Below are 57,409 nucleotides of genomic sequence, written 5' to 3'. Positions count from 1 at the left end.
AAGTTATTGGTGGAGTGAAGATTGCGGATCGCCTCGTCCCAATTGTCGTTGTAGACGAGATCGTTCCAGTCCGGAATCTGATTGTGGACCGGACAGCCCGTCGGTCCATGGCAGAATGGAATGCCGCAATCCATGCAGCGCGCCGCCTGCTTCTTCACTTCGCTATCCGACATCGGGATCGTAAACTCCCGGAAATGCCGTATGCGATCCGACGCCGGCTGATACTTGCCAACCTGCCGGTCGATTTCGAGAAAACCTGTAACCTTACCCATAAAACTTCTCTCCCTCGCCTCTCGGGGGACTACCCTCGCCTTTTCAGGGGTTAGGGCAGCATTCGCCCCATGCCGAGCGTCTTTGATAAGACGCTCGAAGCATGGTGCTTGTTGACTTTATTCGGCTGCGACGCCCATGCGCATGCGCTCCATATCTTCGAGCGCGCGACGGTATTCGACCGGCATGACTTTCACGAATTTCGGCCGGAAGCTTTCCCAATTGTCGAGAATTTCCTTCGCCCGCGCCGAACCGGTGTAGTGCATGTGGTTCGAAATCAGCTGTACAAGCCGTTCTTCGTCGTGCCTCGTCATATTGGCCGAGACATCGACGCGACCCTTGTGCATGAGATCGCCGCCGTGATGATGCAACTTTTCGAGAATGTCGTCCTCTTCCGGAACCGGTTCGAGTTCGACCATCGCCATGTTGCAGCGCTGCGCAAAATCGCCGGCTTCGTCGAGTACATAGGCGACACCGCCCGACATACCTGCCGCGAAGTTGCGCCCGGTCTGGCCAATGACGACGACAACGCCGCCGGTCATGTACTCGCAGCCATGGTCACCCGTGCCTTCGACGACGGCAATCGCCCCCGAGTTGCGCACGGCAAAACGTTCGCCGGCTACACCGCGGAAATATGCCTCGCCCTCGATGGCCCCGTAAAGCACGGTATTGCCGACGATGATCGAGTTTTCCGGGACGATCCTGGTATTTTCCGGCGGGCGGATGACTATGCGTCCGCCGCAAAGGCCCTTGCCGACATAGTCGTTGCCATCGCCGATAAGATCGAACGAAATGCCCCGCGCGAGGAAGGCGCCGAAGGATTGCCCGGCCGTCCCATGGAATTTGACCGAAATGGTCTCGTCCTTGAGCCCCTTGTGCCGGTAGCGCTTGGCCACTTCGCCCGAGAGCATGGCACCGGCCGAGCGGTCGACGTTCTTGATGTCCATCTCGATCCTGACAGGGATCTTGCTTTCGAGCGCGGTCCTTGCCTGCTCGATCAGCTTGCGATCGAGAATATCGACGATCGGATGGTTCTGCCGCTCGGTCCACCGCGTCTTTTCTTCGGGCGCCTCGGGCTTGTGGAAGATGCGGGTGAAGTCGAGACCCTTGGCCTTCCAATGTTCGATCGCCTCGCGCTTCTCGAGGAGTTCCGTCTTGCCGACGATCTCTTCGAGCCGGGTGTAGCCCATTTCGGCGAGGAACTGCCGTACCTCTTCCGCCATGTAGAAGAAGAAGTTGATGACGTGCTCGGGCGTACCCTTGAAGCGCTTGCGCAATACCGGGTCCTGCGTCGCGACGCCGACCGGGCAGGTGTTGAGGTGGCACTTGCGCATCATGATGCAGCCCGCCGCGATGAGCGGCGCTGTCGAGAAGCCGAACTCGTCGGCGCCAAGCAGGGCACCGATGATCACGTCGCGTCCCGTGCGCAGACCGCCATCGACTTGCAGTGCGATGCGCGAGCGCAAGCCGTTGAGGACGAGCGTCTGCTGCGTCTCGGCAAGGCCCATTTCCCAGGGGCTGCCCGCGTGCTTGAGCGAAGTCAGGGGCGACGCACCGGTTCCGCCGTCATAACCGGAAATGGTGATGTGATCGGCGCGCGCCTTGGCGACACCGGCCGCGACCGTACCGACGCCAACCTCGGAGACCAGCTTCACCGAAACATCCGCCTCGGGGTTGACGTTCTTGAGGTCGTAGATCAGCTGCGCCAAGTCTTCGATCGAATAGATGTCATGGTGCGGCGGCGGCGAGATAAGGCCAACGCCGGGCGTGGAATGCCGGGTCTTCGCCACCGTCGCATCGACCTTGTGACCGGGCAACTGTCCGCCCTCGCCGGGCTTGGCACCCTGCGCCACCTTGATCTGCATCATGTCCGAGTTGACGAGGTACTCCGTCGTCACGCCGAAACGGCCAGATGCCACCTGCTTGATGGCCGAACGTTCCGGGTTCGGCTTGCCGTCCGGCAGCGGGTAGAAGCGGTCTGGTTCCTCGCCGCCCTCGCCGGTGTTGGACCTGCCGCCAATCCGGTTCATGGCGATGGCGAGCGTCGTATGCGCCTCGCGGCTGATCGAGCCGAATGACATCGCGCCCGTCGAGAACCGCTTGACGATCTCTTTAGCCGGCTCAACATCGTCGATCGATATCGGCTTGCGGCCCGCATCTGTTGCCAATCTGATCTTGAAAAGGCCGCGAATTGTCTGCGCACGTGCCGACTGGCTGTTTACGAGGTCCGAGTATTCCTTGAACGTTGCGGCCGATTCCGTGCGCACCGCATGCTGCAGCTTGGCGACCGCATCGGGCGACCACAGATGTGCCTCGCCGCGAATGCGGTAGGCATATTCGCCGCCGACCTCAAGCGTGCTCGACAGGACAGGATCGTTGCCGAACGCATCGCGGTGACGGCGCACCGTTTCCTCGGCAACTTCCTCAAGACCAACGCCCTCGATGGTCGTTGCCGTGCCAAAGAAGAAGCGGTCGACAAAATCAGTCTTCAGGCCGACGGCGTCGAAAATCTGCGCACCGCAATAGGACTGATAGGTGGAGATGCCCATCTTGGACATGACCTTGAGGATGCCCTTGCCGATCGACTTCATGTAGCGCGAAACGACTTCCTTGGCATCGACTTCCGGCGGGAACTCGCCGCGCTTGTGCATGTCGAGCAGGGTGTCGAACGCGAGGTAAGGGTTGATCGCCTCCGCGCCATAGCCGGCGAGGCAGCAGAAATGGTGCACTTCGCGCGGCTCGCCCGATTCCACGACGAGACCCACCGAGGTGCGCAGACCCTTGCGGATCAGGTGATGGTGGACTGCGGCCGTCGCCAAAAGGGCGGGGATCGGTATGCGGTCCGGACCAACCTGGCGGTCGGAAAGGATGATGATGTTGTAGCCGCCATGGACGGCAGCTTCAGCTCGGTCGCACAGGCGTTCGACCGCACCGGCGAGACCGGCAGCACCTTCATCGACGCTATAGGCTATGTCGAGCGTCTTCGTATCGAACCGATCTTCGGTGTGGCCGATGGAACGGATCTTCTCGAGGTCGCCGTTGGTCAGGATCGGCTGGCGCACCTCCAGCCGCTTGCGGCGCGAGGAGCCGACGAGATCGAAGATGTTCGGACGCGGGCCGATGAACGAGACCAGGCTCATGACCAGTTCCTCGCGGATCGGGTCGATCGGCGGGTTGGTGACCTGGGCGAAGTTCTGCTTGAAATAGGTATAGAGCAGCTTCGACTTGTCCGACATGGCCGAAATCGGCGTGTCAGTGCCCATCGAACCGATTGCTTCCTGGCCCGTCGTCGCCATGGGCGACATCAGGAGACGCGTGTCTTCCTGCGTATAGCCAAACGCCTGCTGGCGATCGAGAAGGCTCACATCCTTGCGCAGCGCGCGCGGCTCGACCGGGCTCAGTTCTTCAAGAATGAGCTGCGTGTTCTTCAGCCACTGCTTGTAGGGGTGGCGCGTCGCGATCTCTGACTTGATCTCCTCGTCAGAAACGATGCGCCCCTTCTCGATGTCGATCAGCAGCATGCGGCCGGGCTGCAGGCGCCACTTCTTGACGATCTTTTCTTCCGGCACCGGCAAGACGCCGGCTTCCGACGCCATGATGACGTAATCATCATCGGTCACGATGTAGCGCGCGGGACGCAAGCCGTTGCGATCGAGCGTCGCGCCGATCTGGCGGCCGTCGGTAAAGGCGATCGCCGCCGGGCCATCCCATGGCTCCATCAGCGCTGCATGATATTCGTAGAACGCCTTGCGCTCTTCCGACATCAGCTTGTTGCCGGACCATGCTTCGGGAATGAGCATCATCATCGAATGCGCGAGCGAATAGCCGCCCTGGAACAGGAACTCCAGCGCGTTGTCGAAGCAGGCGGTATCGGACTGCCCCTCATAGGAAATGGGCCAGAGCTTGGAGATGTCGTTGCCGAAATACTCGCTGTCGACCGAGGCCTGGCGTGCCGCCATCCAGTTGACATTGCCGCGCAGCGTGTTGATCTCGCCATTGTGCGCGACCATGCGATAGGGATGCGCCAGCTTCCATGACGGGAAGGTGTTCGTAGAAAACCGCTGGTGGACAAGTGCAAGCGCGCTTTCAAAGCGCGGATCCTTCAGATCCCTGTAGTAGGCGCCAACCTGATAGGCGAGGAACATCCCCTTGTAGACGATGGTCCGCGCCGACATCGAGACGACGTAGAAATCGCTCTCCTTGCCGCCGTTCTCCTGGTAGATGCGGTTCGAGATGACCTTTCGCAGGACAAAGAGCCGGCCCTCGAAATCCTCGTTGGTTTCGATGTTGGGGTTGCGGCCGATGAAGACCTGCCGGTGGAACGGTTCGGTCGCTGCAATATGCGGTGCCTTCGACAGCGAGGAATTGTCGACGGGAACGTCGCGAAAGCCAATCAGCGACTGGCCTTCCGAAGCGATTACCTCGGAAATGACGGTTTCGATATGCGCCCGCTCTTCCGCATCCTGCGGCATGAACAGGTAACCGACCGCATAATGGTTGACCGGGGGCAGCTCGACACCTTTTTCGGCCCATTCGGCCCGGAAAAACGCATCGGGAATCTGGACGAGCATGCCCGCGCCATCGCCCATGAGCGGGTCGGCGCCAACCGCACCGCGGTGGGTGAGGTTTTCGAGCATGAACAGGCCGTCTTCGATGATCTTGTGCGACTTCACGCCCTTCATATGCGCAACGAAGCCGACGCCGCAGGCGTCATGCTCATTGCGCGGATCGTAAAGGCCCTGTTTTGACGGAATACCCGACGATTTATTGGTTTTGACCGCACGAGTCTGTACGGCCTGAGCAAGTTCAGTCGTTACAGATGGCGTCAAATCCGTCATCGTCAATTCCTCCAATTCGGCCCGTTGCGGGCGGTCAATCTCTCATGGGACGGAATAACATAATTCCAGCCCCGCCTCGGTGCGGCATATCTTCCGGTTGCAGGCTGCGGTCACCATTCTAGGGACGGAAGCAAGATTGCCCACCATCCCGTTTCGGTTCACGCAAATAGGACAGCAATGCTGTCTTATTGTGGTATGCCAGAATAAACGCCATCACACAAGATGGAAAAGTAAAAAATATGCGCACTGCGCGAAACATCATTGCGCAAAAGACCGCCAAAGTATCGCGATAGTTTCGGTTAGGGTGATTTCCGCCAAAAAGGCCAAGGAAAACAGCTGCTTCCCCCGCAGCCTCATGCGAGCATGGCTTTCCACGCGTCTGCTAAAGGGATATGCCAGCCGCATCAGATCGTACTGCAGGACAATCTCATGCATTTTGCTTCCGACAATTGGGCCGGCGCCCACCCCAAGATCGCTGAAAGCCTGGTCAAGAATGCAGGCGGTTTTGTGCCGGCCTATGGGTCGAGCGCGCTTGACAAGGCAGTGGAACAAACCTTTTGCGAGATATTCGAACGTGAGGTCGCGGTTTTCTTCGTTGGGACCGGCACGGCGGCCAATTCTCTGGCGCTCGCAAGCTTTGCCAGGCCCGGCGGGATGACATTCACGCACCGGGAAGCACATCTTATTGGCGATGAGGCCGGGGCTCCCGAATTCATCAGCGTAGGCGCCCGCCTGCGTCCCGTCGATGGACCGACCGGACGCATGGATTTGAATAACCTCAGATCCGCTCTTGAACCCGTTACGCCCGGTAACGTCTTTATCGGCCAGGCGATGGGCGTGTCTATTACCCAGGCCACCGAGATCGGAACGCTCTACGAACTCGCCGACATTGCCGCCATCTCCGCGCTCTGCCGCGAGCACGATCTGCCGCTGCATATGGATGGCGCCCGCTTTGCCAATGCGCTGGTATCGCTTGGATGCTCGCCGGCAGACATGACGTGGCGGCAGGGGGTAGACATCGTGTCCTTCGGCGGCACCAAGAACGGCTGCTGGTGCGCCGAAGCGCTGGTGTTCATGGACCCGGCAAGAGCGGAGGGCTTCCCCTTCCTGCGCAAGCGCGTCGCCCAACATTTTTCAAAATCGCGTTTCATCGCCGCCCAGTTCGAGGCTTACTTCGGCGGGGGCTTATGGCTGGAACTTGCGGCTCACGCCAATGCCATGAGTGCACGCCTCGCGGGCCATATTCGCGCATCAAAGCAACTGCGCCTCGCCTGGGAGCCACGCGCAAACGAGGTGTTTCCCGTGATGCCAAGAGAAACAGCCGCAAAACTGCGGGGAGCCGGCGCTGTTTTTCACGATTGGCGAGCGCCGCATTTTGAAGGAAGAGTTGCTGCTGAAGGCGAATCGCTTGCTCGGATGGTGACGAGCTTTGCAACAACGCCGGATGAAGTAGACCGCTTCGGCGCCCTCATCGCATGAAAAAAGCGGCGTTTTCACGCCGCTTTCTCCCGTTGCACCTTGCCAATCGCTTAGCGGGCGGCTTTAGCTTCTATCTGCTTGGCTTCCGTGTCCGACAGGGAAGTCACGGCAATCTTGCGCGGCTTCATCTCTTCCGGGATTTCGCGCTTGAGATCGATATGCAGCAGGCCGTTTTTCAGGCTGGCACCACTGACCTCGACGAAATCGGCAAGATGGAAGCGACGTTCGAAAGCCCGCGAAGCAATGCCGCGATAAAGCGTTTCGGCATTTTCATCGGTTTTCTCGGCATTCTTTTCGCCGGTGACCTTCAGCTGGTTGCGATGTGCCTCGATCTGGATCTCGTCCTCCGAGAACCCTGCAACGGCCATGGTGATGCGATAGGCGTTGTCGCCGGTCCGCTCGATATTATAGGGCGGATAGGTCTGGGCGCCTTCCGGCTGAGCCAGCGAATCAAGAATGGTGAACAGCCGGTCAAAGCCGACGGTAGAACGGTAAAGGGGTGAGAAATCAACGTGACGCATGTTTAAGCCCTCCTTTAGAGCGACAATGTTTGCGTATTTTGGTTCGATTGAGAGCTCCCGCAGTGGCAAGCCTTCGTAAACCAGAGACCCCGTTATGGCGGTCACAACGTCTATTTGGTTAGGCATTTCTCGATTTCAAGGGCGCGGCAGGCATCAAAAAGTCCAGCGCCAGCGTGACGATCCCGGCCGCCAGATGAACGCAAAATGAACATGTTCTTCGGAATACGTTCAGCTCGATGCCGCTAAACCTACACTCAATCTGGCATTCGATCCGACACGACAAAGGACTTTGAAATGAAAAAGACCGTTCTTGCGCTCACGTCAGTGGCGCTTCTGATCACCGGCTTCTCGGCTTCGGCTTTCGCCGATGGCCGCTACTACCGGAACAGCGCGCCGGCGATCTACGTGGACGACGAAGATTACAATGATGGCTATCTGGTACAGGACCGCCGCTACTACGAAGGCTACCGCGATGACCGTCGCTACCGGTTCGGACCGCGCGATGTTACCCGCATGCTCGAACGGCGCGGCTACAGGGTGCGCGATGTGAACTTCGATCGCGGTCGCTACTTTGCCCGCACCTCGCGCCGCGGCGAGCCCGTCCTTGTCGTTGTATCTCGTGACGGCGACATTCTTGAAACCCGGCGCATGGGCCGCGATCGTTACTACGACCGTCCTAAAAGCGGCTTCAGCATCGAAATAAATCCGGCTTACTGATCAAACAAGCCGAGATCGTTGCGGATGTAACGTCCCTTCCAGCCGCAACGTATTGACCGGAAACTCCCAGGCAGGGTTTCCGGTCATTCTTTTTCTGGACGCCGCCGTTTGACCTTTAAGGCGGCGCATCTTATCAAAAGCGCATTCAACCATCACATCGAGCCGGCACCGACGTGGACCAGCAAAAGCAAACGATCCGCCCCCTTGTCGAAACCGCCGCCAACCCGATACCGGCCGGCACGCGTGTCGAGGGGCTCGATCTCGGCAAAGGCAAGGTGCTCCGCTATGCGATCACCCCCGCCTCCAGCCACCCGCTGCATGGCACGATCATCATTCTGCATGGCCGCAACGAGTGCATCGAAAAATACTTCGAGACGATTACTGATCTCGCCTCGCGGGGTTTTGCGGTGGCGACCTTCGACTGGCGAGGGCAAGGCGCGTCAAGCCGATATTTACGCAATGCCGCCAAGGGCTTCGTGAAGCGTTTCGATGATTATGCGGGCGATTTCGAGTTGCTGTTCAAGTCCGTTATCCTCCCCGACTGCCGTGGCCCATATTACGTTCTCGCCCATTCGGCCGGAGCACTGGCTGCCCTCGTTGCCGCACCGGCCTTTGCCAACCGTATACGGCGGATGGTGCTGATTGCACCACTTCTCGACATCAATTCCGGCCGCGCCCGCAAGCTGACCGCACGGGTCATCGCCAATACGCTGCGTTCAACCGCGCTCGGCGGCACATATATGCTCGGCGGTCCGCATGTCTTGCGCCCGTTTGCGGCCAATGAGGTGACATCTGATGCGAGCCGCTACGATCGCAATTGCGGCGTCCTTGAAAGCGCGCCCGAGCTTGCGATCGGGGGCCCGACCGCAAGCTGGATCGTCGCCGCCGCGAAGGCGATCAAGCGCGTAACCAGGCCCGACTACGTCGACACGATCCGCATCCCGACACTCATCGTTGCGGCCGGGGCCGACACCGTCGTCTCGACGCCGGCAATAGAACGGTTCGCCGTGCAGATGCGCAATACGACGCTGCTTACCATCGATGGCGCGCGCCACGAGATCCTGCAGGAAAAGGATTTGTACCGAGAGCAGTTCTTCGCTGCCTTCGATGCCTTCATCCCTGGCACCGGCGGTGACGATGGGTCCGTTCTGGCGGAGGCTGGCGAAGAAAACGAGCCTGCGCTGGACGGCAGCGCCTGAAAACCGACGAGGCGCGCAGGCGCCGCCGCATGTCGTGCTCTACCCGTTCAAAACGTCAAGAGCCTGCGCATGGAGTTCGGCGTTGGCGGCGGCAATGATACTTCCGGCCTTTTCGGCTGGACCGCCATCCCAGGTTGTCACAACGCCGCCCGCCTTTTCGATGATGGGTATCAGCGCAACAATGTCATAGGGATGAAGGCCCGTCTCAATGACGAGATCGACAAAACCCGCAGCAACCATCGCATAGGCGTAGCAATCGGTGCCGTAGCGGGCGAGCTTGACGCGTTGTTCGACGCGATCATAGGCAGTCCGCTTCTCGGCCTTGAATATAGCGGGCGTCGTCGTGAACAATGTGGCATCGGCGAGATCGCGCGTCTTGCGTGTCTCAAGCCGCCGCGTTCCGCCCGGACCCTCATACCACGACGCTTCGCCATCACACAGGAACAGCTCATTGGTAAATGGCTGCGCCATGACGCCGGCAACCGCGTCACCATCCACAGTAAGCCCGGCCAGGGTACCCCAGACCGGGATACCGGAGATAAATGCGCGCGTGCCGTCGATCGGATCGATTACCCAGATATGCGAATGGTCGAGATTCTCGCCGCCATATTCTTCACCCAGAATACCGTGGTCTGGATGCTCCGCATTGATCAGCGCGCGAATCGCTTTCTCGGCCTCCCGATCAGCCTCGGTAACCGGATCAAACCCCGACTCGAATTTATTGTCGATGAGCGAAATATTGCGGAATCGCGGCAAGGTCTGCTCTGCGGCGACACTCGCAATCCGCTTTAAAAAGGAAAGTTCTACGACCAAAATGGCTCCTCGCGATTAAAACATTCTCATACAGGTGCATTATGGATGAGATTGGTGCATATTATTTGAGCAGTCGCCATCGGTGCACAAAAACATACACAAATTTCTTGACATTTGTGCGACGCAGCATAGAGTTGTGGGTGAACGGGGCGACCTGTTCTGCCCTCCTTGGGCGTTTCCTCCCTAGACTTGGACCGCGCTTCATGCGCGGTCTTTTTTATTGGCCGCGCGAATATGTGCCTATTCCGCCGCGAGCGGCTGGTCGAGAAAATAAAAATCTGGCAGCGAGACGAGGTCGGCAAGAAACTGGGCGATATCCCGCTGTAATTGATCGAACCCGGACTTCTTCTCGTAACTCTGTTCGTTGAGATAGAGGCCGCGATTGACCTCGATCTGCAGCGCGTGAAGGCCCTTCAGCGGGCTGCCGTAGTGTTCGGTGATATAGCCCCCGGCATAGGGCTTGTTGTGCGCAACGAGGTAGCCCATTTCCCGCAGGAGATGGATAGCGGAGTTGGCGAGTTCCGGTGCGCAGCTCGTTCCGAACCGGTCGCCGATGATGAAATCCGGGCGCATCCCGCTCTCCGGGAAGCGGATGCCTGTCGGCATCGAATGGCAATCCACCAGGACGCCGTAGCCGAAGCGCTGTCGCGTTGCCGAGAGAAGGCCGCTGAGCCTGGCATGGTAGGGCTTGTAGATCGTGCTGATGCGATCCAGCGCCTCGCCCAGCGGCAATTTCTTTGCATAGATTTCCTGGCCCTCGCCAACGAGGCGCGGCACGGTACCGAGGCCTCCGGCGACACGGGCGGAACTTCCATTGGCATAGGAAGGCAGAGCCTCCTGAAACATCTTGGCGTCAAGTTCGTAGGGTTCGCGATTGACATCGAGGTAGGCGCGCGGGAAGTGCGCCAGCAACAAGGGTGCTCCAAGCGGCACGGCGGTGGCGAACAGCTGGTCGACGAAACAATCCTCTGACCGGCGAATGGTTTGCGGGTCGAGCTGCGACTGTTCGAGGAAAGCGCGCGGGTAAAAGCGGCCGCTATGCGGGGAATTGAAAACGAAAGGAATGCGCTGATCGGATGGTTGCCGCACTTCGAACGGCTGGATATCGGTGAAATCGCGCTCGACTGTCATCTTCTGCTTCAAGGTTTCGCTGCAAGGCGGGCTGGTTTTCCCCACTCTAGTGCAAGTTTCCGCGATAGGGAATTGATGAACGGTTCGAAACGGCTTGTCCGCCAACTTTCCCCGGCGTTAAGGCTCAATGCTGATCACACTGGCGACACCTCGACTTTTGCCCCGTTCGCCCTTATTTCTAGCAAATCATTCACGCGATCTTTACCAAAAAAGCGTTTTGTTAAGAGTAGTACGACGCAGGGTTTGGGGATGATCCGGCGCTAGAGAATTCGGACGGACTGATGAAGAGAATCCTTCTTGCAGAAGATGACAATGATATGCGGCGCTTTCTGGTCAAGGCGCTGGAAAAGGCGGGCTATCACGTCACGCATTTCGACAATGGTGCCAGCGCCTACGATCGCTTGCGCGAAGAGCCGTTCTCGCTGCTTTTGACCGACATCGTCATGCCGGAGATGGACGGGATCGAGCTTGCACGGCGCGCCTCGGAGATCGACCCGGACTTGAAGATCATGTTCATTACCGGCTTTGCCGCGGTTGCCCTCAATTCCGATTCGAAGGCGCCTAAGGATGCCAAGGTGCTGTCGAAGCCGTTCCATCTGCGCGATCTCGTCAACGAAATCGAAAAAATGCTGGTCGCAGCTTGAGAAGCTGCGACATTCTTTCGTTCCGATAAAGAAAGCCCGATAAGTTCTTCAGGCGCTATTGACGGGGCTGATTCAATATGGTGTATGCGCCCCGTCAGATGGGCGTGTAGCTCAGCGGGAGAGCACTACGTTGACATCGTAGGGGTCACAGGTTCAATCCCTGTCACGCCCACCATCTGAACCCCCACTCATAGTTCGTATGTCAAATGTCTGCAGCGCAGATGTTGAGGCTGGGCGAGCCAGAAATCCTAAACCTTCGCACGCTTCAAGACGTCATTGATTTTACTCTGCCAGCCCTTGCCCGTGGCTTTGAACTTGGCAATGACGTCTGCATCGAGACGGATCGTAACCGGCATTTTGGTTAGTTCCGCCTTTGGCCGGCCGCGTCTGGCAATTTCTCTGTCCATCTCGGTGGCAAGCTCTGGAAGAGCTTCACGGAAGGGCTTTGCTTGGGCGATCTCTTCCGTCGTCAACGGCGGGCTATCGACTGCGTCCCAATCCTCTTGTGTGAAACCACGACCCGGTTCAAAGCCTGTCTTGAACGTTTTTTTGACCATCAGAGCAAACGCCTTTCGTCTATACGTGCTGGACGCATCGAGATCACCGACAATGCTTCTTTTCCAAGCACGTTAAAGACCACCACAATCATGCCGCTCTCGAAACGACCGATAGCTTTGCTGCGGCCTGCCCTGGCTGGAATGATCATCGAAGCAAGAAAGAACTCAAACGACAAGGCAGCAAAGTCCAAGCCATGCTTCGATATGTTAGCCAATCGTTTAGGTTCGTCCCAAATGATCTTCATTTATAATGTACGTACATTAATTCATTAAACAAGGTCTTCCTGCGCACAGTTAAACCCATTGCATTCTCGTGGCGCAAGCGTTCTCCCACGTGTATGATCGGTGTGAGCGTAGACGAGCGCGGGGGCATCATGGATTGGAACGAGCTTTCAGGGCCGCAGTTGAAAATCCTGCGCGAGGCTATACTGCGCTCGTTTCCGACAGTGTCGCGCTTCGACATGTTCCTCTCCGACGAACTCGACAAGGGGTCGCTCGCCAATGAGGTCGGGCCCGGCAGCTTCGAGCAACAAATCCATGCCTATCTGATCAGCATCCAGAGCGAGGGATGGACCGACAGCCTCGTCGACGCCCTGCAGAGACAACGCGGCAAGAATCCGTGGGTGCGGCGTCTGCCCGATGCCATCCGTGCAGCGGGGACCTCCGCACCGGAGCGCTTGGCCGCCGCCCCCTCGATGCAGCTCGAAAAGATCGTGCAGGGCGGTGGCTTTGCCGATCTGAGGATCTGGGCGCAAAGCCTCGCTCTCGTCAGCGCGGCGACGTGCCGGATCGAGTTTCCGAGCGGCCAGGCCCAAGGCACCGGGCTTCTCGTCGCGCCCGATCTGGTCCTCACCAATCATCATGTCGTCAAGCGGCAGTTGAACAAGGAGGCGAGCCCCGCCGACATCGTTTGTCGTTTCGGGTATGCCCGCGACGCCAACGGGCTCGACGAGGGCACACCCTATAATCTTGCCGCAGGCGACGCATGGACGCTTGACGCCAGCCCGTTCGATACGGTCGACACCGGCGGAGCAGGCATCGCCAGCGCGTCGAACCTCGATTACGCGGTGCTGCGCCTTGCATCGCCGCTGACCGACTGGAAGCCGATCCGCGTTGCAGCCAATATCGCTCTTCCCAATGCTGATTTGCCAGTTCTCATCGTTCAACACCCAGCGGGAACGCCGCAAGCGCTGGCGATCGGCAAATCGCTCGGCACCAACGAGAATGGCTCCCGCTTTCGCTATGACGCCGATACGCTCGGCGGCTCGTCCGGTTCGCCGGTGTTCAACCAGCGTCTTGAACTCGTCGCCCTGCACCATGCAGGCGATCCGCGGTCCGAGATTCGTGCTGCCTACAACCAAGGCATACCGATTGGCTTAATCGTCGCTGCCTGGCAGGCCAAGCAGCTTCCCCCGTTCTGGCAATAGGTCTAGCCTGCAGCCGCAATGAACGCGGCGGCCTTTGGCGCCGCGGCGAGATTGCTCTCGATTTCCGCCAGCACCACATCGGCGACCGCCTGGTGCGACAGGCGGCAGAACATGGTTTCGGTGCTGTTGAACGTTCCGTTCTCGAAGAGCTTGTTGACCGGCGCGCCGCCCATGCACAGGTTGAAATAGGCGCAGCTTGCCTTGCATCGGCTGACCCCTTCATCGATATCGTGCCACATTGCCCGGAACGTAGACGATGCCAGCGCGCTGGACGGCGTCGCGTCGGCTAGATTTCCAATACAGAAATCCCCAAAGGCTTCATTTTTGAGGCCGGCAAGTTCAGGCGAGAAAGTGAAGAGATCGCCGCCGGACGATACGGTCACGATCCCGAACGGAGCGTTCTGCGAATTGTAGCCGAAGTAGCCGAAGGCCGGGCTCTGCAGGCAGGCGAGAAGGTCTTCGCGTTCGCGGATCAATATGGGAGGATCGGCTGCGCGCGCTCTTTCGCTCACGCGGGCGAAAAACCGGCGGAATGCGGTGTCAGACCCTTCCGCCTCAAGCGTCGACGTTTCAACGGAGCCCTCTATTTCCTCGACGTTGAAACCCACATGGCGAATATCCTCAGCATTGAAGAAATCCATCAGTTCTTCCGCAGCATCGAGGGTCGCCTTGCCGACTACGCAGATGATATGGAAGGGGACGCCGCGGCGGCGCAGATGATCGATGCCGCGCATGACCTGCGCATGCGTGCCTTTCCCCGATCGCGTTTTGCGCCGTGCATCATGCAGCCGCGCTGTTCCGTCGAGGCTGACACCTACGCGCATATGCGTTTCCAGGAAGAAGTCACACCATTTGTCGTCGATCAGCATGCCGTTGGTCTGCATGGCGTGCGGCACGGCGAGTCCGGCCGGCGCCACCCGGTCGAAAAGGGCAATGGCCTGACGATACCATTCCGGAGCAATGACCAGGGGCTCGCCGGCGTGCCAGACGATTGTAAAGTCCGGCGCATTGAGTTGCGAATCGAAGATGAAGCTGGCGGCGCGGCCGACTGTTTCCAGCGGCATGACCGTTTTGTCGTTACGATGCGGCAAATAGCAATAATCGCAATTGATGTTGCAGAACGCCGTCGGCTGCATCACCAGCAGCCGGGTCGTGGCACGCAGGGACTGCGCGTCTAGTAATTCTGCCATCCATTCGCCCAGTTCGGAAAATTACCGAAGTTCGGAAAATTCTGCCACTGCGCAATCTGCGTGCTGTCAGGCTCTTCTGCCAGTTCAGGCTTGCCGATTGCTTTCAGATAATCCGACCTGATCTGGCCAAGCCTGTCGATCGCCCGCAGGTTTTCCACGGCGACAGGTGCTTCGGGCGATGCGTTCCCCGGCGGGGTCAGTGCGACTGCCGCCAGGGCGCCGAGGCCCAAAGTTCGCAGATTACTCGTTACTTTCATCTTCAACTCCAGGCCAACCTTTATCGGGTTTCGAGACAAATGCCTTGCATTCCGCGATGTCCTTGCACGTCTGCGGCAAGCGATATTTGAAACCGGCAGCACCCTGAAGCGAGGCTCCGCTGGCATTCTGCCACCGCATCTCGAGGATATCGCTCAGCGGCTGCGTACCAACAAGATATCGCCACTTGCGCAGCTTGACGTCTTCGAGCCACAGCCAATCGCCCTGAACGCCTGCGTCGATGATTTTTGGACCGATATATACGATGCGGGTCCGAGCGGTATGCCCATCATCCGGCTCGGCAAGGCCCTTCGCAGCATCCCTGTACTGCACCTCTATCGTGTTCTGGCAGTCCGACAGATCATCGAGGCATTTCTTGTTGTCATAACCTGCCCTGTATACCACAAGCTGCTTGTCATTTGTATCAAGATCGACGGGACCGGCGTCACAGGTGCGATAGGTCGGCCTCGTGTCGAGGGCCCTGACATCGTCGGGTCCGCCCTTCCCTGCCGTCGCCCTGAAAAGGTTCACCTTGTAGGATCGGCACGCCCGCCCGTCTTTGGCCGCATCGTTCCCTTGTCCGGCGGCCAGCAACCCTGCGCCAGCCATTCCGGTCGGGACCTGGATCGGATCAGAAAGGCCTGTCGTCGTCCATAAATAGACATTCGTCCGCTTGCCCGCATGTTCCGGACCAATGTTCGGAATCAAAAAGCCGACGACCGCGCCGGCCTGGACGAACTTCACATCCTGGATTTTTACATCTGCCAGCCGCGTGCGTATCTCGCGATCCTGGACGAGGAGGTTGATTTTCTCGCCGCTTTCAGTCGAGCGCGGTCCGCGAACACCAAATTGCGTCGGTGTGTTGAGCCGCCGCAAGCCTACATATGTGTCGAGCCGCGTGGTCATATTGTTGCTGGGTGATTCCGATACGTCGAGACGGAAAACCCAGTTGCCGTCCTTCGACCCGCATTCAAGTTTTGTAACGGTACTTATGGGGTTTCCATCGAAGGGTGACGGCACCTTGAACGCTATCTTGGACGCATCTAATGCGCCGGAATTCTCGGTCGCCTTCTTGCAGTCCACGTTCTGGATTTCGCCCTTCGGCAAGCCAGGCTCGAACGAAACCATAAGATCGGCGCCGTAGACCGCGCGCGCACCGGTATCGATGAGGCCGATGGTTTTGCGCAGCACGGATTTCTGCTGTTCGTCATGCGTCGATTGATAGTCCGCTTTTACCGTGTCGATCAGCCATTTCAGGGCGCGATCGTCAGCACCGTTGCGAGGGGCGGTCGAGTTGGCGAAATCGTTGACCGCGAGCGCACGATTGAGTTGCACCGCAAGGCCGTCTGCCCTGACGCGCTCATTATTGGCCCACAAGGAAGCTCCGAGCGCGACCATGGCCAAGGCGGCGATGGCGCTGACGCCCCACATGACGAGGGTCTGCAACTGGTTGACCCATTTGCTGCCCCATTCGCGCCATTTGACAGCGTCGCGCCAGAGGTCGCCTATCCAACGAATCCGCTTGTCCGGCTCTACCAGGGCCTGGCCAGTATCGCCGATCGAAACAAGTTGCTTCTTTTTTTCGACAAGAACGTCCTTAGCCCACGCATCGCTGTAACGGGAATCCGGGCCGAACAGCAGGCGTAGTGTCGCCTGGCTTTCCGAAGGGATCAGCGTGCTCGCCGCCTCCCAGTTCCTGTGGAACAAGCGATGCAGCAGCCCGCTTTCGATATTGTCGATCGCCGGAAGCTCCTGGATTGCGAGCTGCGCCAGGCGCTGTTCGAGGCGCTTTTGCAATTCGAGATGCTGCTTGTACGCCGCCCAGTTACGGATGAGCGACTCGTGCGTGACATTGTAGATGTCCGACCTCTCTCCGCTCTCGGATGGCAGGAGTTCGACGAGGCCCGCATCCTCGAACTTCTGCAGCGCATCGCGCAGGTAGGACCGAAGCAGCCCCTTCGCCGCCTTCGATGTTCCGAGCCGAACCGCGCCGGCGCTCGTCGCCAGCATCTCGTCGACCGAAACGAATTTTCTCACCGCCTGGCCGCCATCATCGAGCTGCGCCAGGCAGCACAAGGAAACGGAAAGAATTCCTTCCGCCTCAAGACGCAAATCATTCTGGCCGCCCTTGAAGCCTTGCTCCTTCGCCATCGCCGTCATCACGTCCTCGGCCTCGGCGAAAACCCGATCGGCGGCGGCGTTGAGACAGCGCCCGAGCCGGCATACCTGCTCGTTGGCCGCCGTTGGCGTCCAACCGGGAACGGACGCAAGATGCTGGGTGTCGATTTCGAACTGCGCATCCTTGTTCTTTGCCCGCCTCGCAATCCAGTCATCGACGGCGTGTTCCCAGACCAGCGGCAGAAAATGCTGCAAGAGGGGCAACTTATCAGCCTTGTGCTGCAGAGCTTCGCCGGCCTCTCGGTACGCCTCCTTGAGCTCCTTCACCGATTCTGCCGTGTAGGGTGCGATCCGCGCTTCGGTGGCGGCGTCGAGGGGCAGTTCCCAGAGCTTGGCAAGTCGGCCTGCCGGCTCGACGATTGCCGCCTCAATGTCATCACCGGTGACGAGGTCAACCAGATACATCGAGGAATTGATAACCTCGGCCATGCCGGCATATTCGGAAAACCGGTGCAGTTCCTCGCTGCGCATCGTGGCAACCGCGAAGAGACAGGCAGGCTTGTACTCGTAAATATCGCGGAGCAGGCCGATCAGCGCCTTGCGGCCATCCGCATCGCACTCCTTGCGGAATATCTCCTCGAACTGGTCGATGTGAAGCAGGAGCAGTGGGCGCCCGCTCCGCTCGCCATAGCTTGCGGCTTCGTCAAAAGTCGCAAGGACTTCACTGACGAAATCGAACACCGATCGGGTCGATATGGTGCCTTTCGTCGGCGAAATTTCGCGATCCAGCCATCGCAGCGTTGCTGTCTCGACATCGTGCTGGGTTGCATCGTCGGGCCATTCGATGCCGAACTCGCGCGCCGCTCCGCGTATACGGTCCGTTGCCCCACGGATCGAGGCCGATTTTTCCGCGGTCGAGCGCTCGGGGAAATCGCCTTTGGGCATGTCTTCGGTATCGGGATCGACATAGGCGAGGTCGATGATCGAACGTAGAACGCTCCACAAGGCTTGTTGGAGCTGCCCGATCGGGTCTTTTGCCGGTCGCATTTCGGCGACGTACCATGCGCCCCATTGCCCCTTGATCGGAATACTGTCGAGTTCCGCGATAAGGCCAGCGCGTGTCAGCGAAGATTTGCCGCTGCCCGAGCCGCCGACGACAAAGGTCATTCTCCCGGATGTCGCCGTGTTCTCGGTCTCGCGATTGGCGAAGAATTTTTTCAGATCGCGCTTTTGTGTTTCGCGGCCACAGAAATATCGCGCAAGGTCCCTGCGAAAACTGCGCAGGCCCGGATAGGGGGTCGTGATGAGGATACCCGCCCCCTTGGCAAAACACGATTTGTCACCCGCTAGCCAGCGCCGGATGAAGATCTCGGCATGGGTCTCCGGCAGGTCGGTCGCTGCACCGGGGATTACGTTCACGCGTACCGCCTCCCTAGTGGTGCATCATGTCTTTGGCCGCATCGATCAGATGGTTCATATCGCTGCTGTTGAAATCGATCTTGTTGTTGTCGCGTCTGACCTTGAGCAGGTTCCAGCGCCGCACAGAAAGGCCTTCGTCAAATTTGAGACCATCGAACTTATCGAAATTCTGAAACAGCACGGCGATACGGAAAATCTTCGGCTCGCGATCGGGAAAATATTGTCCGACCAGTCGGTCGATCCGCGTATCCCAATCCTCGAAATGATTGATCGTATGCTGTTTATCGCCGGGCCTGGTTCTCTGATCATGGGCGGCGACGATATTGAGTTGCGCCCGATTAAAACGGCTCACACTCTCCTCGAGGCTATCGAGCGATACGGCGACTGTTTCATATTCGCCAGGCTTGACCACGGTCTGGCCGAGCTTTTGCAGGTTGGTCGAAAGAAGCTGGCGGTTTGGATCGCTGTCGGGAAGATTTTCGAAACGCGTACGCAGCTTGCTCTCGCAAAGGTCGCCGAAGCCGGCAAGTTTGGCAAGCTTTGCCCCGATTTCTTCGACCGAACCTTTCCAGGCGTTCTCTGTTTTCGGATTGATCTCCGTGCTGTCCCACCACTCGCCTGCCGAGCGCCAGTAGACGCGCTGGAACTTGCTGACGCTATCGCGCCAAATGCCCACCACATCGTCGTTGGAATACCCGAGGGCGTCCATGAGCAGCGGGATCATCTTGTCCTTGAGCCCGCCGACAGTGGTGTTTCGCTCCGATGCGGAGCGTGTAAAAATCGGCGGATATCGGAAGAACTCGTCACGCTGCGGCACGGTCATCCGCATTGTATCGCCCCAGCCATCCTCCCAGTACTGTACACGGTCCGCGTTGAATCGGCGCAGATATTGAAAAAGCGCAACGTCGCCGGCCTGCGTACCCGGATCGGTGTCAGCGGTCGACGGCGTCCCAAGCAACAAGACATTGGACAATTTGGGTGACAGCGGCTCGTCCGGCAGATTGAGAAAAGCCTGAAGCTCAGCGCGGACGCTAGCCCGGTCTTTTGGATCATTCTTGAGCTCCCGCAAGAATATTGGCTCGTCATCGATGGCAGGATACTTGGCGCGATAGCGGTCCTTCCATTTGTTCCACCAGTTGCCCATCTCCTCCTTCTCATAGATGAGCATGAAACGTTTGCGCGCCTCAGGAGGACCCGAGCGGGATTTGAGCCAATCGTTGAACGCATGGTCGAACACCGTACCATCCGTCGCTTCCAGGTTTTCGAGGTCGACCGGTGTTACAATCGCGAGGAAATACTTGGACTGGCTGATCTGTTCTGCTTTGAGTTCCGTAACTTTCGCCCACAACTCAGCAGTAAATGGATGGTATTGCGCAAAGTAATCGAATACGCCTTCGTCATCGCAATACTTGAAAGCGACTTCCCCTTGCATGTAGGTCCGGAACCACATGTTGCCGTCGATATCGACTGGGTCCATAAGCGACTGAATTTGCGCGCGGATTCGCTTCTTTGTCGTCAGAATGCGCAGGAACTTGTCCATCAGTGCTTCGGGAATAATCGTATCGACAATGTAATCCTGCAGCGCCTCCTCATAGCCGAGGTCCGGATTGACCACCGTTGCGGGAAGCGGCAGAAATTCCTGATCGGATAGAAAGATAGAGAAGAGGTTCAGGTTGGGAAACGCCTGACCAATCAAATATCGAAGCAATTTGATTTCACTGCCACTCAAGTCACTCACGCAAGCGTCCCCCGAGACACGAGAACTCTGATTGGTCAATATAGCATAAATTACTTAAAGTTCACTCGGATAGACTGGAGAATCTTTAATCACTTGGTATTAACATGTTGGACCATAACTTGTTCATCGCCCGTCTTCTACAACTAAGTACTCGATTTCATTGCAAAAAACACTGAATAGCCGCGCAGGGCTCTTACTTTAGGTAGCGTGGCTCGGAAATAGCGGCGTTGCAATCCTGATCTATCATTATGGTATCCAGCCAGAACGCTATCGAGAATACTGAACGGCGCTTTCGACGGGGTGGATCGCCGCAATCGCCTCTTCTTGAACCAACTAATTCCTTTGGAGCAAATGGGGCAGGCTTCAGCAGATTTCGCTTGATCAGGCGCAATTTTGTGTCAAGATCGTCAAATATTCGCTTGAATAGTACATGTTACTAAAGCATTTGCAACAACTTATAGTTGATAATACTGGAGTTTATTAGGTTTATTGGTCTTGCACCAATGCTGAAGATTCCGGGTCGAATTACTTTGCCTATTGAATAGCAGTGCATGGCGGCAACCCGAGGAACGCGACCTGACGGCGGTATCGGGAGTTGCCGGGGACGGCAGACTGGATTTGCGCCCGTTTTACGAAGCCAGGCGTTGGCGGGTCTTGGACCATGTTCCATTTTGCGGAGGATAGGATGCCTGCGACCCCTCAACTGCTCGATCTGACGGCACTCGGCACCATTGGCGGCATGACGCTTGCAACGACTGCAGTAACGAACGGCCTTTGGCGTTCCCTAGGCTGGCAACCGCGATGGCTGGGGCTCGCAGTGTCGTTGGTGATCTGCCTCGCAACGGCATTCTTTGCCGGCAGCACCGCCGGAGCCGACCTCTTCCTTGCGGTCCTCAATGCCTTTGTCGTCTATCTCGCCGCGGCTGGCACGAGCGGCGCCGGCGCCGCGCTCCAGGGCGGCGAAGCACCCGCTCCCGCAAATGAGGGGCGCGAACTGCCCGGAGTGGACGAAGGACCAGCGGAAAGGCAGTTCCTGCGCTCCTGGTTTTGACGAATGGAGCTTTCGCAATGAGTTGCGCCCGAGGGCGGACAGGTGGGGAAAATGGGGAATACGGACGCTGACAGGCTGAAGGATTATCTGACGCTCATCACCAGGAAACATGGCGGTATCGAGCCCATCAGAAACATGCTGGAGGAGTGGACCAAGGCTGGAGGCGATTCCGGTCTCGAAAGCATGCCCGGCGATACGGATGAGACGAGGCTCGCCAAATCGGGCCTCGAAGCGATCGAGCTTGGCCGCGATCCCTCCGAGGGTGAGCTTTACGGGCTTGAAGCGATCATCCTGCCGGACTTGCGGCCGGCGATCGACATCGTCGACAATACCTTTACCGTCACGCATCCGCTCTGGCGACGCCTGTCGGATGATGCTGCCGTCCGCACCAGGATAGAAGGGGTCATTCCGTCGATCGGCCGCATCGAATTGCCGGGCAACAACAAGTATCCCTATGGTGGCACCGGCTTTGTCGTCGGCGACGGCCTGCTGATGACCAACAGGCATGTCGCCGAAATTTTCTCGAAAGGGCTTGGCGACCGCAGGCTCGCCTTTATCGACGGCGCACGGGCGGCCATTGATTTCAAGCGCGAACAGGGACGTCCGACCGGCCCGATGCTCGACGTCGTTCGCGTGGTCATGATCCATCCCTATTGGGACATGGCAATTCTTGCCGTGAACGGCCTTCCCGCAACCGCCAAGCCGTTGAAGCTTTCGCTATCGGATGCGCGCGACCTTACGGGCCACGATATTTTCGCCATTGGCTATCCTGCCTTCGATCCCCGCAACCCCTCCGATGTCCAGAACGATGTCATGGCGGGACGCTACGGCGTCAAGCGGTTGCAACCGGGCGAACTCCAGGGCGGCATAACGACATCGAGCTTCGGCAAGATGGTACCCGCTGCGACACATGATTGCTCGACGCTGGGCGGAAACTCGGGCTCGGCAATTCTCGACCTTGATAGCGGCGAGGTCATGGGCCTGCACTTCGGAGGCCTTTACCAGAAGCAGAATTATGCCGTGCCGGCCTATGAACTGTCGCGCGACAGCCGCGTAATCGCGGCCGGCGTGCAATTCGCCGGAGCCCCGACCGGCGGTGCCAATGATTGGGGCGATTGGTGGCAGCGGGCCGATGGTGCCGAACTTGTTGCGAATGGCGGCGACCCGACGATTTCCAGCACGGGGAATACCGCTTCCAGCGCCACCGCCCACGCCGCGTCGTCGATCACGATCAAGCAAGAACGCGAGGTGGGACGCATCGTCCTGCCGCTACGCATTACCATTTCAGTCGACCTCGACGATCAGAAGGCCGTGGTCGTGGCAAGCGAAAGTGTGAGCGCCGACGACGCTGGCATGACTGAGTCCGCGCGGGCGCCGTTCCGCGATACGGACTTCAGCATGCGCAAGGGCTATGACGCACATTTTCTCAATGACCCAAGTCAAGAGGCGCTCCTCGTGCCGGTCGAGGTGGCCATGCCGCAGGCAGCGGATGCGAGCGTGCTCGCCCGGACGCTCACGGGATCGGACACGCTTCACTATGAGAACTTCTCGATCAGGATGCATGCGCAGCGCCGCCTTGCTCTGATCACCGCGTCCAACGTTACCAAAGCGCCGGAACTCAAACGGCCCGAACCCGGTCGCGACTATACGCGGCGCGGCCTTTCCGGCCTCGGCGAGAGCGACCAGGAACTATGGTTTACCGATCCGCGCCTCGATGAAGCCCTGCAGATTCCGGATGTGTTTTTCACCAGGGATCGCAAAGCTTTCGACAAGGGCCATATCGTGCGCCGCGACGACGTTGCCTGGGGCGCAACCTACGATCAACTGCGTCGGGCGAATGGCGATACCTATCACGTTACCAATTGCTCGCCGCAGGTCGCGGGGTTCAACCGGGCCGCCAGCGGCCACGAAAATTGGGGCGATCTTGAAAACTGCGTGCTCGCCGAGGCAGCCAACGAGCGGCTCTGCGTTTTCGCTGGACCGGTGCTCGACCCTTCAGACGAAGTCTTCACCGGTGTCGGCGACGGGCGAACTGTGCTGCGTGCCAAGATCCCGTCCCGCTACTGGAAGGTGATCACCAGCCGCGTGGCCGATGGCATCGCCGCCTATGGATTCATGCTTGAGCAAGACCTTGCCGACGTCGATTTCGAATTCGCCGTGCCGGCCGAATTCGTGCCGGCAATGTATCCGATTGCCGACATCGAAAACCTGGCCGGTGTCCGCTTCGACGAACAGGTGCGTAAGGCCGATCAGTACGAGACGGTTCGCGGAACCGAAATCGGGCTGCACGCAGGCACTCGCCGGAAAAAAATGGCGGCAGGCGGGCCGGCTCAACCCGCTCGAACGCAAAAATAAGGGAGGGAACAATCAATGCCACGTTGTCCTTTTGCGACCTGGAAGCCGATCAGCGGTTCGTCTGGAACCTATACCGGCGGCCCGTTCAAGATCGTTCATCACACAACCGAAGGAAGTTCCGCGGCAGGCGCATTCGCCGCGTTCAAGGCGAACAGATCCGATCCGCATTTCACGGTCGATGCCACCACAATCTACCAGCACATCGATACGGACACTGCGTCACGGGCGCTCAAGAACCTCTCTGACGGCGTCCAGACGAACCGCGATTCAGCCATCCAGATCGAAGTCGTAGGGTTCGCCCACCGGCCAAAGGTTCGCGCCACCCTCGATAATGTTCGACGGCTTTGCCGCTGGCTCGAAGCCACCCATTCCATTCCGAAAGTCTGGCCGAATGGCTTGCCCAAACCTGCGGTCAACGGTCAGGATCCGGGCGGCCATAACCGCAACGCCAGTATCTGGGATACGAAGGGCGGCCATTACGGCCACAGCAACGTGCCGGAAAATACCCACTGGGACCCGGCCTACACCAAGCCGGAAGTCGATTACCTGATGCTGGAAGATACTGAGGGACCGGAGGTCGTGGAGGGGCTGGAAACCATTCCGTTTTCCGATCCCGGGCTTGAAAGCGACCATTCGCATATGCCGGACCATGCCGATCCGCAAGGCACGCATACTGAAATGCCGGCAAGGCGACCGGCACGTGCCCGGGCCAAGCCGGCCGCAAAGGCGCCTTCGCGGCCTAAGAAGACCGTCAAGTTCGACGAGAGCCCCGTGGGCACAGTCAAGGTCGCAAGGGCAGCAGCCGGAACGAAGAAGGCCCCGCGGACGCCTGTAAGGGACAAGGCGCCGCGGAAGATCGACTGAGCACGCTAGGCGGCGCAGGCTTCGCAAATGGCGGCGACGTGGCGATGATCGGTTCCGCAGCATCCGCCGAGGACGCGCATCCGCGGAAACGCCCGGGTCAGCGCTTGATAGCGGCGTCCGAGATCGAGTGGATCGCCCGCGTCGAGCGTGGTCGAGTCGTCGAGCTCAGCGTGACTTTTGGTCGAAGCATTGGCTCTCAGGCCGCCAATGCGGCGCGTCCACGCTTCACCTTGCTCCAGGACCTGCGCAAAGTGCGTGGGATGCGCACAATTGATCATGTAATATTGCGGGGAACCACCCGTCGCCTCGTCGACCCGTTCGATCGCTTCCCGCAGAGACGAACCCGTCACCAGCTTGCCATCTGTTTCCACCGTGAATGATATCACACAAGGCATTTCACTGGCGCGGGCGGCGCGCGCGATGCCAATCGCTTCGTTGTAGTTGGTGAGCGTGTAGGCGGCGACCAGATCGGCTTCGGTATCGGCAAAGGTTGCGATCTGCGCGGCATGATAGGCCTCGGCCTCGTCGGCATTCATGTTGCCGGCCTTGTAGCCGTCGCCGCGCGGACCGATTGCGCCGCTGATGACGCAGGGCGTTGCAGGCGTTTCATATTCCTGGCGAAGTTCGGCAAGCAGATCCACCGAACGGCGGTTGACGGCGTCCAGTTCGGAGCGGCCGTAGCCGAGCTTGGCGCCCCAGTCCGCGTTTGCCCGCCACGTCGGCGTGTCGAGGATGAAGCCGGTAGCGTTCTCTTTCGCCACTTCAAGATAGCGAACATAGTAGTCTCTGAGATGCTGCCGTCCCTCGTCGGTCGACATCAACACGAATGCGGCAAATTCCGGCAGCTCAATGCCCTCAAGGAATATGAGTGTCGTTTCCATCCCCCCATCGCTGAGGAAAAAGCTGCCGGAAAGCTGCGGCAGATTGTGGCGATATTTTGCCATGATCGTCTCCAAGGTTACTGCCGCACTCCCCGGTCATTTGACCCTTGTCGGCATGGTCCTTTTTGCGCTCTTTGGGCTGCACGATCTAGAAAGCTTGCGGTGCGGCGGCGGATCGGCTGACAAACCTGTTGTCGTATCATAGACTTAGCTGCCGCAATGGCCCGGATCGCCCTTTCCATGCTATGCTCACCAATCGCAAAACTGTATCGACGGTACAGTAGTTCTGGGGGAGGCCATGGGCAAGGGCGCGGAAACCCGCGAACGGATCATCGAAATCGCAGAAGCTTCGGTCCTCGCCAAGGGGTTCGGCGCAACGTCGATCGAAGAGATCATTGTCGAGGCTGGTATCACCAAGAGCGGCTTCTTCTATCACTTCAAGGACAAGAACGAACTCGCGCACAAGATGATTCGGCGCTACGTTGACGAGAACAATCGCGTTTTCGACGAGATTTTCGAACGCGGCCATCAATTGTCAGACGATCCGCTTCAAGCCTTCCTCATCAGCCTCAAGCTTCTTGCAGAAACCATGTCCGACCTTCCAAGCGGCCATCCCGGCTGTCTCATTGCCAGCATCTGCTACCAGGAAAGGCTCTTCGATCGCAATGTGCGCAATCTTATCGCCCAATCGGTAAAGGAATGGCACATGCGCTTCCGGGCGATACTCGACGACATTGCCGATGTTCACCGCCCGCGCGATGCGATCGATCTCGGCGATGTGGCCGACATGCTCTCATGCATCGTCGACGGCGCGATCATCATGTCGAAGGCGCTCAACGATCCGAAGCGTATCGAACGTCAGGTGTTGGCATTTCGCAGCTTCGTCAAACTGTTGTTTTCACCCGCAACCGCCCAGCTCGAAAAACCACCTGTTCCGGACAGCATACAGGCCGCATGAGATGGTGCTCCTTTATGACGGGATGACATTCACGCCATAACCCGCTATCGAACAGCCTTGAATAGATCACAAGACGTTCGGAAAGCGCGAAGTTATGAAGGAAGCGATTTCACTCAAGCAGTTGAAGGAAGCGGTTGGCACCGAGGTCGGCTGCTCGGAGTGGCGGGTGGTCAGCCAGGAAATGATCAACCAGTTCGCAGATGCCACAGATGACCACCAGTTCATCCATACCGATCCGGAGCGCGCAGAGAAGGAAACGCCCTTCGGCGGGACGATCGCCCACGGATTCCTGACGATTTCGCTGCTTTCGACGCTCGCCTATGAAGCCTTGCCGATGCTCGAGGGCGCAACCATGGGTATCAATTACGGTTTCGACAAGGTTCGGTTCATGGCGCCCGTAAAGTCCGGCAAGCGGGTACGCGCCCGCTTCAAGCTGGCGGATGCCGATATCCGCCCTTCCGGCCGCGTGCTCAACAATTACGAAGTGACCCTGGAAATCGAGAATTCGCTCAAGCCTGCGCTGGTCGCCAATTGGCTGACCATCGCGGTCCTCGAAAATCCGCCTGAAATGGATTGAACGGCGAGCGCTTGCCTCAAGCGGCGAGCTTGCCTTCCAGATCGAGCGGCGCCGCAACCCCCTTATATTTCGTCACCAGGTCCTTGAATGGAAACGGCCCCTGCACGAACATGCCCATGTCGTAGGGGTTGCGAATTTGTGCGCCTTTCAGGAACAACAGGTGCATCTTGAAGAAGTTTTTCCTGGCACGGGTGTAACGCTTCGCGCTGTGGATGCGCTTGAAACGAATGCGCTCGATGACCGGAGCCTGACGCGGCTTTATCCGAAGAGCCACTGCCGGATCGGATTTGTAGAAATGCACGATGTCGGTGACCGTCTGGAACTCCGCCCACAGGACCGGTGTCTCTTGCATGACCACGCGCACATCTTCACGCAAACCATTGGCGCGCGGGTGCAGTGCAATCATCAGCAGGCAGGAACCCGCAGCGACCAGTGACACCGGCTTGCGCCTGAGCAATTCCGGATCGATACGCCATACGTCAGCGATGGCCTCGACCGCGGGCACCGTACCTAGACTATGGGCGATAATGACGACCTCGTCAGCGTCAGTCACTCGAAGCTTCTCGGCAAGATTGGCTGCAAAAGCCTTGCGGCGTTGGTTGAGAGCGGGATTGCGGCCGTAAATGCGGTCGGAAGCTGCCGCCCAATCGTCCAGCAAGTACGAGAAAAACACCTTCTCCCCGGGCCAACGAATGAGCACACGGCCAATGACGAGCGCGAGCGGCACCGTCCATAGAAGGTGAAACTTGCTGCCCTCGGCGAGCAAGGGAAAGAGCCCGACCGCCAGCGCGGCAAGCGTCACGAAGCAGGCATAGGCGAACGGCCAGAGAAAGAAGATGCAGAAGCGCCAGCTGGTGCGCAGATATCGCCAGAAGGTGCCGGTCAACAAAATGTCGAGGAACGCCATGAGACCGGTTGCGAAGCGCGTCACGACGTTGCGCGCTGCATAGGCGTCGAAGATATCGGCCGAACCGTATTGGCAGAATTTCGTTTCGGTTTTCCAGTCACTGCCGCGCGTCGCGATGTTCATGGACGCGATGTCGTCGCCTTCGGCAACCATCGCACCGGCAACGGTTCTTGCGCCCCATAGCTTGTTGAAATCCGACGCGCTATTGAGATAGCGCCCCCGCACCGCATCGGCGTGCAGGCCCTCATAACCGGTGAAATTGATGACGAGACGCTTTCTAACGGCCATTTCACTTCTCTCGGCAAAGAGACCACGCGAAATCGGCAGTCATCACAATAGCTGCAAACGCGGCAGCGATCCAAAGTGGATGGCTCCGCCCGCATGATCGCGCCGTTTACATGAAAATGGCCGGACTGCACAACCGGAACTTCATGCAGTCCAAAAAATCAGCCGTCGATCAGACCCAGATGTCGCGCGCCGATTCCTGCAGGAAAGCGAAAGCATAGGGTGAGAACGAGCGCCAGCATTCGACCCGGAATGTATTTTCCGCCGTGCGCCAAAGGACGACCTCGATCTTGCCGAGAACCGTGCGGGAGGCGGCCCCCACCGGGAAGGCGCGTTCCGAAAGGTCCTGAGGACAGCCGCCATTGACGACGCCTTCCGCCCCTTTGCCCGAAACGATGATCCCGACATTGCGATGGGAAACGTCGACTGCCGAATGCAGTACCTTGGCCTTGGCGAGGTCCGCAACGAGGTTGCTTTCGCCGTCGTCGATGATCAGCCACTCGTCGGGGCCAAGCCACAAGGCGGCGCGGCTCCCATTCACCGCGGTCGATTTCGGTTTTGTCGGCAGCGTCAGACCGAGTGCTTTCGAAAGGGCAGCGACAGCGTCCGGGCGGGCCCGCAGCGAGACACGTGTCGCATTATCAGCCAGCGTCACCGAGACCGCGGCCGGACCGGTGCGACCCGACTGCAGCGGATGCAAGCGTGTTGCCTGGATCGTCTCAACCATTCAAACGCTCTCCCTTGTCATCGAAGAATACAGTTCCGGTGACTTCCACTTCGATCACTCCATTCGGCATCGGCACATAGAGCGTCTCGCCGAGCCGCTTCGTGCCATCGATAACCAGCGCGAGGGCGATGGAGCGGCCGCAATTTTCCGACCAGTAGGATGAAGTCACATGTCCGATCATTGTCATCGGCACAGGCTGGTTCGGATTGGCAACGATCTGCGCGCCTTCCTCCAGCACCACCTTCGGATCAACGGTCTTGAGACCGACGAGCTGCTTGCGTCCCGGAGTGACGAGATCGCGGCGCAAGAGCCCGCGAATACCGACATAGTCGGTCTTGTTCTTGCCAATGGCCCAAGTCAGCCCGGCATCCTGCGGCGTCACCGTGCCGTCGGTATCCTGACCAACGATAATGTAGCCCTTCTCGGCGCGCAGGATATGCATCGCCTCGGTGCCATATGGCGTCAGGCCAAGCGGCTTGCCGCGTTCGTAGATCGCTTCCCAGACCGCCTGCCCGTAATCGGCCGGAACGTTGATTTCGTAGCCCGTTTCGCCGGTGAACGACATGCGGAACAACCGCGTCGGCACGCCGCAAATCTTGCCTTCGCGCACGCTCATGTGCGGCATGGCTTCATTGGACATGTCGATCCCTTCGACCAGCGGCGCGATGATCTCGCGCGACCTTGGCCCCTGCACGGCAATGACCGCCCATTGCTCGGTGGTCGAGGTCAGCCACACATCAAGGTGCGGGAACTCGGTCTGCAGGTAGTCTTCCATGTGGTTCATGACGCGGGGCGCACCACCGGTCGTCGTCGTGACGTGGAAGCGGTCCTCGGCGAGGCGGCCGACAACACCGTCATCGTAGATGAACCCGTCTTCCCGCAGCATGATGCCGTAGCGCAGGCGCCCGACTCCAAGCTTTTCCCATGGATTGGTGTAAAGCAGTTCAAGGAACTTCGCCGCATCGGGGCCAACAACCTCGATCTTTCCAAGTGTCGAGGCATCGAAAATGCCGGCCTCAGTGCGAACGGCAACGCATTCGCGGTTGACCGCGGCATGCATATCCTCGCCGGCCTGCGGATAATACCAGGCACGCTTCCACTGGCCGACATCCTCAAAGGCAGCGCCCTGCGCCGCATGCCAGGCGTGCATCGGCGTGCGCCGGGTCGGATCGAAAAGATCGTGCCGCGCATGATTGACGATGGTGCCGAACGTAACCGGCGTGAACGGGGCGCGGAACGTCGTGAGGCCCACGGCCGGGATCGGCTTGTTGAGTGCCTCGGCAGCGATGGCAAGGCCGTGCAGGTTCGATGTCTTACCCTGGTCGGTCGCCATGCCGTTCGTCGTGAAGCGCTTGACGTGTTCAATCGAGTGCATGCCTTCGCGCACGGCGAGCCGGACATCCTTGGCCGTGACATCGTTCTGAAAATCGACGAAAGCCTTGACCGTCGTGTCTGGGCCAGCGCCGGCAGCCGAGCCGATCATCCCGCCGATCCAGCTGGCACTGTCGGTGGCGGTCAATGATACCGGCGTACCCTTGCCGGCAAAACCCGCCTGCTCGGCCGACGATCCGCCGGCGGCGATAGCCTCATTGATCACGTCCTGCAAGCCGTCCGTGCCGTTGCAGGCACCGACCGACAGGCAGTCCTGCGCGTAGGTGCCGGGAAGGAACCTCTCGTTCGCCGCGTCCCACGCCACCTTGCCGCGCGACTGCGAGAAGAGGTGAACCGAGGGCGTCCAGCCTGCAGAGACGATCAGGGCATCGACGGCGACCTTACGCTCGCTGCCGCCCCTGTTGGGCTTGATCAAGATCGATGACACGCGACGCTTGCCGCCGGCGCTGAAGACCGCATGTCCCGGCAGTACCTCGATACCCAGCGATCGCGCTTCCTCGACGATGGCCGATTTCGGGTTGTCGCGCGTATCGACGATGATCGGAACGTCGATCCCGGCCCGCTTCAGGTCGATCGCTGCCGCGTAGGCCGAGTCGTTGGCCGTGTAGACGCCAACCTTGCGGCCGATCGCAACACCGTAATGATTGAGGAACATGCGCGCAGCCGAAGCCAGCATGACGCCCGGACGGTCATTATTCGCAAAAACCATGTGCCGTTCGATCGCGCCCGTCGCCAGCACGACCTTCTTGGCGCGAATCTGCCAGAGGCGTTCGCGCGGCATTTCCGCTGCCGGAGTGCTGAGATGATCGCTGATCCGCTCCGCGAGACCGACGAAGTTCTGCGCATAGTAGCCGAAGGCCGTCGTGCGGGTCAGAACCGTGACATTGTCCATGGCACGCAGCCTGGCGATGGTCGCCGTCGCCCATTCGTACCCGGGCACGCCGTCGATGGTGACATCGCTTTCATAGCGCAGCGCGCCACCGACTTCCGGCTGTTCATCGCAAAGGATGACGGTTGCACCGGTGGCTGCAGCGCTCAACGCTGCGGCAAGGCCTGCGGCACCGGCCCCTACGACAAGCACGTCGCAATGGGCAAAGCGGTTGGAATAGCGGTCGGTATCCGGTTCGCCAGGAACCACGCCGAGGCCGGCGGCTGCGCGAATCTTCGGCTCGTAGATCGTCTTCCATGCGAATTTCGGCCACATGAACGTCTTGTAGTAAAAGCCCGCCGGCAGCATTGGCGAGAAAACATCGTTGATCGCGCCGACGTCGAAGGTCAGCGACGGCCAGCGATTCTGCGACTTCACCTTCAGGCCGTCATAGATTTCCTGAACCGTTGCGCGAACGTTGGGCTGCTTGCGTGACTTGTCACGCTCGATATCGACCAGCGCATTCGGCTCTTCGCTGCCTGCTGACAGGATGCCGCGCGGACGGTGATATTTGAACGAGCGTCCGACCAGATGGATGCCGTTGGCGAGGAGCGCTGATGCAAGCGTGTCGCCTTCAAGGCCGGTAAGGCTCTGGCCGTCAAATGTGAAACGGACTGTCTTTGCGGGTGTAAGCCGACCTGCGCCGGAAATGCGGTTGCTGCCGGAATGAACCTGGTTGGTCATGGCTCAGGCCTCCGCTTTCTTGGCGCGCGGCGTGCGCGGCGCGGGAGATTCAACGACTGCTTCTGCAGGCGTCGTTCCTCGTGTGACAAGTTGCTCGACATTCGGCTTCGGTTCCCCGGCCTTGTAGACGGTCAGGAACTTGTCGGAAACGGAATCGCGCACGGCATTGAAGAACCGTCCGCAGCCATGAATGTGCCGCCAGCGCTCGAACTGAAGTCCCTTCGGATTTTGGCGGAAATACAGAAAGGCGGCGAAATCATCGTCCGACTGGTCAACGATCGGGTTTGCACGGACCAGATGCGCTTCGCCGGCATTGCGGAATTCCAGTTCCGGGCGCTCTTCTTCGCAATAGGGGCATTTGATGAGAAGCATGTCTTCGTCTCGTTTCTAAAAAAGTCAGTGCGCCACGGCAGCGGCGGCTGCCTCGTCGATAAGCCGGCCGCTGGTAAAGCGCTCGATCGTGAAAGGAGCGTTGATACGGTGCGGCTCGTCGCGGGCGATCGTGTGGGCAAACACGTTGCCCGAACCCGGCGTTGCCTTGAAACCGCCCGTGCCCCAGCCACAGTTGACATAGAGGCCTGGAACCGGGGTCTTGGCCAGGATGGGCGAGCGGTCGGGTGTGACATCGACAATGCCGCCCCACGAGCGCAGCATCTTGAGGCGTGTCAGGACCGGGAACATCTCGCAGATCGCATCGAGTGTATGGTTGATGATGTGAAGCCCGCCTGTTTGCGAATAGGACGTATACTGGTCGGTGCCGGCGCCGATCACCATTTCGCCTTTGTCCGACTGGGAAATATAGGCGTGCACGGTGTTCGACATGATCACGCAGGGAATCAACGGCTTGACCGGTTCCGAGACCAGCGCCTGCAACGGGTAGCTCTCGAGCGGCATGCGGACGCCCGCCATGTTCATGAGTACCGACGTATGTCCGGCGGCGACGACGCCGACCTTCTTGGCGTTGATGGGGCCACGATTGGTGTCGACACCGACCACGGCGCCGTTGGCGGCGCGGCGAACACCGGTGACTTCGCAATTCTGGATGATGTGAACGCCGCGGTCTGCAGCCGCACGGGCATAGCCCCAGGCCACGGCATCGTGGCGTGCGGTCCCGCCGCGGCGCTGCAATGCTGCACCGATGATGGGATAACGTGCATCAGCAGAGAGGTTGATCGGCGGGCAGAATTCCTTGACCTGCTCGGGCGTCAACCACTCATTGTCGATGCCGTTCAGCCGGTTGGCATGGATGTGGCGCTTGAACACCTGAACGTCGTGGATGTTGTGCGCGAGCATCATGACGCCGCGTGCCGAGTACATCACGTTATAGTTGAGGTCCTGGCTCAGCCCTTCCCAGAGCTTTACCGCATGTTCGTAAATACCGGCGGATTCGTCATAGAGATAGTTGGAGCGGATAATGGTCGTATTGCGACCCGTATTGCCACCGCCGAGCCAGCCCTTTTCGAGCACGGCCACATTGGTGATGCCATGTTCCTTGGCAAGATAGTAGGCGGTTGCGAGACCGTGGCCACCGGCGCCGACAATGATGACGTCATATTCCGACTTCGGTTCGGGCGACGTCCACTGCTGTTTCCAGCCCTTGTGGGCACGCATGGCTTCGCGGGCCAGAGCAAATACCGAATATTTCCGCATTACCTATTCCCTTTGCGCACAACTTGGCTTCGAGCGCCGATTGTTCAAAGATTTCTCGCCGGTTTCCTGTCCCAAAATCGACATGGACTTTATCGACATGCGCGGCGTGTTAGCGCATCACTATCGTATCTGTCCAAGCGTCTTTTGCCATTTTGCGACGGAGATTGGCGCGCGATGCCGGTCAGCCCCAAATTAAACCGTGGTCCATGGCTTTGGCGAACGAATATCAGCAATTCCATGCCAAATCGCCATGGACATCGTTTTGAGTTTCTGCTAATGCCGACCGCAGTTTGCGATGGATGACCGTCGCGAAGTCCGGTTTGTTGTCCCATGATCTTCGGTCGGGGATCGGTGGCCAGGCTCAGTGAAATCTAAGAGATACAGGATAAAACGTGCAGGTACTCGTACGCGAAAACAATGTTGATCAGGCTCTCCGCGTTCTCAAGAAGAAGATGCAGCGCGAAGGCATGTTCCGCGAAATGAAGATGCATGATCACTACGAGAAGCCGTCGATCAAGCGCGCTCGCCAGAAGGCGGAAGCAATCAGCCGCGCTCGCAAGCTTGCGCGCAAGCAGGCACAGCGCGAGGGTCTTCTGCCGATGCCGGCACGCAAAGCGCCGGTTCGCGCTGCTGCGGCTCGTTGATCAGCGGTTTATCGACGCTTTTAACCCGATATCGGGGTGGAGTGGCTTCACGCCGCGCCGCCCTTTTTTCGTTTGGTGCCATCGGAGCAAAAGAGCTTGCACGGCTCTGAGTTGTACGGGACACATAGACAATGACATATTCATCTGAACGCGCCGCATACGGCAAATTTCCCTCGGTACGTTATGCCGGATTGTTGATCGCGTCGATCTCTGCGCTCGGCCTTGCCGGATGCCAGAGCACTTCGACCACCGACATGACCGGGATCGACAAGGCACAAGGATCGACCGAGAACATCAGTTCTTTGAATGATGTCATCCGCAACAATCCGAAGGATCCCGAGGCATACAATGTCCGCGGTTCCGCCTATGGTCGCGCCGGCAAGAACAATGACGCGATCAAGGATTTCAACATCGCGCTCCAGTTGAACCCGAACTTCTACCAGGCCTATTCGAACCGCGCGCTCGTCTATCGCAACATGGGCAACTCCGCCCAGGCGATTGCCGACTACAGCCGGGCGATCCAGATCAACCCGCAATATGATGCTGCCTATATCGGGCGCGGCAACCTCTACCGCCAGGCGGGCCAGCTCGACCAGGCGATGAACGATTTCAACCAGGCGATCCAGCTCAGCACCACGGATGCCCGCGCCTACCACAATCGTGGTCTCATCTATCAGGCGCGCAACCAGCATAAGCAGGCCATCGAGGACTTCTCTACGGCGATCTCGCTGCAGCCCGATGCTGCGGAGCCTTATAATGGCCGTGGCATTTCCTATGTGGCGCTCGGCGATGACGACAACGCCTTCGACGATTTCAATACGGCGATTAAACTCGACGGCACGATTGCCGAGGGCTGGGCCAACCAGGCCCTAATCTACGAGCATCGCGGCGACAAGGCCCGCGCCGCCAAGTCCTACGCCCGCGCCGTTCAGCTTGACCCCAAGTACAAGCCTGCTGTCGACGGTCTGGCGCGCACGCGCAAGTCCTGATGCGATAGATGAGCAAGAACGTCGTTATCGTTTTTGCTCACCCTTTGAAAGACAGCCTTTGCGCGCACCTTGCTTCGCTCATAACCGCCAGGCTCGATGAGGCCGGTCACAGTATCACCTTCGCCGATCTCTATGAGCGCGGCTTCGACCCCCGCCTCACGGCAAATGAGCGCAAGGCCTATTACGCGGATGCTTATGACAGAAGCGCCGTGGCTCTCTATGCAGAAGACCTCGTCCGCGCCGACATTCTGATCCTTGTCTTTCCGACATGGTGGTTCGGCCTTCCGGCGATTCTCAAGGGTTGGATCGACCGGCTCTTTGTGCCGGGTGTTGCCTATGACCATGCCCCTGATTTTGGCCGTATGATTCCGCGGCTCACCAGGCTCAAGTCTTGCCTTGCCGTCACTACGCTCGGCTCGCCCTGGTGGATCGATTGGTTCGTGATGTTCCGTCCGGTCCGCCGCATACTTTCGCGCGCCATCATCGGCACATGCGCGCCGCAAGCGCGGTTCTCCATGCTCTCGCTCTACAACACCGAACAATTGTCAGCGGAACGGTTGGCGGCCTTTGAGCGTCGGCTCGGGCGGAAATTGGAACGCCTGATCTAACAAAAAGCCCGCCGATGGGCGGGCCTTTGCCTCATTCGCGAAACACAAGTTCAGTGGTCCAGCGCCTTGACGATATTCTCTACCATCTTCTTGGCATCGGCAAAGAGCATCATGGTGTTGTCGCGGAAGAACAATTCGTTCTCGACGCCCGCATAGCCGGAGCCCATGCCGCGCTTGATGAAAAGCACCGTCCCCGCCTTGTCGACATCAAGGATCGGCATGCCGAAGATCGGCGATTTCGGATCGGTCTTTGCCGCCGGGTTGGTGACGTCATTGGCGCCGATGACGAAGGCGACGTCGGCCTGTGCGAACTCCGAATTGATGTCTTCGAGCTCGAAGACCTCGTCGTAAGGCACATTGGCCTCGGCAAGAAGCACGTTCATGTGACCCGGCATGCGCCCAGCGACCGGATGAATGGCGTATTTGATTTCAACGCCTTCTGCCTTCAGCTTGTCGGCCATCTCGCGCAGGGCATGCTGTGCCTGCGCAACGGCCATGCCGTAGCCGGGCACGATGATGACCTTGGAGGCGTTCTTCATGATGAAGGCAGCATCGTCGGCGGAGCCCTGCTTGACCGGGCGCTGTTCGACTTCACCGCCGGCAGCAGTGCTGGTCTCGCCGCCGAAGCCGCCGAGGATGACCGAAATGAACGAACGGTTCATGCCTTTGCACATGATATAGGACAGGATCGCACCGGACGAACCAACCAGCGCGCCGGTGATGATCAGAGCGAGGTTGCCGAGCGTAAAGCCGATGCCCGCCGCCGCCCAGCCGGAATAGGAATTCAGCATCGAGACGACGACAGGCATGTCCGCGCCGCCGATCGGGATGATGATCAGGCCGCCGAGCACCAGCGACAGGATGACAATCAGCCAGAAGATCGCATGGCTCTCGGTCAGGACCAGCGCGATCACCAGGAGCACTATGGCAGCAAGAAGAGCAATGTTGAGCACATGGCGCCCAGGCAGCATGATTGGCTTGCCCGACATGCGGCCGTCAAGTTTCAGGAAGGCGATAATCGAGCCGGTGAAGGTGATCGCGCCAATGGCGACGCCGAGCGACATTTCCACGAGCGCTTGGCCATGGATGCTGCCGACTTCGCCTATCCCGAAGGAGTCGGGCGAATAGATCGCGGCCGCGGCAACCATGACCGCAGCCAGACCGACGAGTGAGTGGAACGCGGCAACAAGCTGCGGCATTGCCGTCATGGCGATACGCCTGGCAATGTACGCGCCGGCAGCGCCGCCGATGGCAAGACCGAGGACGATCAGGCCGAGGCCCTTGAAGCTAGGCTCGGCAAGCGCCAGCGTTGTCGCGATGGAAATGCCCATGCCCGTCATGCCGTAGTAGTTGCCCTGCCGGCTGGTCGTCGGATGCGAAAGGCCGCGCAGCGCGAGGATGAAGAGCACGCCGGAGACGAGATAAAGGAAAGTTGCGATATTCACATTCATGCTCACTTTTCCTTCTTCTTGTACATGGCGAGCATGCGGTGGGTGACGAGGAAGCCCCCGAAGATATTGACGCTGACGAGGACGAGCGCGATGAAACCGAAGCCGGTCGCAAAGCCGCTCGCCGACAGTCCGACCGCCAAGAGCGCGCCGACGACAATGACGGAGGAGATCGCGTTGGTAACGGCCATGAGCGGCGTGTGCAGTGCCGGCGTCACCGACCAGACAACGTAGTAACCGACAAAGATCGACAGGACGAAAATTGCGAGGCGGAAGACGAACGGATCGACCACTCCGCCTGAAACGGCGTGAGCCGCGGCGCCAGCCGCTTCCGGCATGTTTTCGGCAGCCTGACGGACGATCTCGGTGGCCTGGTTCAGGGTCTCGAGGGCCTTTTCGAGTGTAGCATCAGCCATCATGCCTCTCCTTCAGTCTTTGGCGCCGCCTTGGATGCAGCAGCCTTTTTCGGCGCGGCTTTCTTGGCGGCCGGTTTCACTGCGGCGTCTTTTAGAGCGGCAGGCTTGGCCGGCGCGGCCTTCTTGGCGACAGGCTTGGCAGCCGGCGTCTCGGCAGGGGCAGCAACAGCCGCAGCGGCCTGGGCAAAGTTCGGGTGAACCACCTTGCCGTCATGGGTCAACATGGTCGCCTTGACGAGCTCGTCGTCGAAATTGATTTTCAGCACCTTCGCTTCCTTGTCGACCAGCGTCTCGACAAAAGCGACGAGGTTCTTCGCGTAGAGCTGCGAGGCAGTCGCCGCAATACGGCCCGGGACGTTGAGATGTCCGACGATCTTGACCCCATCGATCTCGGTGATCTTGCCAGCCACCGCGCCTTCGACGTTGCCGCCGCGTTCGACCGCAAGATCGATCAGCACCGAACCCGGACGCATGCGCGCATACATTTCGCGTGTCACCAGCCTTGGCGCCGGACGACCCGGGATAAGCGCCGTCGTGATGACGATATCCTGCTTGGCAATGTGGTCATTGACCAGCGCCGCCTGCTTTGCCTGATATTCCTTCGACATTTCCTTGGCGTAGCCGCCAGCGGTCTCGGCAGCCTTGAACTCCTCGTCCTCGACAGCGAGAAATTTGGCGCCAAGCGATGCGACCTGCTCCTTGACCGCAGGACGGACGTCCGTGGCGGTTACCACCGCTCCAAGGCGGCGCGCCGTTGCAATGGCCTGCAGGCCTGCGACGCCCACACCCATGACGAAGACTTTCGCGGCCGGCACCGTGCCTGCTGCTGTCATCATCATCGGCAAGGCGCGGTCATATTCTTCGGCGGCATCGATGACCGCCTGGTAGCCGGCAAGATTGGCCTGGCTGGAAAGAACGTCCATCACCTGCGCGCGGGTGATGCGCGGCATGAACTCCATGGTGAAGGCGGTAAGCCCGGCATCGGCGAGTTCCTTGACGGCGCTGTCATTGCCGTAAGGATCGAGCATGGCGATGACGACTGCGCCTTTCTTGTAGGATTTGAGCTCAGGGGAGGCGGGTCGGCGCACCTTGAGGACAATGTCGGCGTCGTTGACGTCCGCGGCCTTGCCGATACTTGCGCCGGCGCCCGTAAACTCTGCGTCAGGAATGCGCGACGCGGTTCCGGCACCCGTTTCGACAACGACGTTGAAGCCAAGGCCAATAAGCCGCTTTACCGTCTCCGGCGAGCCGCCGACGCGCGCCTCATTGGCATCGGTCTCTTTCGGTATGAATAGTGTCTGAGCCAAGCTCTTCACCCCCCAAAGCAAGTTTTCACTACAAGGCAGTGGCCTTTCGGACCAGCGCGCCTTCCCGCTTGTAACGATTGGCAGTCTTAAAGACCCGCCCGGTCAAGATCGAGCGGGCTTTGGACGGGCGTCCAGCTCTTGAGAACCAGCGCGCCCTAAAGGAGGAACCAGGCAGCTCCGCAAATGACAAAGAAAAGAACCAGAGCAGAAAAGAATCCCCCGGCGAAAAAGCCGAAAGCCATGGCAACGACCAGCGCTATGCAGGAAACGAAGCCCCATTTCGAAAGCGAGAGAAAAAGATTGTAGGTCTTCTCATGCTCCGCATAGTCCATGGGGGCGCCCAGTTCTGCAGGCGTGGTGTCGTGATGTTCAGCCATCTTCAAACCTCTTCTAGTCGACGTCGTAAAGGCAATAGCGAAAAGCCGACAACTGCGCAATGCGCAGATCGTCGCTCACCCTGACCTCGATCAATATAAATCAAGAATAGAGTTTCATCGCGGTCGAGCCTAATTAACTAACCGAGAAGATGCGGAAAAAGACCGACAACGCCAATGATGATCAGGTAGAGCGCAACGACATAGTTCAGCAATCGCGGGGCGATCAATATGACGATGCCGGCGATTAGGGCGACGAGTGGTGCGATGGCGATTTCAGCAATCATTTCGGTATCCTTTGTGTGCGCAAGCTACCAGCTCAGAACAGAGCGCTATTCGAATACAATGATTCTGTCGGTAACGGACCGGGATCGTTTAATATTCAAATTGGCAAACAACCGTTCAGTGAAAGACGTGCGGGCCAGCTTCGTTGACCACGAGCTTGTGCTCCATCGTCACGTCGAGCAGCTTCACGATGTCATCGGCTGACATCGCAGCACCGTAGAGAAAGCCTTGAACGTGCTCGGCGCCGACGAGTTGATTGACGAGCTCCGATTGCGCGCTCGTCTCGAGCCCTTCGATGGTCACCGACAAGCCGAGTTCATGCGACATGTGGACGATGCCGCGCAAAAGTTTCAGCGATCGTCCCTCTTCAGCGATATCGGCAATGAAAGAACGGTCGATCTTGACCTTGTTGACTGGCAAGTTCTTGAGATAGCTCAGGCTGGAATAACCGGTGCCGAAATCGTCGATGGCGACCTGCACGCCGTAACCCTTCAGCTCGGAAAGCACGCTGCCGGTCGTGGCGCGGTCGGTTATGAGCGCTCCCTCCGTAACCTCCACTTCAAGAAGGTGCGGTTCGATCGCGTGCCGTTTCAAGGCGGATTGAATGACGCTGACCGTATTGCGGTTCTGCAGATCATGCGAGGAAAGGTTGACCGAGACGGCGATACGCGAATTCCAGTTGCGGCAATCCATCACCGCGCGGTCGATGACGTTGCGGGTCAGATCCGAGATCAGCCCCATTTCTTCTGCGAGCGGGATAAACTCTGCAGGCGATATCGCTCCGAATTCCGGATGGTCCCACCGCGAGAGCGCCTCGCACGCGGTCATGCGCGAGGTGCGGATATTGACGATCGGCTGGTAGGCGACCGAGAGCGTGCCTTCCGCGATGGCCCGGCGAAGATCCGCACGCAACCGCTGCTTCGACCGGAAGGTATGATCCATAGTCTGGACAAAGACCGCCCAGTTCTTCTGGCTATCCTTCTTGGCGACATCGAGCGCCAGATCCGCATTCATGTGCATCACCGAGAGGTCAAACGCATCCACCTCGACGATGGCGACGCCGGCGCGGGCGCCGGTCTGGATATCGTGACCCGAAACACTGTATATGCCGGTAATGGCGGACATGATCCGCTCGACCGTTCCAATCGTTTCCTCATGCGAGCAGGCGGAAAACAGCAGCACGAATTCGTCGCTGCCGAAGCGCGAAAGCAGCGGCCGGTCAGCCTCGACAAGGCTTAGCCGGTCGGCAAAGGCGCGCAACATCTCATCGCCGATGCGATGGCCGAAGGTATCGTTGGTTCGTTTCAGGCCATCGATATCGATCACCATGAGCGCGATCTGCGCGCCCTGCACCATGTCGTCGGCATAAGTCGCGGCGATCTCGGCAAACTGGCTGCGGTTGGGAAGTCCCGTCAGGCTGTCGAAGCGCGCCATGCGGTTGATCTGCGCTTCGGCGTCCGCACGCCGCGTGACATCCTGGATGACGAGCACGGTGCCATGCTCGGGATCGGGCGTCGCCGTGAATTCATAGTGGCGCTTGTTCGGTGATTCAAACGTGTCGCGCTGTTTTGAACCGGACAGGAGATCCTGCATCTTGGTGCGCAAGGATTGCAGTGCATCCTCGGGGAAATAGGAACGCGATTGGGCAAGGCGCAACAAGGTCGCAAGCGACCTCCCTTCGAGCTGAGCCGGAGAATCGAAACCCATCATCTTCGCCGCCTTCATGTTGGCGACGGTTATCGTCTGCTGGCCATCGAACATCAGCAGGCCCTGCGGCATACCATTGAGCGCAGCATCGAAATTGGTGGCGACGCGAGCCAGCTGGCGCTTGCCCAGCAGTGCATCGAAGAGCGAATTGCGAAGACTGCCCGCAACGCCGATATTGCTCCAGAAATATGGAAGGATCAGCAGGGCAAGCAGCCAGTTATAGACGCCACCGAGCAGCACCAAGGTCGCGCAAAGCGGTGCGAGAATTCCAATCGACAGGCCGAGGACGACCATCGGCGAGACGTAATTGCGCGTGACAAGCGCAAGCATCGATCCAGCAACAATGATGACGCTGGTGATCGCGGCGGTCGCATCGGGAAGCATGTAGATGCTGACAAAGCATAGGGCCCCGAGCACCGAACAGCTTGCAAGCGCGCCGAGCAAATAGCGCCATTCCCACCTCTTCAGCGTTGCCGCCGAAGCTGACACAAGATTGGCGCGTTCGAAAGCGCCGGCATTGGCGGTGCGCGCGAGGTCGACCACCAGAAAGGCCAGCGCGAAGGCAAGATAGATCGCATGATGCGTCTTCAAATAGATTGTCGCCGTGGCGAGGATCTGAATGATCGAACTCCACCACGTCGCCTTGCCGTTCGCATATAGTGTGCGAACCGCAATCAGCTCGATCGACAAGCCGTCGTTGGCTTCAACTTTCATCAATAGGCCCGCAAAACTTTGCCCGTACCGGGAATGTCGACGAGGAACGCCAACGATGCCAGCGTTATAAATCGCACTTCCGACTAAATCGTTTAATTCATCTTCTGTCGCCAGAAATTCCCAACAACCGGCAAATAGAATTACCAATTTCTAAAAGAAGATCATCGCTATGCCGGGCATATCATCGGCGGGGCTGGTTGCTTGTCGGGATTGGGATCGTAGAACGGTCCAACAACAAGTGGCTTGTCGGGCATAAGTGACTGATCGGTGTCCGAGATCATCTTTCGCTCGATGGTCTGAAGCACGACGCCTTTTGCATCTTCGAGCCGCATTGTCACCTGATACTCCCGGTTCGCCTTCACGCATTTGACGGGTGGGCTTTCGACGGTGATCTTGTCCATTGTCGGCCATATATCTTGCCGCACGACAAAGGGATCGCCACCAGCCGGATTTTCGAAAGTGGTCTCCAATGACGAGCCATCGGGAATCTTGCGCAGTTTCGCCAGGGTGAGAAGATAGGTCGCCTCGGCGATACGATAATTGAAGACGAAAATCTTGCCGGAAACGTTGAGATAATCGCCCTGACCGCTATCGCGGCATGCCGCCAGCGTAACCGCAAGGGCAAGCAAACAGGTTGCCATCCGGCGCGAGGCATTCTTCGTCCTAGACATGGCCGCTTACCATCTGCTTGGCGTTGCGATCGTAATAGCGGCGCGCCTTGGCCCTGTTGCCGCAGACATTCATGTCGCACCAGCGGCGGCTGCGATTGCGGCTCTCGTCAAAGTAGAGCCAGTGGCAATTCGGGCAGACCTTGATGCGTTCCAGGCGCAAAGGCTCAAACAGACGCACCCCGGAGAGGAATGACGCCGCCGCCAGGGATATTCGCCCGCCGTCCCTGGAGGGCCGCGGCAGCGCGAGCGCTTGGTTTCCCGGTTCGTCGCCGACGAGTTTCGACCCGAGGCGCAAGAATTCGGAGAGCGGCGCGGGGCTCAATCCGCCGCCATGCACCGCCGTCCTGAACAGGCGATTTATCGCTTCGCGCATGTCGATGAGGCCTGTGATCTCCCGCTCGGAAAGTGGCGGGCGGAACTCGACGTTTCCCCACTCCCCCTGACGGAAATCCGCCGCCGCCGCAGCAAAGCGCGTAACTTCGGCGGGATCGGAAAAGCGATCGAGCGACCGTTCGGGCGACTCGCGAAAGACGACGGTATTGGCGAGGTCGAGTGCCAATACGCCCCCGCTGAAACGATGTGCATTCCATTCAAAGGTCATCGCCAAATTCTAACTGGTAAAATAGGTTTTGCAAGTTAGAATGAGTTGCAAAGGCGAGGAGTGATTGACCTATTTCCTGCAGCTCCTGTTGAACGGAATCCACAATGCGGCACTCTACGCGCTGCTTGCCTATGGCTATGTCCTGATCCACGGTCTCACGCACAGAACCGACCTTTCGCTCGGCGCAATCTTTGCCTTTTCCGGGCAGACCTTTATTCTTGTCGCGGCCTTTGCCTGGTCGATCCTCTGGATGACCCTGCCCGCCGCCCTGGCCTTCGGTCTGCTGATCGCTCTCGTCTATGTCATGACCGGCGGCTATGTAATCGCTAGGGTGATTTATGCGCCGCTCGAAGCCGGCACGCGCAACACGATCCTTGTCGCAACCCTTGGCCTCAGCATATTTCTTGCCGAGCTTTCCCGCATCGCTGCCAACACGCGCGATTACTGGCTTCCGCCCATGCTGTCGCAACCAATGCCGGTCCTTGGCCCGCAGGTGGATATCAGCCTCACCCAGATGCAGGTTCTCAACATCGCTGTGGCGCTCACCGTGATCGCTTGCGGTGAAGCGATCATGCTGCGAACGGCGGCGGGACGTATCTGGCGTGCCGTGAGCGACGAGCCGCAGGCAACCGCCATGTGCGGGATCGATCCGAAGCGAGTGAGAACGCAGGCCATCCTTGCCGCATACGGCATATGTGCGCTGGCGGGATTTCTGGCGGCGCTCTACTACGGCAATATCAGCTTCAATACCGGCATGATCTTCGGATTGAAAATCCTCTTCATCACCGCGGCCGGCGGCTTCTCACGGCCGCTTCATGCTGCGTGCGGCGCAGCCCTTGTCGGCATGGTCGAATCGCTCTGGGGCGGATATTTTTCCGTTCTGTGGCGGGATGTCGCCGTTTTTTCCCTGCTGGTCTTCGTACTCGCCACCCGCATCACGGGCCGGGACGAGGAGCGCATCTAACCCTGCAGGCTGTGACCGCCATCGATGGTAATGACCGTGCCGGTGATATAGCTGCTCGCGTCAGACGCAAGCATGAGCACGGCACCATCGATATCTTGCGGTTCTCCGAGGCGTCGCATGGGATTCTTGCCTTTCAGGAAACCGCGCGCCGGCCCATCCATCAGGTCTTCGTTGAGGCGGGTCGGAAACCAGCCGGGAGCAATCGCATTAACCCTGATTCCATGTGCCGCCCATTCAAGCGCCATCGAGCGGGTCATCACAGAAGCGGCGGCCTTCGACATGGCGTAGGCGGTGGAACCCTTGATGGGGGTGTCGGCAAGAATGCTCAAGAGGTTGACGATGGAGCCGCCGACGCCTTTGGCGATCATCCGCTTGGCGGCCTCCTGAGCGACGAAGAACGCGCCTTCGGCATTGACCTCGAGAATGCGGCGCAACTGGTCGCGGGTCGTGTCTATCGCCCGGATGATCTCGGCAACCCCGGCATTGTTGAACAGGACCGTCACAGTGCCCTTCCAGCTTTCAGCCTCATCGAATGCACGTTCGATATCGGACGCTTTCGTGACGTCCCCGACAATGCTGAGGATTCTGGGATTGCATGAACCTTCCGGGACCGCCGTTCGCGAGATTGAAACAACATTTGCGCCGTTGGCCGCAAGGACTTCCACCATACGCAGCCCGAGACCGGAGGATCCACCGGTGACCACAATGGTTTTACCTGCAACTGAAAGAGAAGATTCGCCTGCCATTCGCCCTTTTACCAGTAAGTCCTGCATCATGTGTCCAGCAACTGTTAGACCGCGGCTCGACACATGACAACTGCTGAACGTTATACCACCCGGCGCTGCACCTGCGGCCTATCGTATCCCTTTATGAACTAATCAATTCTGTTGATGGTTTCAGATCGTGCTGTTACCAGTGCGCGAAGATGTTCTTATAGGCAAGGCTGGGAGGGCCACCGCGGAGAGCGGGGTGTATTGCCGGCTATCTGAATGAATTGGGAGGACGCCAATGCCGGCTTTGCTCGCGATTTCGCGAACGATCGATCGTATCAATGAACTCGTCGGGCGCGCCGTCGCCTGGCTGATCTTCCTGGCGGTCGTCGTCAGCGCCGGCAATGCGATCATTCGCAAGGCGTTCAACGTTTCGTCGAACTCCTGGCTCGAACTGCAATGGTATCTCTTCGGCGGCGCCTTCATGCTTGCCGCCGCCTATACGCTGCAGCAGAACGAGCATATCCGCATCGATATCGTCTACGGCGCATTTTCAAGGCGCGTCCAGCACTGGATCGATCTTCTCGGGCACCTCTTCTTCCTGATGCCGTTCGTCATTCTGATGATCTTCTATTTCGTCCCCTATGTGCGGCTCTCCTTCAACAGCGGCGAAGTCTCATCAAGCGCCGGCGGCCTCATTCTGTGGCCTGCCAAGCTCATTCTTCTCGCTGGGTTTGTACTCCTCGGCTTCCAGGGCGTCTCCGAAATCATCAAGAAAATCGCGGTGATACGCGGCGACATGCCCGACCCTAACCCACCCGTTTCGATGGAGGAAATCGCGGAACAGGAAGTGGCGACGATTGCGGGAGCGCGCAATGATTGAATTTATCGCCCAGAACATGGCGCCGATCATGTTCGCTTCGCTGATCATCTTCCTGTTGATTGGCTATCCCGTCGCGTTTGCCCTCGCCGCAAATGGCCTTTTGTTCTTCTTCGTCGGGGTCGAACTTGCGCCGCTGTCGAACGGCAGCATCACGCTCTCCTGGCCGTTGCTCTATGCCCTACCTGACCGGTTTTGGGGACAGATGTCCAATGAGACCCTGCTCGCCATTCCATTCTTCACCTTCATGGGCATCATTCTTGAGCGGTCCGGCATGGCCGAGGACCTTCTCGACACCATCGGTCAGCTCTTCGGACCCATTCGCGGCGGTCTCGCCTATGCCGTCATTTTCGTCGGCGCGCTGCTCGCGGCAACAACTGGCGTCGTCGCGGCCTCAGTCATCGCGATGGGCTTGATCTCGCTCCCCATCATGATGCGGTACGGCTACGACAGGCGTGTCGCCTCGGGCGTCATCGCCGCCTCCGGAACCCTGGCGCAGATCATTCCGCCTTCACTCGTGCTCATCGTCCTTGCCGACCAGCTCGGGCGCTCGGTGGGCGACATGTATCATGGTGCGATTATTCCTGGTCTCGTGCTGACCGGGCTCTACATGCTTTACATCCTTGCCATGACCTTCCTGAGGCGCGATTCGATGCCGGCCCTGCCCAAGGAAGCGCGCACGCTCGGCTCCGGCGTCACATCGCTGATTGTCGCCCTCGTCATTGCCGGGGCCATCGCCTATGGCGCGCATAAGATGCTCGCGCAAAGTGCCGGTGCGAACGCGGATATTTGGGGCGGCACCATTGCCATCATTGCCATCTATCTCTATGCGCTCGCCGACCGGGCGTTCGGCATGAACACGATGTCGCGGCTTGCCCAGCAGGTGATCATAGTCCTCATACCGCCGCTCGCCCTGATCTTCCTAGTGCTCGGCACCATTTTCCTGGGCATCGCCACGCCGACCGAAGGCGGCGCGATGGGCGCTGTCGGTGCGCTGGTGATGGCTGCCTCCAAGGGCCGCCTCAACATGACCGTGATCAACCAGGCGCTGGCATCGACGACGCGGCTTTCATCCTTCGTCATGTTCATCCTCCTCGGCGCACGCGTGTTCTCGCTTACCTTCTACGGCGTGAACGGGCACGTCTGGGTGGAACACCTCCTGGTCTCCCTCCCGGGGGGCGAAGTCGGCTTTCTGATTGCCGTCAACCTGCTTGTCTTCTTCCTCGCGTTCTTCCTCGATTTCTTTGAGCTCGCCTTCATCATCGTGCCACTCCTGGCACCTGCCGCAGACAAGCTTGGCATCGACCTGATCTGGTTCGGCGTCCTCCTTGGCATCAATATGCAGACGAGCTTCATGCACCCTCCCTTCGGCTTCGCGCTCTTTTATTTGCGCTCGGTTGCGGCAAAGGTGCCCTATCTCGACAAGATTACCGGCAAGAAGATCCAGCCGATCACCACGGGGCAAATCTACTGGGGCGCCGTGCCGTTCGTCGGCATCCAGGTGCTGATGGTGGCGCTTACCATCATGTTCCCGCAAATGGTCATGCACTACAAAGGCACCGGCCCGGTCGTCGACCCGTCGCAGATCAAGATCGAGGTTCCGGGTTTTGGCGGCGACAACGGGCTCGGCAACGGATTGGGTGGAGGCGGACTTGGCAACGGCCTCGGTGGCCCCGCCAACGATCTGAGTTCACCGCCGCCTTTAGGTGGGCCTGCGCCAAATCCGGCAGCGCCTGGGCAACCGGCCGCCCCGGCGCAGCCGCCGGTGCCTGACCTCAGCCAGCCACCGAAGATGTGACGGCAACAAAAAAACCCCGGGGACCGCAAGGTTCCCGGGGTTTTGCTTTTGGCTGTATTCAGCGCCTAGAGCTTGCCGTTGCGCTGCTGGATCATCATGAACGTATCGAAGGAATATTCCGCGACCTGCGCATAGAGGAAGTGCTCGTTGCGGAACGCCTTGATCGAATCCCAGATCTTCTTGAACTCGGGGTTTGTGGCTTCCATCTCGCCGTAGACGCCGTTGGCCGCTTCGAAGCAGGCGCTCATGATCTCCGGGCTGAACGGACGCAGCTGCGCGCCGCTCGCGACGAGGCGCTTGATCGCCGCCGGATTGAGCGAATCGTACTTCTGCAGCATGTCGGCATCGGTGGCCTGCGCTGCCGTGCGGAAGAGAGACTGGTAAGCAGGCGGAAGCGAATCCCACTTCGCCTTGTTGACCATGAAGCTGACCGTCGGACCGCCTTCCCACCAGCCGGGATAGTAGTAGAACGGCGCAACCTTCTGGAAGCCCAGCTTCTCGTCGTCGTAGGGTCCGACCCATTCGGCAGCGTCTATCGTGCCCTTTTCCAGCGATGGATAGATGTCGCCGCCGGCGATCTGCTGCGGCACGACACCGAGCTTTTCGAGCACCTTGCCGGCAAACCCGCCGACCCGCATCTTGACGCCCTTGAGGTCTTCGACCGTCTTGATTTCCTTGCGGAACCAGCCGCCCATCTGCACGCCGGTATTGCCGCCGGGATAGACCTGCAGGCCCTGCTTGTTGAAGAACTCGTTGAGGAGATCGATACCGCCCAAATGATACTGCCAGGCATTCATGCCCCGCGCATTCAGCGCAAACGGAACGGCAGCGCCGAGCGCCCAGGTGGGGTCCTTGCCCCAGTAATAGTACGCGACCGTGTGGCAAAGCTCGACAGTACCGGCTGCCGCCGCGTCAGCAGCCTGCAGGCCCGGCACGATTTCACCGGCCGCAAATGGCTGGATTACGAAATTCCCGTCCGTGGCTTCCTTCAGGTACTTCGAGAGCACTTCCGCGCCGCCATAGATCGTATCCAGCGATTTCGGAAATGACGACGCGCACCGCCATGTGATTTTCGGTAGCGACTGCGCAATCGCGGGCGCAGCAAGCGTCGTAGCTGCGGCCGCGCCGACACCGGCAAATCCAGCCTTTGTGATAAATGAACGACGATCCATAAAATCTCCTCCAAACAATTGATCTGGACCATTCTCCCGATCCCGCGATCACCATACACACTCACTATTTCAAGTCCAGCGGGTGAACCGACAAAGCCGCACCGGCATTAAGTGGATTGATATTGTTGTAGGATTCTCGTCGCAATTCCGATTCCGGCGCGAATGTCGCGGCGTCTCTCCGGCCATTGGAAACGCTGGGGAATTGCACTAAATAGAGGGAACAATCTTTGCGGGAGCACTTCCATGCGGCAACCCCTCGTCGCCATAACATCCGATGTACGCGCTTTCGAAAACTATACCTGGCACGCAGCGCCCGATCAGTACCTGATGGCTGCCTATGATGCCGCTGGCGTTATTCCGCTCATCGTCCCTTCCTTTGGGAATGGGCTTGATATCGACGCTATTCTCGACGGGGTCGACGGGGTGCTGATTACGGGCTCCAAGTCCAATGTGCATCCCGCGCTCTATGGAGCGGAGCCCAGCCCGGCGCACGAGCCCTACGATCCGGCACGCGACGCGACCTCCCTGCCGCTCATTCGGCGCGCCATCGAGCGTGGCATTCCGCTTCTAGCCATTTGTCGCGGCATTCAGGAGTTGAACGTCGCGCTTGGTGGAACGCTCGCCACGGAAATTCAGGAACTCGATGGCCGCATGGACCATCGCGCCCCGCAGTCGGATCAGCAAGCAGAACGCTTTGCCATTCGTCATCCGATACGCATTAAACCGGGCTCCTGTCTTGCCGGCGTCATGAACAGCGATTCGATCAAGGTCAATTCGGTCCACCGCCAGGCCATCGAGAAGCCAGCGCCCGCGCTCGAGATCGAAGCCGTTGCCGAAGATGGCACGATCGAAGCCGTATCGGTGAAGACCGCCCGCAACTTCGCCGTCGGCGTGCAATGGCATCCGGAATACTGGGTGAAGACCGATTCGCCGTCGCGCAAGATTTTCGCCGCTTTCGGCGATGCGGCGCGCGCGCACAAGGCGAGCCGCGAGCGGCTGCACGCAGCCGAATAATTATCTAGTACGTCAACACGCCTTCGGTGGACATCGACAGGACGACGGAGCGCGGTTCGATGCTGATATAGGCAAGCCCATCACCCGGGCTGAAGGCGACGATGGTTCGGCCCGTATCATCGGCAAGGTCAATCGTCCCGTCCTCATTATTGTGCCAGGTCCTGGCTTGCGCGAGCGGCGGATAGAGCCCGGCGCAGCCCTGCTCGATCGTCAGCGCATTGTGGCCGGGAAGACCGTTCTCAGCGGGAAAAGCCTTGCATTTCGCACTGCCGCCCGGGCCGCTGATGACGAATGTCGGCACATCGAGAATATCGTTCTGTCTCGGCTCTTCGCTGGTGATCGACGCGGTGGTCGCCGTATCGACATTCGTTTCCCCACCTGACGTGTAGGTGGCGAAATCAAGAAACATGGCGATGACTGCAACTGCGCTCACAAGGGCGAGCAAGACCGTGTTGGCGGGTTTCATGCCAAGCTCCACAGGGGTCACTCTTTCGAAAACCCTAGTCCCGTAGCGTTAATGAACCGTGAACCATCGTCGCAGCGCGCGCGTCAGCGCTCTTTCGGCTTGGAGGTGGATTGACGGATGCGCAGTTCAGGCTTGATCAATTCCTGGCGTGCATGGGTGTCGGCGCCATTGAGCTGATCGAGAAGCGCCCTCGCCGCGCGCTGGCCGACTTCGCGCTGGCCGTTCCAGACGGTGGTGAGCGCCGGCGTCGCAATCGCTGCTTCCTCGAGATCATCATATCCGGTGACGGAGATGTCGACGCCTGCGACGAGGCCGGCGCGGGCGATGCCGTTCATCATGCCGATCGCAGCAAGGTCGTTCCAGCAGACGGCCGCCGTCGGGTGGTCCTTCAGCGCCAGGAATTGCGGCGCCGCATCGAAGCCGGCCTGCTTCGTGCGTGGTCCCGAAATTCGCCACTCGGGCTTTACCTCGAGGCCGGCCTTCTGCATGGCCTGGAGATAGCCTTCGTAGCGATCGCGGCCCGTCGACGTCTGGTCCGTTCCGCCGACCATGGCGATGCGCGTATGTCCGAGCGAAATGAGATGGTTGGTGGCAAGCCCGATGCCGTAGGCGTCGTCACCGCGGAAAACCGGGACATTCGCATCCTTGACGCTGCGGGCGATCAGAACGACCGGCAGGCCATTGTCTTCCGCCATGCGGATATCTTCAGCGGGCGTTCCGATCGCGGGCGACATAATGACACCATCGCCGCCAAGCTGCAGAACCGTATCGATGAAGGTGCGCTGCTTGTCCAATTGGTCGTAGTGATTGGAAAGGATGAATGTTTGCCCGGATCGGTCGAGTTCACCTTCGATGGCGCGCAGGATCTCGGCGAAGAAAGGGTTCATGATGTCATGGACGACCACGCCGACAATGCCGGATCGCGACGTGCGCAGGCTTGCCGCCCTCCGGTTGTAAATGTAGCCGATCGTTCGGGCGTGTTCCTTGATCTTCTCGCGCGTCTGATCGGCGACGAGAGGACTATCGCGCAGGGCCAGCGAAACGGTCGCAGTGGACACTTTCAGCGCGTCGGCAATCGTCGATAGTTTGATCTTTTGCGCCAAAAACCGCCTCCCGCAGTGTCGTCCGACAAATGTAATCTTTACACGGCGTTATGCCACCGCAACCGAATAAATCAAAGTTCTTTCGTTACGCATACGGTCAGCCATTCTTGCGGTCCTGGCGGGACTTTGCGACCGCTCGCAACTGCCGCTCGCGGTGTACGACGTAAAGGCCGCTCCCTATGATGATCACGGCTCCGCATAGCGTGTAGGCATCCGGAAACTGGCCGAAGATGAAATAGCCGAAACCCAGCATCCAGATGATCTGAAGAAACGGATAGGGAGCGAGCGCCGCCGTTGTTGCGCGCTTGTAAGCGAGAATGATGAGGAAATGACCAAGTCCGCCAAAAAAGCCCAGAAGACATAGAAGCAGGATCTGGAACGGCGTTTGCGGAAGGACCGCCTGCGTAATTGCCGGCGACATCAGGATCGCCGGCGCAAGGGCGGAATAAAAGATGAGGCTTTCCGGCGATTCAGTCGCGGCCATCTTGCGCGTGAGCAGGACATAGAATGAATAGCTCAGCATTGCCGTGATCGAATAAGGCAGGCCTGGATTGAGCTCGCCAAATCCCGGACGCGCAATGATCAAAACGCCCATGAAGGCGACGATGATGGCAAGCCAGCGCCGCCAGCCTGCCCATTCTCCAAGGATGGGTCCGGCGAGCGCCGTGATGACCATGGGCGCGGCAAAGGTAATCGTCATCGTTTCGGCCAATTGCATGGTCTGCAGGGCGTAGAAGTTGAAATAGGTCGAACCGAACAGGCAGATGCCGCGCAATATCTGCATCGGCAGGTTGCGCGCCCTGAATATGCCGGGATTGGACCATGGCCGAAAGAAGATCAGGACCAGCAGCGTGTGCTCGACGAACCGCATCCATGAAACGAATGCGGTAGGTACGCCGGACAACACCAAATATTTGGCGCTGGAGTCGAGACAGGAAAACAGGAACCCAGTTGCGAAAATATAAAGGATCGCCGCTAACGGCGCAGAGTCCTGTGACGTAGAGGGTGTGGAAGGCAAGGAAACAAACCAATCAGGCGGGCGGAAGCGAGTCCCATGATAACAAAATAAGCTACTTTGTAACCGCCGATTGCAAAAACTTTCGACGAATAATCACTCCTCGTCAGCGTCCTCATCGTCGTGATCCTCTTCGGCCGCCGTCTGGCGCAGATGCTCGGCTGTCGACAGATTGACCTCGAGGCGCGAGAGCATCTTGACGAAGGCTTTGCGCTCCTTCTTGTCGAAACCCTTCATCGCATCCTTTTCCGTCTTGCGGATCGATTTTTCGATGGCCTTGATCGCTTCATTGCCGGTTTCGGTCAAGAAAATATGAGCCTGGCGCTGATCCGTCGTCGAGCCCTGCTTCTTGACGAATCCCTGGGTCTGCAGTCGCGAAATCGTCTTGGTGATCGTTGGCGGGCGCACGCCCAGCCGCTTGGCAAGAATGCTGGGTGAAAGGCCGTCCTCGTGGGCAAGTTGCAGCATTACGGCATCCTGCCCCGCATAGAAGCCGTGGCCGAGGAGCCGCATCGCCAATGCCGTCCGCGTCAGCCGCGCGGTCGATTGCAGACGATGAAGAATGAGGGGCTTACGATCCTTGACCATTCAAACTCCTGCTCGCTTTTCAGCGTTGTTCCGTTGATGATAAGACGGCTAGCTCTGTTTGGTGGATGGCAGTTAACAGACAAAGTTTATTACGCAGACAGTTACGAAGGAACGAGCTATTTGCTCGCCGAAGAGCGCACGCCACAGTTGACTTATACCCAATATCCGCCCGGCAAAATCGCGTTACAACGCTTATATGACAATCTGATGAAATTTGCCGACGAATTGCTCGTGAAGCAATAATAAGCGCATTGCTTATACGCCGTAAGATGTAGGAGCGGCATTTCCTCCGCTTGCGGATACCGATATGATCAGCCGAAGCGCCCGACAGATGAGCACCTCATGCCGATATCCTCAACACATATGATCGCCATTTTGCCCCTTGGCGCTCACGAGCAGCATGGCCCGCATCTACCGTTCGAAACCGATACGCTGATCGCAACCGGATTGGCCGCGCGGCTGAAGGCAGCGCTTTCCAAGACGCTGTTCATCGAATGGCTGCCGGTCGAGCCCGTTGGCTATTCAATCGAGCACATGGACGTCGCCGGCACGCGGACGCTCGCCTTCGACGAGGCGGTGCATCGCTGGATCGGTATTGGCGAAAAGCTGGCGCAACGCGGTATTCGCAAACTTGTCATCCTCAATGCCCATGGCGGCAATTCGCCCTTGACGACAATCGTTGCGACAGAACTCCGTATCCGTTTCAACATGCTTGCGGTGGCAACGAGCTGGACACGATTTGGGCTGCCGGAGGGATTTATTTCCCCCGACGAGAAGGCCCTGGATATTCACGGCGGTTTCATCGAGACCTCGGTGATGCTGGCGCTTTATCCGCAATATGTGGATATGACCAAGGCGGGAACCTTCGATTCTCGACAGCGACAGTTTGCGAAAGACTACAGGCACCTGCGCGCCTATGGCCCGCACGCCTTTGGCTGGAAGATGAGTGATCTCAACCCGCAAGGGGTTGCCGGCGACGCGGCACGCGCAACCGCAGCGGCAGGCGAAGCGATTATGGCCCATAGCGTCAAAGGACTCGTCGAGCTCATTGAGGATGTCGACCGGTTTGATCCGGCTGTTCTTGTCTAAAACCATCAATGCTCAACGCGATTGATGCAGCCATTCACGCAATTGAAGGCGTTTGGTGTGGCAATATGTAATCTTATCACCTATATCGTGGGTCAATCCATCCAAAGAGGCGCACGATGAGTGAAGCTCAAACGACATCCGCTGCCGCGGCAGCAACGGGGCGCGCAGCCCAGATCCCGGTAACCGTATTGACCGGCTATCTTGGCTCCGGCAAGACGACGCTGCTCAATCGCATCCTCAGCGAAGACCATGGCAAGCGTTATGCCGTCATCGTCAATGAGTTCGGTGAAATCGGCATCGACAACGACCTCATCGTCGAATCCGACGAAGAAATCTACGAAATGAACAATGGCTGCATTTGCTGCACCGTTCGCGGCGATTTGATCCGGGTCGTCGAGGGCTTGATGCGCCGTCCGGGCCGGTTCGATGCCATCATCGTCGAAACGACGGGGCTTGCCGATCCGGTTCCGGTGGCGCAGACCTTCTTCATGGACGATGACGTGCGCAGCAAGACCGCGCTTGATGCCGTCGTCGCCCTGGTCGACGCCAAGCATCTGCCGCTGCGTTTGAAGGACAGCCGAGAAGCCGAAGACCAGATCGCCTTCGCCGACGTCGTCCTTCTGAACAAGACCGACCTCGTCTCCGCCGATGAACTTGCAGCCGTCGAAGCGACGGTTCGTGCCATCAACCCGCATGCCGTCATTCATCGTACCGAGCGCGCCGGCATTGACCTTTCCCGTGTGCTTGACCGCGGCGCGTTCGACTTGAAGCGCGCGCTCGAAAGCGATCCGCACTTCTTGGATCATGATCATCCGGACCATGCCTGCGGTCCGGACTGTGATCACCACCATCACGATCATGATCATGATCATGAGCACCACGACCACGACCACGCGCATCATCATCATGATCACGCGTCACCCATTCACGATGTGACCGTCCAGTCGGTTTCGCTGCGCACCGGCGAACTCAACCCCGACAAATTCTTCCCCTGGGTTCAGAAGATCACCCAGGAACAGGGTCCGAACATCCTGCGCCTCAAAGGGATTATGGCCTTTAAGAACGATCCAGAGCGCTATGTTATCCAGGGTGTGCACATGATCATCGAAGGCGACCATCAGCGCGCTTGGAAGGATGGCGAAAAACACGAGAGCAGACTGGTGTTCATCGGCCGTCAACTTGATCATGCCGCCCTTAAGGCTGGCCTTGAAAGCTGCCTCTAGGACAAGCCCTTATGCCGACAATTGCACCGCTCGATCTGGCCGGCCATTGCGTCGATGCGCGCTTCATCCGGGACGTTCCATTCTTTGCCCTGGCCGATGGCACGGTCCATCGCCTCGACAACGGTCATAAGACGAGCGAGGTCCACGACGGCCTCCTATGCGCGGTTCTTTCGGCAGATGGTAAGTCACTGCTTACGGGCGGAGAGGACGGCCGGGTTTGTTCGACCGGGCTCGACGGCGAAGCAACAGAACTGAGCAAGCTGCCGCGCAAGTGGATTACCGCGCTCGCTGCCGCGCCCGGTGGAGCGATTGCCTTTGGTTCAGGCCGCTCGGCATGGGTCCGTTCAGCTGACGGAACATTGCGCGAGTTTTCCCATGAACGCAGCGCCGAGGGCCTCGCTTTCGCACCAAAGGGTCTCCGGCTTGCGGTTGCCCGCTATAATGGCGTTACGCTGCACTGGCCAGCGACGAACAGTGCGCCGACGGAACTCGAGTGGAAGGGCGCCCACGTCTCCGTGATCTTCTCCCCCGACAACCGGTTTCTGGTCACATCGATGCAGGAGAATGCCTTGCATGGCTGGCGGCTCGAAGACAGCCGCCACATGCGCATGACCGGCTATCCGAACAAGGTAAAGAGCTGGTCCTGGAGCGTGAAGGGCAAATGGCTGGCGACGTCGGGTGCGCCCGCTGCCATTGTCTGGCCCTTTGCCGGCAAGGATGGCCCAATGGGCAAGGCGCCGCTGGAACTTGGAACGCGCGGCGACAGTGTCGTCACCGCCGTCGCCTGCCATCCAATTGAGGAGATCGTCGCGATCGGCTATTCGGATGGCATGATCCTTGTTGCCCGCTTCACCGACCAGAAGGAAGTGCTTTTGCGCCGCCCCGGCAAGGGTGCGGTTTCAGCAATGAATTGGGATGCGTCAGGCCATCGGCTGGTCTTCGGTTCGGACGCCGGCGATTGCGGGGTCGTGGATATAACGGCCTGACGGCTGACGGCACATCAAGCGTTCAGTGTTTGAAGCAATTTTCTCGATGCCACCGCAAGAAATGTGGATGCGGTCTTTGACTGACACGTTGTGGAACGATTGCTCGGCCAGTCTTGTTGAAGAGCATCTGGATACCTTCTGGATCATTCGCCTGTCGCGAGATCAAAATCTCCAGATCATCGGAGAAGGCAATCAGTCCTCGATCGAGCATCCAGTGCACGGTTCCGGAAAGGGCCACGCCATTCGTCAAAATATCTGGTCCGTTGGCTTCGACCGGGCGGATATGCGCCGCGTTGACCATTGATGAGTTTCAGTCCAGTGACCGCGCATCGCTTGTCGTAAGTAACCACGCGTTTCTGCCACCTTTCTCGGCTCGTAATAGATGATCCAGTCACCTACGCACGCCTGGACACGCCCAAGATATTGGCTCGGGAACTGATATCGTTCAGCCGGGCTATCGTCGTAGATCGAATCTGAGCGGTGAATGAAAACCCCGAATCCCATGAAAGTTTTCTAGCACGCTCCACGGCTAAGGCCACAAGGCCGATGCTGGAGCGAGCGAACCCTGTTGTGGACCGATTCTGGGGATCGTACTGCCCCTACTGGGCTATTCCACTACACGGATCTGACAGTGGACCGGACGACCATTCATGTGGCTCCAACACGGCCGCTGTTGGCTTCGATTGAATTTGCCGCTTGAACGCACGCAAGCCCGGGGGATGCCGGGCTTTTGTGTGGGTTGTTGTTTTGTGATGTTGGTTGCGGGGACAGGATTTGAACCTGTGACCTTCAGGTTATGAGCCTGACGAGCTACCGGGCTGCTCCACCCCGCGTCAATTGTGTGTGCGGTATGCGCTTGCGCTTTCCTTTGTTGCGCGGGCTTGCGCTTGCATGGAAAGGGCCGTTTGGTGCGGCGCTTGTGTTTGTTGTTGTGTGTTTGTCGAGAAGCTTTGTTTGTTGCGTTTGGCAGACCTGGCAGCGACCTACTCTCCCGCGTCTTGAGACGAAGTACCATTGGCGCAGGGGCGTTTCACGGCCGAGTTCGGAATGGGATCGGGTGCG

At 58.9% G+C, this 57,409-nt stretch carries 51 protein-coding genes, 2 tRNA genes, 1 rRNA gene and 1 pseudogene (1 of these 55 cut by a window edge); 21 read left to right on the top strand and 34 right to left on the bottom strand.

From position 1 onward, the window contains the following. A protein-coding gene (locus tag BM074_RS21870; protein WP_091925422.1) for a glutamate synthase subunit beta crosses the window boundary here: on the bottom strand, positions 1–272 show its start. Its footprint begins 1,183 nt before the window's first position; only the first 272 of its 1,455 coding nucleotides appear in the window; the start codon lies at positions 270–272; its stop codon lies beyond the left edge, outside the window. 117 nt (positions 273–389) lie between these two features. Continuing rightward, positions 390–5,108, bottom strand: coding sequence for a glutamate synthase large subunit (gene gltB, locus BM074_RS21865; RefSeq protein ID WP_091925419.1), 4,719 nt, complete (start codon positions 5,106–5,108; stop codon positions 390–392). Between the two features lie 429 nt (positions 5,109–5,537). Between gltB and BM074_RS21860 the strand changes: the two genes are divergently transcribed. Next, positions 5,538–6,587: a threonine aldolase family protein gene (locus BM074_RS21860; protein WP_091925417.1), complete on the top strand. Its 1,050-nt coding sequence runs from the start codon at positions 5,538–5,540 to the stop codon at positions 6,585–6,587. Positions 6,588–6,637: 50 nt separating this feature from the next. Here BM074_RS21860 and BM074_RS21855 read toward each other — a convergent pair whose 3' ends face one another. Then, complete coding sequence (locus tag BM074_RS21855; RefSeq protein ID WP_027229493.1) at positions 6,638–7,108, bottom strand: Hsp20 family protein; 471 nt, start codon at positions 7,106–7,108, stop codon at positions 6,638–6,640. A gap of 294 nt (positions 7,109–7,402) precedes the next feature. On the opposite strand from BM074_RS21855, the gene BM074_RS21850 reads away from it, so the two are divergent. Both BM074_RS21850 and BM074_RS21845 read left to right on the top strand, forming a co-directional pair. After that, a complete protein-coding gene (locus tag BM074_RS21850) occupies positions 7,403–7,825 on the top strand; it encodes a hypothetical protein (RefSeq protein WP_051614367.1) in 423 nt (140 codons plus the stop codon). A 173-nt stretch (positions 7,826–7,998) separates the two neighbouring features. Beyond that, positions 7,999–9,024 (top strand): alpha/beta fold hydrolase, encoded by a 1,026-nt coding sequence (locus BM074_RS21845; protein ID WP_244533059.1) that lies wholly within the window; start codon positions 7,999–8,001, stop codon positions 9,022–9,024. A 39-nt stretch (positions 9,025–9,063) separates the two neighbouring features. Here BM074_RS21845 and hisN read toward each other — a convergent pair whose 3' ends face one another. Both hisN and BM074_RS21835 read right to left on the bottom strand, forming a co-directional pair. Next, the gene (gene hisN, locus BM074_RS21840) at positions 9,064–9,837 is read right to left on the bottom strand and encodes a histidinol-phosphatase (protein WP_091925414.1); all 774 of its coding nucleotides are present in this window, start codon (positions 9,835–9,837) and stop codon (positions 9,064–9,066) included. A 240-nt stretch (positions 9,838–10,077) separates the two neighbouring features. Then, positions 10,078–10,968 carry an N-formylglutamate amidohydrolase gene (locus BM074_RS21835; protein WP_027229491.1) on the bottom strand — a complete coding sequence of 297 codons (891 nt, stop codon included), beginning with the start codon at positions 10,966–10,968 and terminating at the stop codon, positions 10,078–10,080. 281 nt (positions 10,969–11,249) lie between these two features. Here BM074_RS21835 and BM074_RS21830 point away from each other — a divergent pair, with 281 nt between their 5' ends. After that, positions 11,250–11,612 carry a cell cycle two-component system response regulator CpdR gene (locus tag BM074_RS21830; RefSeq protein WP_027229490.1) on the top strand — a complete coding sequence of 121 codons (363 nt, stop codon included), beginning with the start codon at positions 11,250–11,252 and terminating at the stop codon, positions 11,610–11,612. A 100-nt stretch (positions 11,613–11,712) separates the two neighbouring features. Continuing rightward, a tRNA-Val gene (locus tag BM074_RS21825) sits at positions 11,713–11,787 on the top strand. 73 nt (positions 11,788–11,860) lie between these two features. Here the strand turns inward: BM074_RS21825 and BM074_RS21820 are convergent. After that, positions 11,861–12,169: a BrnA antitoxin family protein gene (locus BM074_RS21820; protein ID WP_091925412.1), complete on the bottom strand. Its 309-nt coding sequence runs from the start codon at positions 12,167–12,169 to the stop codon at positions 11,861–11,863. Next, positions 12,169–12,414 (bottom strand): BrnT family toxin, encoded by a 246-nt coding sequence (locus BM074_RS21815; RefSeq protein ID WP_027229488.1) that lies wholly within the window; start codon positions 12,412–12,414, stop codon positions 12,169–12,171. Before BM074_RS21815 ends, BM074_RS21820 begins: the two co-directional genes overlap by 1 nt. Before the next feature lie 129 nt (positions 12,415–12,543). Here BM074_RS21815 and BM074_RS21810 point away from each other — a divergent pair, with 129 nt between their 5' ends. Then, on the top strand, positions 12,544–13,596 hold the full coding sequence (locus tag BM074_RS21810) for a trypsin-like peptidase domain-containing protein (protein ID WP_175499095.1): 1,053 nt from the start codon (positions 12,544–12,546) through the stop codon (positions 13,594–13,596). 2 nt (positions 13,597–13,598) lie between these two features. Here BM074_RS21810 and grrM read toward each other — a convergent pair whose 3' ends face one another. From grrM to BM074_RS21790, 4 genes are read right to left on the bottom strand one after another with little or no spacing between them, the layout of a single operon-like run. Next, positions 13,599–14,786 (bottom strand): cyclophane-forming radical SAM/SPASM peptide maturase GrrM/OscB, encoded by a 1,188-nt coding sequence (grrM, locus tag BM074_RS21805; protein WP_244533057.1) that lies wholly within the window; start codon positions 14,784–14,786, stop codon positions 13,599–13,601. Next, on the bottom strand, positions 14,771–15,043 hold the full coding sequence (locus tag BM074_RS21800; protein WP_139217699.1) for a hypothetical protein: 273 nt from the start codon (positions 15,041–15,043) through the stop codon (positions 14,771–14,773). The genes grrM and BM074_RS21800 overlap by 16 nt, the downstream gene beginning before the upstream one ends. Then, on the bottom strand, positions 15,027–18,578 hold the full coding sequence (locus BM074_RS21795; RefSeq protein ID WP_091925403.1) for an nSTAND1 domain-containing NTPase: 3,552 nt from the start codon (positions 18,576–18,578) through the stop codon (positions 15,027–15,029). The genes BM074_RS21800 and BM074_RS21795 overlap by 17 nt, the downstream gene beginning before the upstream one ends. A gap of 13 nt (positions 18,579–18,591) precedes the next feature. Then, complete coding sequence (locus BM074_RS21790; RefSeq protein WP_139217698.1) at positions 18,592–20,316, bottom strand: hypothetical protein; 1,725 nt, start codon at positions 20,314–20,316, stop codon at positions 18,592–18,594. Between the two features lie 685 nt (positions 20,317–21,001). On the opposite strand from BM074_RS21790, the gene BM074_RS21785 reads away from it, so the two are divergent. The 3 genes from BM074_RS21785 to BM074_RS21775 are packed head-to-tail and all read left to right on the top strand — an operon-like array spanning position 21,002 to position 24,586. Then, a complete protein-coding gene (locus BM074_RS21785) occupies positions 21,002–21,367 on the top strand; it encodes a hypothetical protein (protein ID WP_091925398.1) in 366 nt (121 codons plus the stop codon). A 51-nt stretch (positions 21,368–21,418) separates the two neighbouring features. Next, the gene (locus BM074_RS21780) at positions 21,419–23,722 is read left to right on the top strand and encodes a DNA/RNA non-specific endonuclease (protein ID WP_091925395.1); all 2,304 of its coding nucleotides are present in this window, start codon (positions 21,419–21,421) and stop codon (positions 23,720–23,722) included. Positions 23,723–23,737: 15 nt separating this feature from the next. Further along, on the top strand, positions 23,738–24,586 hold the full coding sequence (locus BM074_RS21775) for a peptidoglycan recognition protein family protein (RefSeq protein ID WP_091925392.1): 849 nt from the start codon (positions 23,738–23,740) through the stop codon (positions 24,584–24,586). Positions 24,587–24,591: 5 nt separating this feature from the next. Here the strand turns inward: BM074_RS21775 and BM074_RS21770 are convergent, their stop codons facing one another. Beyond that, positions 24,592–25,530 (bottom strand): homocysteine S-methyltransferase family protein, encoded by a 939-nt coding sequence (locus BM074_RS21770; RefSeq protein ID WP_091925389.1) that lies wholly within the window; start codon positions 25,528–25,530, stop codon positions 24,592–24,594. Between the two features lie 235 nt (positions 25,531–25,765). Between BM074_RS21770 and BM074_RS21765 the strand changes: the two genes are divergently transcribed. Together BM074_RS21765 and BM074_RS21760 are read left to right on the top strand one after the other, a co-directional pair. Further along, positions 25,766–26,425 carry a TetR/AcrR family transcriptional regulator gene (locus BM074_RS21765; RefSeq protein WP_091925387.1) on the top strand — a complete coding sequence of 220 codons (660 nt, stop codon included), beginning with the start codon at positions 25,766–25,768 and terminating at the stop codon, positions 26,423–26,425. Between the two features lie 94 nt (positions 26,426–26,519). Beyond that, on the top strand, positions 26,520–27,002 hold the full coding sequence (locus BM074_RS21760; protein ID WP_091925384.1) for a MaoC family dehydratase: 483 nt from the start codon (positions 26,520–26,522) through the stop codon (positions 27,000–27,002). 16 nt (positions 27,003–27,018) lie between these two features. Here BM074_RS21760 and BM074_RS21755 read toward each other — a convergent pair whose 3' ends face one another. The 5 genes from BM074_RS21755 to BM074_RS21735 form a co-directional block, all read right to left on the bottom strand. Then, positions 27,019–28,197, bottom strand: a complete 1,179-nt coding sequence (locus tag BM074_RS21755) for an alpha/beta hydrolase (protein ID WP_091925380.1) — start codon at positions 28,195–28,197, stop codon at positions 27,019–27,021. 169 nt (positions 28,198–28,366) lie between these two features. Further along, positions 28,367–28,921 carry a sarcosine oxidase subunit gamma gene (locus tag BM074_RS21750; RefSeq protein ID WP_091925377.1) on the bottom strand — a complete coding sequence of 185 codons (555 nt, stop codon included), beginning with the start codon at positions 28,919–28,921 and terminating at the stop codon, positions 28,367–28,369. Beyond that, positions 28,914–31,925 carry a sarcosine oxidase subunit alpha gene (locus tag BM074_RS21745; RefSeq protein WP_091925374.1) on the bottom strand — a complete coding sequence of 1,004 codons (3,012 nt, stop codon included), beginning with the start codon at positions 31,923–31,925 and terminating at the stop codon, positions 28,914–28,916. Before BM074_RS21745 ends, BM074_RS21750 begins: the two co-directional genes overlap by 8 nt. A 3-nt stretch (positions 31,926–31,928) precedes the next feature. Continuing rightward, positions 31,929–32,297 carry a sarcosine oxidase subunit delta gene (locus BM074_RS21740; RefSeq protein ID WP_091925370.1) on the bottom strand — a complete coding sequence of 123 codons (369 nt, stop codon included), beginning with the start codon at positions 32,295–32,297 and terminating at the stop codon, positions 31,929–31,931. A gap of 24 nt (positions 32,298–32,321) precedes the next feature. Beyond that, positions 32,322–33,575: a sarcosine oxidase subunit beta gene (locus BM074_RS21735; protein WP_091925367.1), complete on the bottom strand. Its 1,254-nt coding sequence runs from the start codon at positions 33,573–33,575 to the stop codon at positions 32,322–32,324. 392 nt (positions 33,576–33,967) lie between these two features. On the opposite strand from BM074_RS21735, the gene rpsU reads away from it, so the two are divergent. The 3 genes from rpsU (at position 33,968) to BM074_RS21720 (ending at position 35,816) form a co-directional block, all read left to right on the top strand. Then, positions 33,968–34,219, top strand: a complete 252-nt coding sequence (gene rpsU, locus BM074_RS21730) for a 30S ribosomal protein S21 (RefSeq protein WP_027229472.1) — start codon at positions 33,968–33,970, stop codon at positions 34,217–34,219. 131 nt (positions 34,220–34,350) lie between these two features. Continuing rightward, a complete protein-coding gene (locus BM074_RS21725; RefSeq protein ID WP_091925364.1) occupies positions 34,351–35,208 on the top strand; it encodes a tetratricopeptide repeat protein in 858 nt (285 codons plus the stop codon). Between the two features lie 8 nt (positions 35,209–35,216). Further along, complete coding sequence (locus BM074_RS21720; RefSeq protein WP_091925361.1) at positions 35,217–35,816, top strand: NAD(P)H-dependent oxidoreductase; 600 nt, start codon at positions 35,217–35,219, stop codon at positions 35,814–35,816. A gap of 50 nt (positions 35,817–35,866) precedes the next feature. On the opposite strand, the gene BM074_RS21715 is transcribed toward BM074_RS21720, so the two are convergent. The 8 genes from BM074_RS21715 to BM074_RS21680 all read right to left on the bottom strand — a co-directional run bounded on the left by BM074_RS21715 (position 35,867) and on the right by BM074_RS21680 (position 43,339). Then, positions 35,867–37,267, bottom strand: coding sequence for an NAD(P)(+) transhydrogenase (Re/Si-specific) subunit beta (locus BM074_RS21715; protein ID WP_027229470.1), 1,401 nt, complete (start codon positions 37,265–37,267; stop codon positions 35,867–35,869). A 2-nt stretch (positions 37,268–37,269) separates the two neighbouring features. Next, positions 37,270–37,680, bottom strand: coding sequence for an NAD(P) transhydrogenase subunit alpha part 2 (locus BM074_RS21710; protein WP_027229469.1), 411 nt, complete (start codon positions 37,678–37,680; stop codon positions 37,270–37,272). After that, complete coding sequence (locus BM074_RS21705) at positions 37,680–38,987, bottom strand: Re/Si-specific NAD(P)(+) transhydrogenase subunit alpha (protein ID WP_091925778.1); 1,308 nt, start codon at positions 38,985–38,987, stop codon at positions 37,680–37,682. Before BM074_RS21705 ends, BM074_RS21710 begins: the two co-directional genes overlap by 1 nt. 155 nt (positions 38,988–39,142) lie before the next feature. Next, positions 39,143–39,364, bottom strand: a complete 222-nt coding sequence (locus tag BM074_RS21700; protein WP_027229467.1) for an aa3-type cytochrome c oxidase subunit IV — start codon at positions 39,362–39,364, stop codon at positions 39,143–39,145. Positions 39,365–39,501: 137 nt separating this feature from the next. After that, the gene (locus tag BM074_RS21695) at positions 39,502–39,648 is read right to left on the bottom strand and encodes a DUF3096 domain-containing protein (protein WP_081815702.1); all 147 of its coding nucleotides are present in this window, start codon (positions 39,646–39,648) and stop codon (positions 39,502–39,504) included. A 115-nt stretch (positions 39,649–39,763) separates the two neighbouring features. Next, positions 39,764–42,067, bottom strand: a complete 2,304-nt coding sequence (locus tag BM074_RS21690; protein ID WP_091925358.1) for a putative bifunctional diguanylate cyclase/phosphodiesterase — start codon at positions 42,065–42,067, stop codon at positions 39,764–39,766. 167 nt (positions 42,068–42,234) lie between these two features. Further along, the gene (locus BM074_RS21685) at positions 42,235–42,738 is read right to left on the bottom strand and encodes a hypothetical protein (protein ID WP_244533050.1); all 504 of its coding nucleotides are present in this window, start codon (positions 42,736–42,738) and stop codon (positions 42,235–42,237) included. Beyond that, the gene (locus BM074_RS21680) at positions 42,731–43,339 is read right to left on the bottom strand and encodes a CGNR zinc finger domain-containing protein (RefSeq protein WP_091925352.1); all 609 of its coding nucleotides are present in this window, start codon (positions 43,337–43,339) and stop codon (positions 42,731–42,733) included. Before BM074_RS21680 ends, BM074_RS21685 begins: the two co-directional genes overlap by 8 nt. Before the next feature lie 64 nt (positions 43,340–43,403). Between BM074_RS21680 and BM074_RS21675 the strand changes: the two genes are divergently transcribed. Next, on the top strand, positions 43,404–44,303 hold the full coding sequence (locus BM074_RS21675; protein ID WP_091925349.1) for a branched-chain amino acid ABC transporter permease: 900 nt from the start codon (positions 43,404–43,406) through the stop codon (positions 44,301–44,303). Here the strand turns inward: BM074_RS21675 and BM074_RS21670 are convergent. Then, on the bottom strand, positions 44,300–45,049 hold the full coding sequence (locus BM074_RS21670; RefSeq protein WP_027229463.1) for an SDR family NAD(P)-dependent oxidoreductase: 750 nt from the start codon (positions 45,047–45,049) through the stop codon (positions 44,300–44,302). The genes BM074_RS21675 and BM074_RS21670 overlap by 4 nt on opposite strands. A 262-nt stretch (positions 45,050–45,311) precedes the next feature. Here BM074_RS21670 and BM074_RS21665 point away from each other — a divergent pair, with 262 nt between their 5' ends. Both BM074_RS21665 and BM074_RS21660 read left to right on the top strand, forming a co-directional pair. Beyond that, positions 45,312–45,896, top strand: coding sequence for a TRAP transporter small permease subunit (locus BM074_RS21665; protein WP_027229462.1), 585 nt, complete (start codon positions 45,312–45,314; stop codon positions 45,894–45,896). Beyond that, positions 45,889–47,691: a TRAP transporter large permease gene (locus tag BM074_RS21660; protein ID WP_027229461.1), complete on the top strand. Its 1,803-nt coding sequence runs from the start codon at positions 45,889–45,891 to the stop codon at positions 47,689–47,691. The genes BM074_RS21665 and BM074_RS21660 overlap by 8 nt, the downstream gene beginning before the upstream one ends. A 65-nt stretch (positions 47,692–47,756) precedes the next feature. Here BM074_RS21660 and BM074_RS21655 read toward each other — a convergent pair whose 3' ends face one another. Then, positions 47,757–48,863, bottom strand: a complete 1,107-nt coding sequence (locus BM074_RS21655; RefSeq protein ID WP_027229460.1) for a TRAP transporter substrate-binding protein — start codon at positions 48,861–48,863, stop codon at positions 47,757–47,759. Between the two features lie 243 nt (positions 48,864–49,106). Here BM074_RS21655 and BM074_RS21650 point away from each other — a divergent pair, with 243 nt between their 5' ends. Further along, a complete protein-coding gene (locus tag BM074_RS21650) occupies positions 49,107–49,877 on the top strand; it encodes a gamma-glutamyl-gamma-aminobutyrate hydrolase family protein (protein ID WP_091925346.1) in 771 nt (256 codons plus the stop codon). A 4-nt stretch (positions 49,878–49,881) separates the two neighbouring features. On the opposite strand, the gene BM074_RS21645 is transcribed toward BM074_RS21650, so the two are convergent. The 4 genes from BM074_RS21645 to BM074_RS21630 form a co-directional block, all read right to left on the bottom strand. Beyond that, a complete protein-coding gene (locus BM074_RS21645) occupies positions 49,882–50,343 on the bottom strand; it encodes a hypothetical protein (protein WP_091925343.1) in 462 nt (153 codons plus the stop codon). 83 nt (positions 50,344–50,426) lie between these two features. After that, positions 50,427–51,446, bottom strand: coding sequence for a LacI family DNA-binding transcriptional regulator (locus tag BM074_RS21640; RefSeq protein ID WP_091925340.1), 1,020 nt, complete (start codon positions 51,444–51,446; stop codon positions 50,427–50,429). A 97-nt stretch (positions 51,447–51,543) separates the two neighbouring features. Beyond that, a complete protein-coding gene (locus BM074_RS21635; protein WP_091925337.1) occupies positions 51,544–52,464 on the bottom strand; it encodes a DMT family transporter in 921 nt (306 codons plus the stop codon). Positions 52,465–52,557: 93 nt separating this feature from the next. Beyond that, positions 52,558–53,049 (bottom strand): MarR family winged helix-turn-helix transcriptional regulator, encoded by a 492-nt coding sequence (locus tag BM074_RS21630; protein ID WP_091925334.1) that lies wholly within the window; start codon positions 53,047–53,049, stop codon positions 52,558–52,560. 342 nt (positions 53,050–53,391) lie between these two features. On the opposite strand from BM074_RS21630, the gene BM074_RS21625 reads away from it, so the two are divergent. The 3 genes from BM074_RS21625 to BM074_RS21615 all read left to right on the top strand — a co-directional run bounded on the left by BM074_RS21625 (position 53,392) and on the right by BM074_RS21615 (position 56,347). Continuing rightward, complete coding sequence (locus BM074_RS21625; protein WP_091925331.1) at positions 53,392–54,138, top strand: creatininase family protein; 747 nt, start codon at positions 53,392–53,394, stop codon at positions 54,136–54,138. A 116-nt stretch (positions 54,139–54,254) separates the two neighbouring features. Next, positions 54,255–55,361: a CobW family GTP-binding protein gene (locus BM074_RS21620; protein WP_027229455.1), complete on the top strand. Its 1,107-nt coding sequence runs from the start codon at positions 54,255–54,257 to the stop codon at positions 55,359–55,361. Positions 55,362–55,372: 11 nt separating this feature from the next. Further along, entirely contained in the window at positions 55,373–56,347 is a 975-nt protein-coding gene (locus BM074_RS21615; RefSeq protein WP_091925328.1) for a WD40 repeat domain-containing protein, read from the top strand. A gap of 22 nt (positions 56,348–56,369) precedes the next feature. On the opposite strand, the pseudogene BM074_RS21610 reads toward BM074_RS21615, so the two are convergent. The 3 genes and pseudogenes from BM074_RS21610 to rrf all read right to left on the bottom strand — a co-directional run. Beyond that, positions 56,370–56,851, bottom strand: a pseudogene (locus BM074_RS21610) (HNH endonuclease). 252 nt (positions 56,852–57,103) lie between these two features. After that, positions 57,104–57,180: transfer RNA gene (locus BM074_RS21605), tRNA-Met, on the bottom strand. 137 nt (positions 57,181–57,317) lie between these two features. Then, positions 57,318–57,409 (bottom strand): 5S ribosomal RNA (gene rrf / locus BM074_RS21600); the annotation flags it as partial.

Origin of the sequence: Phyllobacterium sp. CL33Tsu (genome assembly GCF_900113985.1) — a bacterium.
GTDB lineage: Bacteria > Pseudomonadota > Alphaproteobacteria > Rhizobiales > Rhizobiaceae > Phyllobacterium > Phyllobacterium pellucidum.
The sequence above is the reverse complement of the archived record's forward strand: the minus strand, read 5'-3'. Positions and strand labels throughout refer to the sequence as shown.

What these genes read in the sequence shown, in the direction of transcription:
- gltB (WP_091925419.1), bottom strand. Translation starts at nt 5,108, where the DNA reads ATGACGGATTTGACGCCATCTGTAACGACTGAACTTGCTCAGGCCGTA.
- BM074_RS21860 (WP_091925417.1), top strand. Translation starts at nt 5,538, where the DNA reads ATGCATTTTGCTTCCGACAATTGGGCCGGCGCCCACCCCAAGATCGCT.
- BM074_RS21855 (WP_027229493.1), bottom strand. Translation starts at nt 7,108, where the DNA reads ATGCGTCACGTTGATTTCTCACCCCTTTACCGTTCTACCGTCGGCTTT.
- BM074_RS21850 (WP_051614367.1), top strand. Translation starts at nt 7,403, where the DNA reads ATGAAAAAGACCGTTCTTGCGCTCACGTCAGTGGCGCTTCTGATCACC.
- BM074_RS21835 (WP_027229491.1), bottom strand. Translation starts at nt 10,968, where the DNA reads ATGACAGTCGAGCGCGATTTCACCGATATCCAGCCGTTCGAAGTGCGG.
- BM074_RS21830 (WP_027229490.1), top strand. Translation starts at nt 11,250, where the DNA reads ATGAAGAGAATCCTTCTTGCAGAAGATGACAATGATATGCGGCGCTTT.
- BM074_RS21820 (WP_091925412.1), bottom strand. Translation starts at nt 12,169, where the DNA reads ATGGTCAAAAAAACGTTCAAGACAGGCTTTGAACCGGGTCGTGGTTTC.
- BM074_RS21815 (WP_027229488.1), bottom strand. Translation starts at nt 12,414, where the DNA reads ATGAAGATCATTTGGGACGAACCTAAACGATTGGCTAACATATCGAAG.
- BM074_RS21810 (WP_175499095.1), top strand. Translation starts at nt 12,544, where the DNA reads ATGGATTGGAACGAGCTTTCAGGGCCGCAGTTGAAAATCCTGCGCGAG.
- grrM (WP_244533057.1), bottom strand. Translation starts at nt 14,786, where the DNA reads ATGGCAGAATTACTAGACGCGCAGTCCCTGCGTGCCACGACCCGGCTG.
- BM074_RS21800 (WP_139217699.1), bottom strand. Translation starts at nt 15,043, where the DNA reads ATGAAAGTAACGAGTAATCTGCGAACTTTGGGCCTCGGCGCCCTGGCG.
- BM074_RS21785 (WP_091925398.1), top strand. Translation starts at nt 21,002, where the DNA reads ATGCCTGCGACCCCTCAACTGCTCGATCTGACGGCACTCGGCACCATT.
- BM074_RS21780 (WP_091925395.1), top strand. Translation starts at nt 21,419, where the DNA reads ATGGGGAATACGGACGCTGACAGGCTGAAGGATTATCTGACGCTCATC.
- BM074_RS21775 (WP_091925392.1), top strand. Translation starts at nt 23,738, where the DNA reads ATGCCACGTTGTCCTTTTGCGACCTGGAAGCCGATCAGCGGTTCGTCT.
- BM074_RS21770 (WP_091925389.1), bottom strand. Translation starts at nt 25,530, where the DNA reads ATGGCAAAATATCGCCACAATCTGCCGCAGCTTTCCGGCAGCTTTTTC.
- BM074_RS21765 (WP_091925387.1), top strand. Translation starts at nt 25,766, where the DNA reads ATGGGCAAGGGCGCGGAAACCCGCGAACGGATCATCGAAATCGCAGAA.
- BM074_RS21760 (WP_091925384.1), top strand. Translation starts at nt 26,520, where the DNA reads ATGAAGGAAGCGATTTCACTCAAGCAGTTGAAGGAAGCGGTTGGCACC.
- BM074_RS21755 (WP_091925380.1), bottom strand. Translation starts at nt 28,197, where the DNA reads ATGGCCGTTAGAAAGCGTCTCGTCATCAATTTCACCGGTTATGAGGGC.
- BM074_RS21750 (WP_091925377.1), bottom strand. Translation starts at nt 28,921, where the DNA reads ATGGTTGAGACGATCCAGGCAACACGCTTGCATCCGCTGCAGTCGGGT.
- BM074_RS21745 (WP_091925374.1), bottom strand. Translation starts at nt 31,925, where the DNA reads ATGACCAACCAGGTTCATTCCGGCAGCAACCGCATTTCCGGCGCAGGT.
- BM074_RS21740 (WP_091925370.1), bottom strand. Translation starts at nt 32,297, where the DNA reads ATGCTTCTCATCAAATGCCCCTATTGCGAAGAAGAGCGCCCGGAACTG.
- BM074_RS21735 (WP_091925367.1), bottom strand. Translation starts at nt 33,575, where the DNA reads ATGCGGAAATATTCGGTATTTGCTCTGGCCCGCGAAGCCATGCGTGCC.
- BM074_RS21725 (WP_091925364.1), top strand. Translation starts at nt 34,351, where the DNA reads ATGACATATTCATCTGAACGCGCCGCATACGGCAAATTTCCCTCGGTA.
- BM074_RS21720 (WP_091925361.1), top strand. Translation starts at nt 35,217, where the DNA reads ATGAGCAAGAACGTCGTTATCGTTTTTGCTCACCCTTTGAAAGACAGC.
- BM074_RS21715 (WP_027229470.1), bottom strand. Translation starts at nt 37,267, where the DNA reads ATGAATGTGAATATCGCAACTTTCCTTTATCTCGTCTCCGGCGTGCTC.
- BM074_RS21710 (WP_027229469.1), bottom strand. Translation starts at nt 37,680, where the DNA reads ATGGCTGATGCTACACTCGAAAAGGCCCTCGAGACCCTGAACCAGGCC.
- BM074_RS21700 (WP_027229467.1), bottom strand. Translation starts at nt 39,364, where the DNA reads ATGGCTGAACATCACGACACCACGCCTGCAGAACTGGGCGCCCCCATG.
- BM074_RS21695 (WP_081815702.1), bottom strand. Translation starts at nt 39,648, where the DNA reads ATGATTGCTGAAATCGCCATCGCACCACTCGTCGCCCTAATCGCCGGC.
- BM074_RS21690 (WP_091925358.1), bottom strand. Translation starts at nt 42,067, where the DNA reads ATGAAAGTTGAAGCCAACGACGGCTTGTCGATCGAGCTGATTGCGGTT.
- BM074_RS21685 (WP_244533050.1), bottom strand. Translation starts at nt 42,738, where the DNA reads ATGTCTAGGACGAAGAATGCCTCGCGCCGGATGGCAACCTGTTTGCTT.
- BM074_RS21680 (WP_091925352.1), bottom strand. Translation starts at nt 43,339, where the DNA reads ATGACCTTTGAATGGAATGCACATCGTTTCAGCGGGGGCGTATTGGCA.
- BM074_RS21670 (WP_027229463.1), bottom strand. Translation starts at nt 45,049, where the DNA reads ATGGCAGGCGAATCTTCTCTTTCAGTTGCAGGTAAAACCATTGTGGTC.
- BM074_RS21665 (WP_027229462.1), top strand. Translation starts at nt 45,312, where the DNA reads ATGCCGGCTTTGCTCGCGATTTCGCGAACGATCGATCGTATCAATGAA.
- BM074_RS21660 (WP_027229461.1), top strand. Translation starts at nt 45,889, where the DNA reads ATGATTGAATTTATCGCCCAGAACATGGCGCCGATCATGTTCGCTTCG.
- BM074_RS21655 (WP_027229460.1), bottom strand. Translation starts at nt 48,863, where the DNA reads ATGGATCGTCGTTCATTTATCACAAAGGCTGGATTTGCCGGTGTCGGC.
- BM074_RS21650 (WP_091925346.1), top strand. Translation starts at nt 49,107, where the DNA reads ATGCGGCAACCCCTCGTCGCCATAACATCCGATGTACGCGCTTTCGAA.
- BM074_RS21645 (WP_091925343.1), bottom strand. Translation starts at nt 50,343, where the DNA reads ATGAAACCCGCCAACACGGTCTTGCTCGCCCTTGTGAGCGCAGTTGCA.
- BM074_RS21630 (WP_091925334.1), bottom strand. Translation starts at nt 53,049, where the DNA reads ATGGTCAAGGATCGTAAGCCCCTCATTCTTCATCGTCTGCAATCGACC.
- BM074_RS21625 (WP_091925331.1), top strand. Translation starts at nt 53,392, where the DNA reads ATGCCGATATCCTCAACACATATGATCGCCATTTTGCCCCTTGGCGCT.
- BM074_RS21620 (WP_027229455.1), top strand. Translation starts at nt 54,255, where the DNA reads ATGAGTGAAGCTCAAACGACATCCGCTGCCGCGGCAGCAACGGGGCGC.
- BM074_RS21615 (WP_091925328.1), top strand. Translation starts at nt 55,373, where the DNA reads ATGCCGACAATTGCACCGCTCGATCTGGCCGGCCATTGCGTCGATGCG.